The organism is Asinibacterium sp. OR53 (assembly GCF_000515315.1).
In the GTDB taxonomy this organism is placed as follows: Bacteria; Bacteroidota; Bacteroidia; order Chitinophagales; family Chitinophagaceae; genus Sediminibacterium.
The window spans coordinates 2,343,872-2,401,542 of the sequence record NZ_KI911562.1; the positions used below are offsets into that span (position 1 = coordinate 2,343,872).

The 57,671-nt window shown below is 43.2% G+C and carries 45 protein-coding genes and 1 CRISPR repeat array (2 of these 46 running past the window's edge); of the genes, 16 read left to right on the plus strand and 29 right to left on the minus strand.

The window, feature by feature from the left end; genetic code table 11:
- Positions 1-945, plus strand: the 3' portion of a protein-coding gene (locus SEDOR53_RS0110420; RefSeq protein WP_026769671.1) for a Gfo/Idh/MocA family protein. The gene continues 171 nt to the left of window position 1, outside the view; the window shows 945 of its 1,116 coding nt (coding positions 172-1,116); its start codon lies beyond the left edge, outside the window; its stop codon occupies positions 943-945.
- Here SEDOR53_RS0110420 and SEDOR53_RS0110425 read toward each other — a convergent pair.
- The gene (locus SEDOR53_RS0110425; protein WP_026769672.1) at positions 940-2,166 is read right to left on the minus strand and encodes an acyltransferase family protein; all 1,227 of its coding nucleotides are present in this window, start codon (positions 2,164-2,166) and stop codon (positions 940-942) included. The two genes, SEDOR53_RS0110420 and SEDOR53_RS0110425, sit on opposite strands and share 6 nt — an antisense overlap.
- A gap of 206 nt (positions 2,167-2,372) precedes the next feature.
- Positions 2,373-3,176, minus strand: a complete 804-nt coding sequence (locus tag SEDOR53_RS17730; protein WP_232214760.1) for an inositol oxygenase — start codon at positions 3,174-3,176, stop codon at positions 2,373-2,375.
- A gap of 203 nt (positions 3,177-3,379) precedes the next feature.
- Between SEDOR53_RS17730 and SEDOR53_RS0110435 the strand changes: the two genes are divergently transcribed.
- Positions 3,380-4,411, plus strand: a complete 1,032-nt coding sequence (locus SEDOR53_RS0110435; protein ID WP_026769673.1) for a LacI family DNA-binding transcriptional regulator — start codon at positions 3,380-3,382, stop codon at positions 4,409-4,411.
- A 56-nt stretch (positions 4,412-4,467) separates the two neighbouring features.
- On the opposite strand, the gene SEDOR53_RS19095 is transcribed toward SEDOR53_RS0110435, so the two are convergent.
- Positions 4,468-4,860 (minus strand): hypothetical protein, encoded by a 393-nt coding sequence (locus tag SEDOR53_RS19095; RefSeq protein WP_026769674.1) that lies wholly within the window; start codon positions 4,858-4,860, stop codon positions 4,468-4,470.
- A 204-nt stretch (positions 4,861-5,064) separates the two neighbouring features.
- Between SEDOR53_RS19095 and SEDOR53_RS0110445 the strand changes: the two genes are divergently transcribed.
- On the plus strand, positions 5,065-6,249 hold the full coding sequence (locus SEDOR53_RS0110445; protein ID WP_026769675.1) for an ATP-binding protein: 1,185 nt from the start codon (positions 5,065-5,067) through the stop codon (positions 6,247-6,249).
- Between the two features lie 2,427 nt (positions 6,250-8,676).
- Positions 8,677-9,337: direct repeats of the CRISPR family, unit length 47 nt; unit sequence GTTGTGATTTGCTTTCAAAATGTATTGTATCTTAGTTCTTACACAGC.
- A 97-nt stretch (positions 9,338-9,434) separates the two neighbouring features.
- Here SEDOR53_RS0110445 and cas2 read toward each other — a convergent pair.
- The 4 genes from cas2 to SEDOR53_RS0110470 form a co-directional block, all read right to left on the minus strand.
- Positions 9,435-9,782 carry a CRISPR-associated endonuclease Cas2 gene (gene cas2, locus SEDOR53_RS0110450; protein ID WP_026769676.1) on the minus strand — a complete coding sequence of 116 codons (348 nt, stop codon included), beginning with the start codon at positions 9,780-9,782 and terminating at the stop codon, positions 9,435-9,437.
- Entirely contained in the window at positions 9,779-10,693 is a 915-nt protein-coding gene (gene cas1 / locus SEDOR53_RS0110455) for a type II CRISPR-associated endonuclease Cas1 (RefSeq protein WP_026769677.1), read from the minus strand. The genes cas2 and cas1 overlap by 4 nt, the downstream gene beginning before the upstream one ends.
- A complete protein-coding gene (gene cas9 / locus SEDOR53_RS0110460) occupies positions 10,690-15,231 on the minus strand; it encodes a type II CRISPR RNA-guided endonuclease Cas9 (protein WP_026769678.1) in 4,542 nt (1,513 codons plus the stop codon). Before cas9 ends, cas1 begins: the two co-directional genes overlap by 4 nt.
- A 260-nt stretch (positions 15,232-15,491) precedes the next feature.
- Positions 15,492-16,691: an exo-beta-N-acetylmuramidase NamZ domain-containing protein gene (locus SEDOR53_RS0110470; RefSeq protein ID WP_037361047.1), complete on the minus strand. Its 1,200-nt coding sequence runs from the start codon at positions 16,689-16,691 to the stop codon at positions 15,492-15,494.
- Positions 16,692-16,864: 173 nt separating this feature from the next.
- On the opposite strand from SEDOR53_RS0110470, the gene SEDOR53_RS0110475 reads away from it, so the two are divergent.
- Positions 16,865-17,245: a type II toxin-antitoxin system RelE/ParE family toxin gene (locus SEDOR53_RS0110475; RefSeq protein WP_026769680.1), complete on the plus strand. Its 381-nt coding sequence runs from the start codon at positions 16,865-16,867 to the stop codon at positions 17,243-17,245.
- On the plus strand, positions 17,217-17,543 hold the full coding sequence (locus SEDOR53_RS0110480) for a helix-turn-helix transcriptional regulator (protein ID WP_026769681.1): 327 nt from the start codon (positions 17,217-17,219) through the stop codon (positions 17,541-17,543). The genes SEDOR53_RS0110475 and SEDOR53_RS0110480 overlap by 29 nt, the downstream gene beginning before the upstream one ends.
- A gap of 81 nt (positions 17,544-17,624) precedes the next feature.
- Here the strand turns inward: SEDOR53_RS0110480 and SEDOR53_RS0110485 are convergent, their stop codons facing one another.
- Complete coding sequence (locus SEDOR53_RS0110485) at positions 17,625-19,157, minus strand: trypsin-like peptidase domain-containing protein (protein ID WP_037361050.1); 1,533 nt, start codon at positions 19,155-19,157, stop codon at positions 17,625-17,627.
- A 148-nt stretch (positions 19,158-19,305) separates the two neighbouring features.
- Positions 19,306-20,304: an acyl-CoA reductase gene (locus SEDOR53_RS0110490; RefSeq protein ID WP_026769683.1), complete on the minus strand. Its 999-nt coding sequence runs from the start codon at positions 20,302-20,304 to the stop codon at positions 19,306-19,308.
- A 63-nt stretch (positions 20,305-20,367) separates the two neighbouring features.
- Between SEDOR53_RS0110490 and SEDOR53_RS0110495 the strand changes: the two genes are divergently transcribed.
- The 3 genes from SEDOR53_RS0110495 to SEDOR53_RS0110505 all read left to right on the plus strand — a co-directional run bounded on the left by SEDOR53_RS0110495 (position 20,368) and on the right by SEDOR53_RS0110505 (position 22,843).
- Positions 20,368-20,715, plus strand: a complete 348-nt coding sequence (locus SEDOR53_RS0110495; RefSeq protein ID WP_026769684.1) for a 4Fe-4S dicluster domain-containing protein — start codon at positions 20,368-20,370, stop codon at positions 20,713-20,715.
- Between the two features lie 298 nt (positions 20,716-21,013).
- Positions 21,014-21,994: a D-alanine--D-alanine ligase gene (locus SEDOR53_RS0110500; RefSeq protein ID WP_026769685.1), complete on the plus strand. Its 981-nt coding sequence runs from the start codon at positions 21,014-21,016 to the stop codon at positions 21,992-21,994.
- Between the two features lie 9 nt (positions 21,995-22,003).
- The gene (locus SEDOR53_RS0110505; protein WP_037361054.1) at positions 22,004-22,843 is read left to right on the plus strand and encodes a PASTA domain-containing protein; all 840 of its coding nucleotides are present in this window, start codon (positions 22,004-22,006) and stop codon (positions 22,841-22,843) included.
- Here SEDOR53_RS0110505 and murB read toward each other — a convergent pair.
- From murB to SEDOR53_RS19390, 4 genes are all read right to left on the minus strand, one after another.
- Positions 22,840-23,850: a UDP-N-acetylmuramate dehydrogenase gene (murB, locus tag SEDOR53_RS0110510; RefSeq protein ID WP_026769687.1), complete on the minus strand. Its 1,011-nt coding sequence runs from the start codon at positions 23,848-23,850 to the stop codon at positions 22,840-22,842. The two genes, SEDOR53_RS0110505 and murB, sit on opposite strands and share 4 nt — an antisense overlap.
- A 21-nt stretch (positions 23,851-23,871) precedes the next feature.
- The gene (gene priA, locus SEDOR53_RS0110515; protein ID WP_026769688.1) at positions 23,872-26,307 is read right to left on the minus strand and encodes a primosomal protein N'; all 2,436 of its coding nucleotides are present in this window, start codon (positions 26,305-26,307) and stop codon (positions 23,872-23,874) included.
- A gap of 28 nt (positions 26,308-26,335) precedes the next feature.
- Positions 26,336-27,094 carry a 1-acyl-sn-glycerol-3-phosphate acyltransferase gene (locus SEDOR53_RS0110520; RefSeq protein ID WP_037361057.1) on the minus strand — a complete coding sequence of 253 codons (759 nt, stop codon included), beginning with the start codon at positions 27,092-27,094 and terminating at the stop codon, positions 26,336-26,338.
- A gap of 93 nt (positions 27,095-27,187) precedes the next feature.
- Positions 27,188-27,319, minus strand: a complete 132-nt coding sequence (locus tag SEDOR53_RS19390) for a hypothetical protein (protein WP_255346345.1) — start codon at positions 27,317-27,319, stop codon at positions 27,188-27,190.
- A gap of 419 nt (positions 27,320-27,738) precedes the next feature.
- Between SEDOR53_RS19390 and SEDOR53_RS0110530 the strand changes: the two genes are divergently transcribed.
- The 6 genes from SEDOR53_RS0110530 (at position 27,739) to SEDOR53_RS0110555 (ending at position 34,086) form a co-directional block, all read left to right on the plus strand.
- Entirely contained in the window at positions 27,739-28,587 is an 849-nt protein-coding gene (locus SEDOR53_RS0110530) for an RteC domain-containing protein (protein WP_026769690.1), read from the plus strand.
- Positions 28,588-28,847: 260 nt separating this feature from the next.
- Positions 28,848-29,198 carry a helix-turn-helix domain-containing protein gene (locus SEDOR53_RS0110535; RefSeq protein WP_026769691.1) on the plus strand — a complete coding sequence of 117 codons (351 nt, stop codon included), beginning with the start codon at positions 28,848-28,850 and terminating at the stop codon, positions 29,196-29,198.
- 16 nt (positions 29,199-29,214) lie between these two features.
- Positions 29,215-29,523, plus strand: a complete 309-nt coding sequence (locus SEDOR53_RS0110540) for a helix-turn-helix domain-containing protein (RefSeq protein ID WP_026769692.1) — start codon at positions 29,215-29,217, stop codon at positions 29,521-29,523.
- A gap of 85 nt (positions 29,524-29,608) precedes the next feature.
- Entirely contained in the window at positions 29,609-31,111 is a 1,503-nt protein-coding gene (locus SEDOR53_RS0110545; protein WP_051416598.1) for a DUF3945 domain-containing protein, read from the plus strand.
- Positions 31,112-31,129: 18 nt separating this feature from the next.
- A complete protein-coding gene (locus SEDOR53_RS0110550) occupies positions 31,130-33,211 on the plus strand; it encodes a type IA DNA topoisomerase (RefSeq protein ID WP_026769694.1) in 2,082 nt (693 codons plus the stop codon).
- Positions 33,208-34,086, plus strand: a complete 879-nt coding sequence (locus SEDOR53_RS0110555) for an ORF6N domain-containing protein (protein WP_026769695.1) — start codon at positions 33,208-33,210, stop codon at positions 34,084-34,086. Before SEDOR53_RS0110550 ends, SEDOR53_RS0110555 begins: the two co-directional genes overlap by 4 nt.
- Positions 34,087-34,116: 30 nt before the next feature.
- Here SEDOR53_RS0110555 and arsB read toward each other — a convergent pair whose 3' ends face one another.
- The 4 genes from arsB to SEDOR53_RS0110575 are packed head-to-tail and all read right to left on the minus strand — an operon-like array spanning position 34,117 to position 36,643.
- A complete protein-coding gene (gene arsB, locus SEDOR53_RS0110560; protein ID WP_026769696.1) occupies positions 34,117-35,145 on the minus strand; it encodes an ACR3 family arsenite efflux transporter in 1,029 nt (342 codons plus the stop codon).
- Between the two features lie 3 nt (positions 35,146-35,148).
- A complete protein-coding gene (locus tag SEDOR53_RS0110565; protein WP_026769697.1) occupies positions 35,149-35,763 on the minus strand; it encodes a low molecular weight phosphatase family protein in 615 nt (204 codons plus the stop codon).
- Positions 35,764-35,781: 18 nt separating this feature from the next.
- Positions 35,782-36,255, minus strand: a complete 474-nt coding sequence (locus SEDOR53_RS0110570) for a DUF6428 family protein (RefSeq protein WP_026769698.1) — start codon at positions 36,253-36,255, stop codon at positions 35,782-35,784.
- A gap of 58 nt (positions 36,256-36,313) precedes the next feature.
- Positions 36,314-36,643: a helix-turn-helix transcriptional regulator gene (locus SEDOR53_RS0110575; protein ID WP_026769699.1), complete on the minus strand. Its 330-nt coding sequence runs from the start codon at positions 36,641-36,643 to the stop codon at positions 36,314-36,316.
- A gap of 205 nt (positions 36,644-36,848) precedes the next feature.
- Here SEDOR53_RS0110575 and SEDOR53_RS0110580 point away from each other — a divergent pair, with 205 nt between their 5' ends.
- Positions 36,849-37,283, plus strand: a complete 435-nt coding sequence (locus SEDOR53_RS0110580) for a DUF1896 domain-containing protein (RefSeq protein WP_026769700.1) — start codon at positions 36,849-36,851, stop codon at positions 37,281-37,283.
- Positions 37,273-42,783 carry an N-6 DNA methylase gene (locus SEDOR53_RS0110585; protein ID WP_026769701.1) on the plus strand — a complete coding sequence of 1,837 codons (5,511 nt, stop codon included), beginning with the start codon at positions 37,273-37,275 and terminating at the stop codon, positions 42,781-42,783. Before SEDOR53_RS0110580 ends, SEDOR53_RS0110585 begins: the two co-directional genes overlap by 11 nt.
- 73 nt (positions 42,784-42,856) lie before the next feature.
- Here the strand turns inward: SEDOR53_RS0110585 and SEDOR53_RS0110590 are convergent, their stop codons facing one another.
- The 12 genes from SEDOR53_RS0110590 to mobC form a co-directional block, all read right to left on the minus strand.
- Positions 42,857-43,660: an RteC domain-containing protein gene (locus SEDOR53_RS0110590; protein ID WP_232214761.1), complete on the minus strand. Its 804-nt coding sequence runs from the start codon at positions 43,658-43,660 to the stop codon at positions 42,857-42,859.
- Positions 43,661-43,800: 140 nt separating this feature from the next.
- Entirely contained in the window at positions 43,801-44,529 is a 729-nt protein-coding gene (locus SEDOR53_RS0110595; RefSeq protein WP_026769703.1) for a VIT family protein, read from the minus strand.
- Between the two features lie 23 nt (positions 44,530-44,552).
- On the minus strand, positions 44,553-47,048 hold the full coding sequence (locus tag SEDOR53_RS0110600) for a cation-translocating P-type ATPase (protein ID WP_026769704.1): 2,496 nt from the start codon (positions 47,046-47,048) through the stop codon (positions 44,553-44,555).
- Between the two features lie 92 nt (positions 47,049-47,140).
- Entirely contained in the window at positions 47,141-48,337 is a 1,197-nt protein-coding gene (locus SEDOR53_RS0110605; protein ID WP_026769705.1) for a DUF3570 domain-containing protein, read from the minus strand.
- A 21-nt stretch (positions 48,338-48,358) separates the two neighbouring features.
- Positions 48,359-48,592, minus strand: a complete 234-nt coding sequence (locus SEDOR53_RS0110610) for a DUF4266 domain-containing protein (protein WP_026769706.1) — start codon at positions 48,590-48,592, stop codon at positions 48,359-48,361.
- Positions 48,589-49,521: an FAD:protein FMN transferase gene (locus SEDOR53_RS0110615; RefSeq protein WP_026769707.1), complete on the minus strand. Its 933-nt coding sequence runs from the start codon at positions 49,519-49,521 to the stop codon at positions 48,589-48,591. The genes SEDOR53_RS0110610 and SEDOR53_RS0110615 overlap by 4 nt, the downstream gene beginning before the upstream one ends.
- Positions 49,514-49,963 (minus strand): thioredoxin family protein, encoded by a 450-nt coding sequence (locus SEDOR53_RS0110620; RefSeq protein WP_026769708.1) that lies wholly within the window; start codon positions 49,961-49,963, stop codon positions 49,514-49,516. The genes SEDOR53_RS0110615 and SEDOR53_RS0110620 overlap by 8 nt, the downstream gene beginning before the upstream one ends.
- Positions 49,964-49,989: 26 nt before the next feature.
- Positions 49,990-50,457 (minus strand): heme-binding domain-containing protein, encoded by a 468-nt coding sequence (locus tag SEDOR53_RS0110625; protein ID WP_026769709.1) that lies wholly within the window; start codon positions 50,455-50,457, stop codon positions 49,990-49,992.
- A complete protein-coding gene (locus SEDOR53_RS0110630; protein WP_037361064.1) occupies positions 50,450-51,586 on the minus strand; it encodes an efflux RND transporter periplasmic adaptor subunit in 1,137 nt (378 codons plus the stop codon). Before SEDOR53_RS0110630 ends, SEDOR53_RS0110625 begins: the two co-directional genes overlap by 8 nt.
- 13 nt (positions 51,587-51,599) lie before the next feature.
- Positions 51,600-55,946, minus strand: a complete 4,347-nt coding sequence (locus tag SEDOR53_RS0110635; RefSeq protein ID WP_026769711.1) for a CusA/CzcA family heavy metal efflux RND transporter — start codon at positions 55,944-55,946, stop codon at positions 51,600-51,602.
- 305 nt (positions 55,947-56,251) lie between these two features.
- Positions 56,252-56,638, minus strand: coding sequence for a hypothetical protein (locus tag SEDOR53_RS18580; protein WP_157576773.1), 387 nt, complete (start codon positions 56,636-56,638; stop codon positions 56,252-56,254).
- Positions 56,639-56,716: 78 nt separating this feature from the next.
- Positions 56,717-57,671, minus strand: partial view of a conjugal transfer protein MobC gene (mobC, locus tag SEDOR53_RS0110645; RefSeq protein ID WP_026769712.1) — the 3' end only. The gene runs 1,049 nt beyond the window's last position; 955 of the gene's 2,004 nt are visible here — the last part of the coding sequence; its start codon lies off the right edge, out of view — the gene reads right to left on this strand; the stop codon is at positions 56,717-56,719.

Genomic DNA, 57,671 nt, shown 5'->3' on the forward strand with positions numbered 1-57,671 from the left:
ATGCAGGCCTGCCAGAAAGCCAAAATAACCGGGTTGATCAGCGGAACGCCCGCCAAACTCAAAACATGGCAAGGAAAATACCAGGTGCCTGATCAGAATTGCTATAACTACGAAACCTTCGATGCAATCAGAAATAATCCTGATATCGATGCAGTATATGTGCTAACGCCCAACGCACTTCATCACGACGAAGTGATCAGGGTGGCAAAAACAGGTAAGCATGTTATTTGTGAAAAGCCCATGGGGTTGAATGCCAAAGAAGGAGCAGAAATGGTTGCGGCTTGCAAAGCGGCAGGCGTGCAACTATTGGTAGGGTATCGTATGCATTTTGAGCCGAATACGCTCGAGATCATCCGTATGCGCAATGAAGGAGCGTTTGGTAAGATCAAATTCTTCCAGGGGTTGAGTGGTTTCCGCATTGGCGATCCGAAGCAATGGCGATTGAATAAACAACTTGCGGGCGGCGGCTCATTGATGGATATAGGCATTTATTCCATCAACGGCGCCCGGTATATGACAGGTGAAGAACCGTTATGGGTTACGGCACAGGAAACCAAGACCGATCCGGTAAAATTCAAAGAAGACGTAGATGAAACCATCCAGTTCCAGCTGGGCTTTCCCAGTGGCGCTGTGGCCTCCTGCCTGTCTACCTACAGCATGAATTACCTGGATCGTTTTTTCCTGGATGGAGAAAATGGTTTTGCCGAACTGCAACCGGCTACCAATTACGGACCGATCAAAGGACGCACACACAAAGGAGAATTGAACTATCCGCATATAGCGCACCAGACAAGGCAAATGGAAGAGATGTCTGATATCCTGTTAACAGGCAAACAACCCATCGTACCCATTGATGGGGGAGAAGCGGTGAAAGACCTGAAGATCATCGATGCCATTTACCAGGCTACTCGAACCGGGAAAAAAGTGGATCTGTCTGCACTATAATTTGAGGAACCATTTTTTTCTGTATAAAAAATATAAGACAGTGAATTGGATCAAAGCCACGCCTGTCCATACCAGGGCCTGGCTATAAGGTGCAGGTGCCATCTTGATCAATCCTCCGAACAGAAAACGGGAGCTGTATTCGAAATTCACCAGGCCATGCACGGCCATGTATATCAGGATGGAATTGGTGCCCATCCATACGAAGGGCATGCACCATTTTTGATATCCACACACATCTATGATAAAATAAAACAGGGATAATAATAACAGGCTCCATCCACCTGTATAGCATACAAAAGAACTGGTCCATAGTTTTTTGTTGATGGGGAATGCCAGGTTCCAAAGCAGTGCGGTCAATATTAATAAGATGCCTGCTACCAATAAACGCAGCGCTTTGTTTTGCGCAGTCCATTTTTCACTGCGCAGGAAACCGCCCGTGAACATCCCCAGCATGGCAGTGCCAATGGCAGGTATGGTAGAAAGCAAGCCTTCCGGATCAGTAACCACGCGATACAACCTGCCTGGCAGCAACAGCCTGTCGATATAGGATGCAAGACTCCCTTCCGGCGTGAGTACACCAGCGCCATAACCAGGAACGGGTATCCAGCTCATCATTGCCCAGTAACCCAATAGGAGTCCGCACAGCCAATAGATTTGCCTGCGCAGGGAATTGTTCAGGTAGATCAGCGCCGCAAAAAAGCAACTCAATGCAATACGGCCCAACACACTGGCGAATCGGGTATTGGCATATCCATTCCATTCGAGTGCTCTGTTCACTACCATGCCCAGTAAGATCAGAATAAGGGTACGTTTGATAAGCGAACGATAAATGTTTTTCCGCGCAGCAGCTTGGTTGATCCCCGCTTTCTGCAGTTGATTGCTGAATGAGTAATGCATACTAACCCCGGCAATAAAAATGAACAGGGGAAAAATAAGGTCATAGAAAGTGAAGCCATTCCATACCGTGTGAACCAACTGGTTACTAATCCCTACAAAGATTTTTTCAATGCCGTTGAGTGTGTCATTCACTTGGATCTGTTCGGTTTCTGCGTTCTGTACCAGGCCGTGTTGTTTCATAATGGCCGATGCAATGCCATGAAAGATACCTTCGCCGCTAACGATCCAGAACATATCAAAACCGCGCAGGGCATCCAGTGAAAGTAATCTTCCGCTAAGTGGATTTTTATTTGTTGATGAGTGATTGGGTAAAACGTTTGGCATATTGTTGGTTTTAGAAGAAATGCGTACGGGCTGTTGTAAAAAAACTTTGCCCCGGACGCACCGGGACAAAGATAAGGCTGCTCACTGACAGCGGTTGTTCAATTGCAGGGTTTTGAACCAGTTTGCTACCTGTTACCTGTTTAGAACTTCAATGTTGAAGGGAGGTATTTGGCAATAAGGGCTTCGTAATAAGGACGTAGTTTTTCTCAATCCGGCGGCTCGGGGTTTTTCGAATAAAGGTCATACGGATTGAACAATTGTACCCAAGGCAGCATTTTTTGATCATGTTCATCGAGCAGGTGGCTGTATTCATTTTCACGATGCCATGCATAAAACGAGTGATAACGCAGCATGTACAGTCCTTCTTCCGGCAGGTGGTCTTTCATCATCTGGTACACGTATTCATCGTGCCCCCAGCTCATCTTTACATTCCTTAATCCGCAATGGGGTTCGTAAACGCCGTATTGCGTATTGTACTGACTGTTGTTGTAATCGGGGTTGTATTTGAAAAATTCAGGATATACCACTTTATCCGAGTAAGCACAGCCAACAGGGAAAGTATCTCCTACAACCGCCCATTGCGGTTCACCAAACAGGCATAATACTTTACCCATATCGTGCATTAAACCAACCAATACCATCCAATCGGGATGCCCGTCACGCCTGATGGCTTCTGATGTTTGCAGCAGGTGCTGGAATTGGTCAAGATCGGTATCGGGATCTGAGTCGTCTACCAATTGATTTAAAAACTGGAATGCATCCCATACCGACATTTCCTTGCGGTTGAATTTTAAAAAATCTTCCCGCTTCTGTACTACAAAATCATAGGTCTGATAGGTATGATTCAATTTGTAAAATTCCCGTACCGTATCTCTTTCGGGGGCTTCGTAATTGCGATAGGCCTCGGTGCTTTTAGAGGTGGCGATGGATTCCGGATCAGGGTATCGGCGCAGTACGTCGTCTTCCCACTGATCGAGGCTGGTTAATGGGCTGGCATTCGTAGTGCTCATAGGGTGCGGTTTTCGTTATGGAGCCAGTACTAAATTGTTGTTTTTTGGGTGAAAAAATGACATTTATACGCGTATTTATTTACGAAACCGGTTTCGTAAAACGGTGTGTTGAGATGGTGAGGCAACGAAAAATTGGTTACATTTCATCATAGATACTTCCTTTTCCATATCAAGGATTATTCAACATTCTTAATATAATTGCGTTGAACAGTACTACCATTAAGCAACTGGCAAAAGAATTGAACTTGTCTGTGGGTTCCGTTTCCAAAGCCTTGAAAGACAGCCACGAGATCAGCAGCGAGACCAAACAAAAAGTATTGGCCCTGGCTGCCAAATATCATTATACGCCCAACCCTTATGCCAGTAGTCTCCGTAAACGAAAAAGCAAAACCATTGCAGTAGTGCTGCCCGAAGTGGCGGATAGTTTTTTTTCGCAGGCCATTAACGGTATTGAATCCGTTGCGCAAGCCAAAGGGTATCATGTACTGATCTATCTTTCCCATGAAGATTTCAAAAGAGAAGAACAAATCCTTTCTGCCTTCAGAAGTGGCCGCGTAGATGGTATTCTGATTTCTGTTTCGGAAGAAACTTCGCGGGTAGATCATATAAAGGAAGTGCTTGCAGCAGGTATTCCCGTGGTTTTTTTCGACCGGGTCTTCGATGATATTGAAGCTGCTAAAATCTCTACCAACGATTTTGAAGGCGCTTATGAAGCCACGCGTTGTTTGCTGGAACGGGGTTGTAAAAAGATCAGTTTTTTATCCATCGCCGCCAACCTGTCCATCACTTCGAAAAGGGTGCAGGGTTTTCGAAAAGCATTGCAGGATGCTCACATAGGCGCGACAGATGCAGATGTATTGCTTTGCAGTAACGATATGGAGCAGAACTGCGCATTGATCAGGCAATTGCTGGAGCAAAGGGATAAACCGGATGGCATCATTGCATCTGTTGAAAAACTGGTCACTCCTGTTTACCTGGTGAGTAAACAGCTTGGTGTAGCTATACCTGATGACCTGAAAATCATTGGTTTTACCAACCTGCATTCCGCATCTATCCTCGAACCTTCTCTGACCACAGTTACGCAGCCGGCTTTTGAAATAGGGAAGACTGCCGCTACCGTTCTTTTTAAAGGGTTGGAGGAAAAACACTTTGCGTTGTCTGCACAGACTATTACGATACCTTCCATGCTGGTTGAACGGGCCTCTACGCGAGGTAGGTTATTAGACTCTGTTTGAATATCTTCCAACTGTCCGGCGGCCTCCACCAGCAGAAGGGACGCTCTGGACTACGATCAGATCGTTTTCATTAGTAGCCGGATCATTTCCGCACTATCGACAGAAACCAGCGCACGCTCGGCAAAAACCAGCGCACACTCGACAAAAAATAGTGCGCGCTCCACAAAAAATAGCACACGCTCGGCAAAAAATAGTGTGCGCTCCACAAAAAATAGCGCACGCTCGGCAAAAAATAGTGTGCGCGCCACAAAAAATAGTGCACGCTCGGCAAAAAATAGTGTGCGCTCCACAAAAAACAGCGCACGCTCGGCAAAAAATAGTGTGCGCTCCACAAAAAACAGTGCACGCTCGGCAAAAAATAGTGTGCGCTCCACAAAAAACAGCGCACGCTCGGCAAAAAACAGTGTGCGCGCCACAAAAAACAGCGCACGCCCCGCAAAAACCAGCACACGCTCGACAAAATTCTCCTATCAGCCGAGGGGCGTACCAAAACTGGTGCGGCCCTTTCTTTTCTATGGACGTTCATGTGCGGGCGTATTGCGTATGGAAAGCTTCTATACGGTCTTTGATCGGAAGGCTCCAGGAACTTAACAGCATTACATCTGTAATACTTTTACCTTGTAAATCGAATATTTAATGTTATTTTTGCAAGGATGATAAAACGATTAGCACAATCAGAAATTGCTGAATTGCTGGAAGAATTTCCAGTGGTAGCTATTCTTGGGCCCCGCCAGGTTGGGAAAACAACCCTTGCTGAGGAGATTGCAGCTTCAATGAGCCCGGAGCCCATTTATCTCGATCTGGAAAGGCCCTCCGAAGCAGCGCGGCTGAATGAGCCGGAAGAATATTTTGAACTGCACAAAGGAAAGCTGATCATTCTTGATGAAGTGCAGCGTGTTCCTGAACTTTTTCAAATCCTACGAGGTGTGATAGACCGCCGCAGGCGGGAAGGTCTCAGGAAGGCCCAATTCCTTATTTTAGGGTCATCTTCATTGGAGCTTTTGAAACAATCATCAGAAAGCCTGGCTGGCCGGATTGCATACAAAGAGTTGTCTGGTTTTACAGTCGCCGAAATTGATCACAAAAAATCAAAAGATATTGACCGTTTATGGTTGCGTGGCGGATTTCCTGATAGTTTCCTTTCAAAGAATGACGAAGCCAGCTTACGATGGCGGTTAAATTTTATCAGTACTTACCTGGAGCGGGATGTGCCCCAGTTCGGCCCCAGGATACCGGCTGTTATGTTGCGCAAGCTTTGGACCATGTTGGCCCACAGCCAGGGTGGGCAGCTAAATATTGCGCAGCTCGGAAACAACCTTGATGTAACTGCCCCAACTGCCAAACGGTACATTGAATTGCTGGAAGATTTACTATTGATCCGCACCCTTCAACCCTGGTCTGGCAATGTAGGTAAGCGACTGGTTAAAGCGCCAAAAGTATATATCCGCGACAGTGGGTTGACGCATGCCCTGCTTAACCTAACAACATTTGACGACCTGTTAGGACATCCCGTTGTTGGAGCCAGTTGGGAGGGATTTATTGTTGAAAACCTCTTGTCATGCTTGCCCGCAGGTATAACAGCATGGTTTTATCGCACGGCCGCCGGCGCTGAAATTGACCTGGTGATTGAAAGGAATAGTACGGAGAGATATGCGATTGAAATCAAACGTTCCCAAGCCCCATCAGTTTCAAAAGGATTTCACCTGGGTTGTGAAGATATTGCAGCTACAAAACGGTTTATTGTTTACCCGGGTAAAGAGCGTTTTCCGGTGACGAAGGAAATTATTGCAATTCCCTTGTTGGGTATGATGAATGAGTTGAGGGATATTGTATCTTAGTTCTTACACAGCCGGAAGGACAACAAAGAGAAACGCAGGGGCGTTGTGATTTGCTTTCAAAATGTATTGTATCTTAGTTCTTACACAGCATTGATCAAAAGCAACAACAACAAGCGAGTGTTGTGATTTGCTTTCAAAATGTATTGTATCTTAGTTCTTACACAGCCCACGTTGGATCAGTTGAAAACGCAATGGTGTTGTGATTTGCTTTCAAAATGTATTGTATCTTAGTTCTTACACAGCTGAGGGAAAAGATACAAAAAGTGAGTTTCAGTTGTGATTTGCTTTCAAAATGTATTGTATCTTAGTTCTTACACAGCAAATCCTTTGCATTGGCAAGATGGCCGATAGTTGTGATTTGCTTTCAAAATGTATTGTATCTTAGTTCTTACACAGCAGCGCAAAGCGATTATCACTGATGCAAAGCGTTGTGATTTGCTTTCAAAATGTATTGTATCTTAGTTCTTACACAGCAAGCATCCCACGCGGCCAAAGCCCAACGCAGTTGTGATTTGCTTTCAAAATGTATTGTATCTTAGTTCTTACACAGCAAATACTTCTTCCTTACCATCTTTCTCCTTGTTGTGATTTGCTTTCAAAATGTATTGTATCTTAGTTCTTACACAGCTGGATAACAGCAACACCTTCACTTGTAATAGTTGTGATTTGCTTTCAAAATGTATTGTATCTTAGTTCTTACACAGCTATTTGGTTCTCATTCACATACATTATACCGTTGTGATTTGCTTTCAAAATGTATTGTATCTTAGTTCTTACACAGCGTACCTTACAGTGTTATTAGTACCAATTCCGTTGTGATTTGCTTTCAAAATGTATTGTATCTTAGTTCTTACACAGCAAAGGTCTATACGGTTTATCTCAACATCTTGTTGTGATTTGCTTTCAAAATGTATTGTATCTTAGTTCTTACACAGCATTCCTGCTTCAAGGTCCTTTGGGAAGAGGGTTGTGATTTGCTTTCAAAATGTATTGTATCTTAGTTCTTACACAGCATAACCCTTAATGGTCCAGATAGAAGAGGAGTTGTGATTTGCTTTCAAAATGTATTGTATCTTAGTTCTTACACAGCACGGATCGAAATGGCAGCTCTCTGTGAGCAGTTGTGATTTGCTTTCAAAATGTATTGTATCTTAGTTCTTACACAGCATTTGCTGAAGCAGAAAAAAGCTTGCGCCGGTTGTGATTTGCTTTCAAAATGTATTGTATCTTAGTTCTTACACAGCGCGATTTGCTGGACTAGGCGCCTGACTGGGTTGTGATTTGCTTTCAAAATGTATTGTATCTTAGTTCTTACACAGCAAGGCCGCCTTTAGTTACATGGCCTTCCACGTTGTGATTTGCTTTCAAAATGTATTGTATCTTAGTTCTTACACAGCTATTTAGCAACAGCATATTTCTGCCATCCAGTTGTGATTTGCTTTCAAAATGTATTGTATCTTAGTTCTTACACAGCTTCACTTGCCTGATTACCCGAACTAGATGTGTTGTGATTTGCTTTCAAAATGTATTGTATCTTAGTTCTTACACAGCCCGCCTTAGACAACACTTTCTTACCAGTCTGTTGTGATTTGCTTTCAAAATGTATTGTATCTTAGTTCTTACACAGCAAATAGTATCGGTAGGGAACCGCACTACTGTTGTGATTTGCTTTCAAAATGTATTGTATCTTAGTTCTTACACAGCTCCGTTGGATAATAATATGACCAATGACTGGTTGTGATTTGCTTTCAAAATGTATTGTATCTTAGTTCTTACACAGCAGGTGGTATATCGATGGAACTTGCCAAACTGTTGTGATTTGCTTTCAAAATGTATTGTATCTTAGTTCTTACACAGCAGCCTTGTTTTCACTAATGTTATTTCTCTTGTTGTGATTTGCTTTCAAAATGTATTGTATCTTAGTTCTTACACAGCACGGAACCAAATGGCAACTATCTGCAAGTAGTTGTGATTTGCTTTCAAAATGTATTGTATCTTAGTTCTTACACAGCACGGAACCAAATGGCAACTATCTGCAAGTAGTTGTGATTTGCTTTCAAAATGTATTGTATCTTAGTTCTTACACAGCCGTGACGGCGGCAACGCAGAACGCGACCCGGTTGTGATTTGCTTTCAAAATGTATTGTATCTTAGTTCTTACACAGCTCGTTAACACACGCCTTTCCTCGTCATATCGTTGTGATTTGCTTTCAAAATGTATTGTATCTTAGTTCTTACACAGCGATCGAACTGAAATACTTCCGGCCTGTATGGTTGTGATTTGCTTTCAAAATGTATTGTATCTTAGTTCTTACACAGCACAACGTAAACGGTAACGCATTCAACACGGGTTGTGATTTGCTTTCAAAATGTATTGTATCTTAGTTCTTACACAGCATGGAGAAGACCGGGGGGATGGCACTATTTGTTGTGATTTGCTTTCAAAATGTATTGTATCTTAGTTCTTACACAGCTGAATGAAAATTTGGAAATTGGTATTGCTGTTGTGATTTGCTTTCAAAATGTATTGTATCTTAGTTCTTACACAGCTGGTGATATAAGCAGTTTTTTATCACAGCAGTTGTGATTTGCTTTCAAAATGTATTGTATCTTAGTTCTTACACAGCTAGTAGTTATAAACATTGGTTGAAACATATGTTGTGATTTGCTTTCAAAATGTATTGTATCTTAGTTCTTACACAGCTGATTAATGATGTGGCAGGTGGTAATGTGGTTGTGATTTGCTTTCAAAATGTATTGTATCTTAGTTCTTACACAGCGCGCGCTGCTGTAAACCTTGCATACGGTCTGTTGTGATTTGCTTTCAAAATGTATTGTATCTTAGTTCTTACACAGCGTTCCCGATTATCGCTACACCTGACAATTTGTTGTGATTTGCTTTCAAAATGTATTGTATCTTAGTTCTTACACAGCATAGACGCATCCGGTAACAACACATGGACAGTTGTGATTTGCTTTCAAAATGTATTGTATCTTAGTTCTTACACAGCGCCCCGGTTCTTTTCAGTTTCACCACGGGCGTTGTGATTTGCTTTCAAAATGTATTGTATCTTAGTTCTTACACAGCACGATTTGATAAAATCCTTATCTGTACTGTGTTTGAGCCGAGTAATAGGATGAGAAAAAGAGCTTTCAAGTGTTTTTTTCTCATCCTATTTCTATTTTCAGAACATTGCAAGCTGCTGGACGGGTGCTTGGGTACTTTTGGACTCTCTGCAATAGAATAATTCGATCATACCGAACTGTTTATCAGTAAGTTGGAAAATTCCCACATGCCCTTTAGCCGGTAAAAAGCTTTTTACGCGTTTGATATGTGCGTCTGCGTTCTCGCGGCTAGGACAGTGTCGCATATAAATGCTAAACTGGAACATCTGGAAACCATCAACAAGTAGTTTTTTCCGGAAATTGGCATAGGCTTTCCGGTCTTTTTTTGTGTCAGTCGGCAGGTCAAATAATACTAAAACCCACATAATCCGGTAAGCATTTAAACGAGTATGGTAATGACTACTCATGGTAGGCTCGCAAATTCTGGATAGTCTATTTTCCGAGTCTTACCCTCAAAACATCGTGCGAGGCTAGCAGTAGTACGTTGTACAGCTACCATTAAGGGACTTTTTTCATCACGTATCCTTACATCCATTGCCGGAATACCAAGCAAACTCTTCTTAACGGAAGGACTTAATTCCGCAGACGCTCCATTCATCCTGATAATATCCCATACCAGTTTATCAACGAATGGTCGATATGGCTCCATGATATCATCTGCCAGGCAATAAGCATTGTACTGGTTGCGATGAAAAATACCCAGGGTGGGTAGAAGTCCGCTAGCCACCAGGCTACGAGCCACTAAGGCACGCAAGATGGCATAACCATAGTTTAACAGATTATTGGGCGGTAAGCCTTCGCGTTCCCGTTTAAATCCCATTCCAACTCCTGTATGTGTAAATAAATGTTTCCAGTAATATGCCGCGGCAAGAGCTTCGTGATTATCGGGATCTCCACTTTTTACTTCCCTGGCCCAGTTCACAAGGTTCTGGCAGTGCAACCTTTGCCAGTTTAATACCCCAGCCTGGTTACTGATTTTGGCGCTTATGGTCTGTTGCCAAAGCTGTTTTTTCAAAGGCACAGATGCTTCTATTTGTGCAGTAAAGCGGGCACTTTGTAAGGTATGACCATCTAAATTTAACAACAAACCGGTAGGATGGTGAGTGGCATCGCAACTGATGAAAGCAACATTGCCGGATAATAATTTCGACAGCAATGCTGACGAAATAGTGATCTGTTGATGATCGGTAATCAGTACTCCGATATCTTCAATCGGCACTTGTTTGACTTCCCCAGTCTCAGGGCTCTCAAATACTAATTGTTCGTTCCTGGTTTTGAGATAAGCGGGATTGCCGAAGTATAAGGTGCGTTTGATCATAATTTTGAAATATTCCCTAAACGGTCTGTCTTTAATTTGTAACAATGTTCTTTAATGGATAATCCATCCAAAGATGTCTCCAATTTATTCAATTGGGTAAATTCATTTTTGTCGACTATAGATTTTGCAACTATATGTGGAATTGCATATAATCTATTATTCGTAAAACTCACAACTTTATAAATACATCGAGAATCGAAGGTCGGTTGGATATTACTTTGCTTATCATTCTCAGACGAGACATATACTAAATCATTCGGGGAAAACTGAAATAATAATTTTTCTCCTGTTTCATTTTGCAATGGAACTGAACTTAATCCTTGTTTTTGCCGTTCGATAATAATGTTCAAAGGAATAGTTTCATATGTTCTATTCCCATTTTCATCTGTGTAGATGGCGAAGAATAAGTTAGTCCCCTTGGCAGCTTCAACAAATTTTACCTTTTTATTGCCAGTTTGGCCTACATTAAATTTGTTGCCTTTCGGTTCATAGGTACGAACTTTTAAAATAGGCTGATGAAATTTTCCTCCATTAAGCATCATGATATTCTTGTTCATTTCCTCAATTCCTTCGGGAGAAAATGCCAGTAGCTGTGCCGGTATTTCTTTTCCCTTCTTGTCTGATTGTCCTTTATAGTTTTTCAAGTGATTAAGAAGGATTTTTTGAATACCTGTATCAGTGATTGTATCCTTGATCCGATCTTCATCAAATGTGTCATTTAAGGGGACTCTTGAAGCAACGTTGTCCTTCTCCCAATAATATATTTCAACTTTTGAAATATCTTTCTCGTTCCATTTATAATTTAAATCTTTAAAGTGCTTACTTAGTTTCTTTTTATCCCAGCCGACTTTCTGCAGTTTTTGTATCTCCTTTTTAAGACCCTCATCAACGATGTCTGCAATAGCATCTAACGAGACATTCAATGAGACTGTTTTCTTCTTTTTTAATTTGACTAGACCCGAAATAGTATCTTTATGCATAGACTTCCGTATTGCCCAGTTCGTGCCCTTTTGCTCCTGTAATTCTTTTACTTTTATTCCATTTTTATCTACCCATTTTTCATAATAATTAGTGGCCTTATTGATTACACGAAGATTCTGCTTAAAGCTTACGACAATATGTTCTAATGCACTTTTTGCGTCTGCAGTAAAGCTTGCCCATGGTTTTTTAAAAATCCATTCATAATTCTGATCTGAATCTTTATTGTGTTTTTTGTCACATAACTTAGTTCTCAAATCATAACGAATTGTTTGTTTTTCTTCTTTCGTTTTCCCTTTGCGTAATGCATGTTCATTATTCATATAATTAACGTGCTCTCTCGTAGCGCATGCAATGACCAGAGCATCCATTGCATGGTGACGATGGTCAATCCTTTTCTTCGAAAATCCTTTTGACAGATCTAGCGGAACAGCTGGTAATAGTTTCTGATGATTTTCATTCCATGTAGTAAAATGCGTGGTGTTCATCAATTGGTTCATTCGTTCAAATCGAGGTAAGATTAATTCATTCCATACATCATTCAAACCCCAGTCCTGTTTCAGTTCAGTGGTAATTTTCCCGTTACCGGGGATGATATTTTTTGAGTTTACACCATCATCGTTGCTTTCTGATCGCACAATATTGGATAACAAGTTAGAAATGAATTTACTGATATATCGTGTGTCATTCATTTGCCGTTCTATCATCTTTTCAGGAATGTCTTCCATTAAGAGCTTATTACGTTTGCTTCTGTTTTTTGCATAATGCTGTTTTACAAAGTCTTCATAGTCTTCCACTTCAAGCACCTGAACAACTTTGTCCATTCCGATTAACACTTTTTCGCCGTGATGATTCTTGATAAACTCCAGACCAATTTGGTTATCCTTTAACTTGTTGACTGCCGCTTCGCAAATCACTTTATTGCTAAAACTATCGTCAAAATACCGGCTTTGTGGAATAATATGCTCTATTTCATATTCTGGGGTAAACAGTTTATTTAATGGTATCATTTCACCTGTATAGGGTGAGCGGTATTTTTGCTCAAGCCAAAGCTTATAACGTTTCAAATCGGAGGATGATGGCTGGGCTGTTTTGCTTATTTTTAGAATATCCTCCTCAATTTCAATGTCAGCATTGAGAACGCCTTCTTCAAAGATTTTCAGAATTTCCTGTTGCATCGGAGAATATGGACGTACATTTTCTACTTGAGGATCATTCTTTAACTCTGCTAATAAGGACTTAATTCGAAGGTTGGTGTTTTCATTTTCTGTAATCTGATTAGTGATACCCTTTCTATCTGCCGCAGTGTTTTTCATTTCACGTCCTAGCTCGATATGTATCTCGTTAAAAAAGTCTTTCGTTCCATTTCCATATTTGACCCAAATGTCTTTTACAACCCGCAGGGTCTCTGTAATAACCTGTTCTACGATGGGGTTACGGAGCGAATGCTGTCTGAAGGATTTTAAATAGTCCTCTAAGTCCTTCGCAGAATTCCACTTTTCCGAAATATCAGCTTCGGAATGTCTGTTGTAAACTATATACTGAGCCAGCCATAAGGGTAATCCCTGGAAATCGCTTCTTGCACGAAGCTGGTGCTTGTCTGCTTTCTCTTTGACGATTTGCCTGATCTCATCATTGGCTTCAGCATCAATAATATGATCTATCCTGATTTGAACTTCTTTGTCAATGGTATCCCAGTTCCAGTATTTTCCAACTCTTAATAGTGGTAGGAGTTTTTTGATAGCTTTTTCCGAAAATGAGCCATATTCGCTTTTAAAAGGCGGGAATTTTCTGAATATATCTACAAAACTATCTTCATCTAAACTGTGCTTTGCTGCAAAAGACTTTAATGCCTTTTCGTAATCATGTTTATCTGTTACAGAATAGACTAGATGCCAGAATGATTGCTCGATTCCCCTTGTCAGGAAATTTTCGGAAATACCCTTTATTTTTGTCAGCTTTTCTCGAATGAGTGTGGCGGTTTCGTTGCAGGGATATTGTTTGTCTTCTACATAGTTCCAGCGGAATTTTTCAACTTCAGCGTTTAGCAGCTTGCCTTTTAATCCTTTTTGTTCGAGAAGGTATTTTATTAGTGGCTTTTGTTCGATTTCTTTTCTGTTGTTCAGAAAGTCAAACAAATTTTCCATATCCCCGATACTGCTTAGAAATTCCTTACTAACATTGGTGTCGTCATCTTTCTTGTAAACAGATAAATTGTACATCCATTGCCATATTCTGAATTCCTGATAATAAGGATTGGACTTAGGGATAGCTTTTAGGTATTGCTTTTGTTTATTACCGTTTTCATCTTTAAAATTTCTAAATTCTAATGAGCAATTACTAATTGAAGATTTTTGGCTACGCAAAGGTCGTTGGTAAAAGATGATATCGTTTATAAAGAGATGCACGAAATCTCTTTTACTTAAGGATGATTGCTGGGATTCATTATTTCGGTATAGCTCTCTGATGCAATCACTATATAGATCAGAAGTAAAAAGCTCGGGCTGTAATTCGATTTGCTTTTCAAGTATCCTTCTTAATTCTTCTTTATAGAACTTACGTTCAATGGTACGAACCAGCTTGCCTTTTATTTTTTGGTTTGGATTTTGAAGAAGTGTGTCATAAATGAAGGCGCCAACGGTTTTTCCCGATTGATCGATTTCTTGCTCTGTTTTTTTCTTTAGTAAGGTCCAGTCATCTTCTCCGGGTGCCCGAAAACTTCTTTTTTCTTTTCCTTCTTTATCTGTTTTTATTGAACCATCATTATTTAAGTCAGTAGTTACAATAAAATCACGGATTTTATCTTTCCAATCGAACAAAGGTGTTTTGCTTTGGCGTCGATAAATCCAGCCATGTTCAAGTATCAAAGAATACCAAATATCTGTTTTGTCTTTCTGGATTTCATCAGCAATGACATCAATAATTTTCAGCGAATGAAATTCGATCTTCTTATTAGGATTGTCTCCTTCTTCTTCGCCGCGTAATTGATAGTAGCCACGCTTTTGATTAAAATTCAATAAAATCCAAGCCAGCTCTTCTTTTTCAATTTTTTTTGATAAGGCTTTTTTTCGCAGGTAATAAATTGCCCAATCATAAGGAACCAGTTTGGGTTTTCCTTTTTCATTTACTAATACATGCGGCTGGTGCTGACGGAAATCAGCCAGCATTTCATCAAAGGATGTTTTGAAAATGAATTCTTTGTTTTTATAAGTTAGTTTTAGTTCTGTTTCTTCTTTGAATTTCCCCAAATGCTTTTCAAAATCTATCTGTGATACATAATGTTCTGGTAAAAAGTTCAATATATTTAATACTCTGTGAAGCCTTTCTCTACGCAATAAATACCTTTCTCTTAATCTTCTTGCGTTTCTAAAACTTGTTCGCTCTGCGGTTTGAGAGATGGAGCTGCCTTCGGCAAACTTTCCTAAAGTTCCTTGATCCATTGGAATGATTCTGCTTCCTATTCCAAGAATCTCCCCTTGTTTATTCTCGAAATCCTGTAGAATTAATGCCCATCCAATAGAATTTGTTCCTAGGTCAAGGCCTAAAATTTTTTTGTTCATATGACAGATGGTTTGTATTTTCGATTACATTTTGAAGCAAATCACAATAAGGATTATTCCGTTGTGAAAACATTAAAAGCGGCGCAAGTCGCTTTCTTTTTTAGGATATCTGGAAGTCGTTTTACGGTTGGTTACATTAGGGGGAGGGGGGTAACCGGTCAGCTAATTTAAATCTTTTTCAAATAAATAAAAATATCGTAATAAAAAAAGGAACGATGTTAAGTGTCATTCCTTTTTAACTTTTGTTTCCTAAACTGGCATTAGGGGTACAATAGGTACTTTTTTCGCATTTCCTTATAGGCCTTTAATCCTGGCTCCCAGCTTTTGCGAATGTCGTTTGCTGAAAGACCTGCTACGATCTGTTCTTTAAAGCTGGTGGTGCCTGCGAGCTTGTCGATATTGCCCATCTCTTTACTCTGCTTGTAATCGAAGAATTTTTCTTTATGAGGATATGCTTTGTACAATTCGATCATCCATTCTATGTGCAGTTGTTTGCTCTTTCGCAGGCTCGTAACAGAATACTTGCGCAGATCAAGCCCAAAACAGGCCTTGTTCATGTGCAGCGGCGTTTCTGCCATTCCCTTGATACTGGTAGGTGTGAAAGAAAAAGAATAACCTTTTAGATCAGGGTTGCCCAAAACAGTAAATGGAAAATAGGTACCTCTTCCCTGGCTAAGCACCGTTCCTTCAAACAGGCACAAAGTAGGGTAGAGCAGTATCGATTGCTGTGTATTGAGATTGGGAGATGGTTTTACAGGCAAAGTATACTCCATGTTGTGGTTATAATTGGCCACAGGTATGATGCGGATATTGCACTTTAGACCATTGGGCAGCCATCCTTCGCCATTCACCATCTGAGCAAACTCGCCAATGGTAAGTCCGTGTGCGATGGGAATGGGAAACATGCCGATGCCCGATTTCAGTTTCATATCGAGTATGGGGCCGTCTATCAGGTAGCCATTGGGATTGGGCCTGTCGAGTATGAGCAATTCCTTGTTGTTTTCTGCACATGCTTCCATCAGCCTGGCCAGCGCATTGATGTTGGTATAAAAACGGCAACCTACATCCTGCAGGTCGTATACCAGAATATCGATATCAGCTAGGTCGGCCTGGCTGGGTTTGCTTTTTCCTGATCCATACAATGAGATCAGCGGGATACCTGTAGCCGAATCTATTTCATCTGCTACTTTGGCGCCCGCGCTTGCGTTGCCACGAAAGCCGTGCTCGGGGCCAAAAGCTTTTACAATATGAACACCCAGCTTTAATAAGCTATCTACAATATGTACGTTCTTTTTACCAATAACGGCGGTGGGGTTCGCCAATATACCTACTCGCTTACCTTTCAGGTAAGGAACGTATTTTTCGGTTTGTTCAGCTCCTGTCTTAATAACTGCAGCTCCGGCATTGAAAGATGTACTCAACCATACAAAGAAAAATAAAACAAGATGCACTGTTCGCATAAAAAATGATTGAGGTCTAAATATACAGATTTGCGGTTTATACCTGTTTTTTGCAGGAATCTGCGTAAGCAATTAATTTTTTCTGTTATTTACAGCCATACCAAACACAAGGTTGAGACAAAAATAAGTTTCCATATTTGGAAACTATTGTTTAACTTTGTAAAATCTAAACTGTGAGGTATTTTGAAACGAGGTTTTTAGAAGAGGCTTCCATTTTTATCAATGAATTGAATCCGAAGATCGTAAACAAGCTATTGTACAATATTGCAATAGCTGAGCAATCCACTGATCCACGTTTGTTTAAAAAGCTTCACAATGATATATGGGAAATACGCGTGAGATATGCATTGCAACAAGTTAGGCTGCTGGCTTTTTGGGATAAAACAGATGCCAATAACACGTTAGTGTTGGCTACCCATGGTTTTATAAAGAAAGTAGATAAAGTGCCTGCCAATGAGATTGCCAGGGCACTGCGTATCAGGGAAAAATATTTTGAAGAAAAAAAACACCTAAACATTATTCAGCATGGAAAAAACAAAAATGAAATCTTATAGTCTATCTGAAATGATAGATAAGCATGTAGGCAAACGTGGTACCAAAGCCAGGGAAGATTTCGAGTACAAACTCAACATGGCCTTATTGAGCAACATGATCAAAAAAGCAAGACAGGAACGCAACCTTACCCAGGCACAACTGGGAGAACTGGTAGGCGTACAAAAAGCACAAATATCCAAGCTGGAAAACAATGCTAACAACGCTTCCATAGAGACCATCCTTAAGATATTCAAGGCGCTGCAGGCAGAGATCTATTTTTCAGTTACTATTGGCGGTAAGCAGCTATCGCTTACTTAACGGATATCGCCGTTCGCACCAAAAGAAAAGCGGCTATTCCGAAGAACAACCGCTTTATAATGAAAGGAAAATGCAATCTGCTTAATTATCGTCGCCGAGATTCAAAGGATAAGTATAAGATCCTTCGAAGCCGGGATAGAACCCGTCGAGACGGATATTGCTGCCTTTGTATACAGACAACAATTCTTTCAATTCATCTATATTCTTCACTTCTTTTCCATTCACACCTGTGATCACGAATCCGTCCTGCATCCTGGTTTTTTTCAGCATACCATCACCTACTTTTTTAACGAGTACACCACCTGCAATCTCATTGGCCTGGGCTACTTTTTTGTCGAGATTTTCCAAAGTGCCACCCAGTTTTTCTATGAGGCTGCTGTTCTTCACCATATCGGTATTACCGGCTTTGTTTTTCAGCACAACACTGGCGGTGCTTTCTTTACCGGCACGTTTGTAAGTGAGGTTGATCTTGTCACCAGGTTTGTAACGCGCTACCTGCTCCTGCAGTTCCGGACCATTGGTAACAGGAACGCCATTGATCCTGGTAACGATATCTCCTTTTTTCAGTCCCGCTGCCGCTGCCGCGCCTCCTGCCGGAATTGCAGTAGCATACACGCCTTCACCTTCTCTCAGTGAAACCCCCAGCTCTTTTTCCAACTGCCGCTTATCATCATCACTCATGTTTTCGAGCGGCGCATACTGGATGCCAATATAAGCGCGTTGTACGGTGCCGAACTTCACAATATCAGTCACGATTTTCTTCACAATATTTACCGGAATGGCATAAGAGTATCCCGCATAAGAACCCGTAGGAGAAGCGATGGCCGAGTTGATGCCTACCAATTCACCAGAGGTATTGATGAGTGCGCCACCACTGTTGCCGGGATTAACGGCCGCATCGGTCTGGATAAACGATTCTACCGGTGTTTGGCTTTGACGGCCATTGATGCCGATGGACCTTGATTTGGCACTTACGATACCGGCTGTTACCGTAACATCGAGTGTAAGCGGATAACCGATAGCCAGTACCCACTGACCCAGTTTCAATTCGTCGCTATTACCATATACCAGGTAAGGGAATCCTTTTCCTTCGATTTTAATAACGGCCAGATCGCTGCTGGGGTCGGCGCCGATCACTGAAGCTTTATAAGATTTTTTATTGGCAAGGGTTACATTGATCTCATCGGCTCCGTCGATCACGTGGTTGTTGGTTACGATATAACCATCATCCGTGATCAGCACACCGCTACCGCTGGCCTGCTGCTCGGGTATCACCCTGGGACCTCCAAAGAAATCACCCAAATCATCACCAAACAGATCGGAGAAAGGATTACGCTGTTTGCGGTTATTATTGTTTACCTGTCGTGCCTTTGTTTTTGTTTTGATATGCACAACGGCGGGAGTGCCTGTGGTAGCCGCAGGCGTAAAGTCTACAATGGCACCGTTATTACTGCCATTTCCGAAAAAGCCTGCATAGTTCACAGGTAATTTGCCGGCATCCTGTACGCCTGCATGCTGGTGTTCCATGTATTTACCATATCCCCAAACACTCGCAACAGCAGTGCCCGCACTGATGGCTACAACGGCTAAAATGTTTTTAAAATTCATGTTCATGGTCTTTAAATTAATTCAGGTACGTCAAATGATATGCCTATTGGATAGCAAATAAACAAAGCTGTTTAATTGTCAGTACACCGGTCAACGCATTTAACAAATGTTTTACGGCGATCCTCGTAGATCCGGGGATTAAAGTTAGCAAATTTTACAGTGCTGTTAAGAACCGGAGGGTATCTACGCCATCGGCATAGTCGCCAAGGGAAGGACGTTGCGCTTCACCAAAAGCAAGGGCGCCATGACCTACCACACATTGGATATCGTTGTTATTTTTTAACCGATCCCATACGGCTGCTGTATCCTTGTAATACTGGTAATGCACCTGGCTTACCGGCGAGAAAGGAGAGGTGTTTTCAGTCAAAATGACGGAATCATTGTTCATATAGTACTTATTGCCCATGATGAGCAGCGCCAGGTGGTAATCGTAATTGTGCTTGTACTTATGGAAGTCAAGGAAATATTCATATTTTTTTAAAGTGGTCAGCAGGGGAATAAAATCATATTTTTCCGGTACATACAATTGCGTGATGTTCCGGCATCCGAGTCCGAAATACAACTGTATATCTTCTGCCAGCGCTTCCAGTTCGGTCCTGGTTTCAGAACCGTCCAATACGCCTACGGAAGTCCGGTTTCGACGGATGATATGCGGGTATTTGCCGAAATAATATTCAAAATAACGCCCTGAATTGTTGCTGCCGGTAGCGATATAAGCGCCGCAACCCTTTAACTGCCCGGCAAAAGCAACCCGTTCGGCTACAGACGGCTCCCATTGACTGAGCTGTTCCACCAGGTGCCTGATCAGGACTTCGTCTTTAGAAGAAGCTTTGATCAATACAGAATGGCCGCTCAGGAAAACGCAGAGAAAATCATGAAAGCCTACCAGGGGAATATTACCTGCCATGACCAATCCTACTGTTTGCACTTTTGCAGGCGTATCCGGCAGGTTATATGATCCCACCCAAGCCTCCAGCAGGGGCGCCTGTAAGAACCGGGTACAGATACTATCGACCGACCGGTTGATGAATTCCGGGATGAACCAGGCATTTTCGCGGTAAGCCCTTGCTTTGACGTTCTCCCATCCGGCATCCGTTCCCTGCATGTAGACACCTAATCGGACCATCAACTGAATTCGTTCTTGTAAAGTCATTTGTCAACCGTATTTTTGGAACTGCAAATGTAAAATCACTAATCCAACAAACTCCTTTTTTGTATGGCAATCAAAATAACAGAAGAATGTATCAACTGCGGCGCCTGTGAGCCCGAATGTCCGAATAACGCAATCTACGAGGGTGGGGTGGAATGGGCCATTGCCGATGGAACCACTGTTAAAGGCGAATTTACCCTGATGGACGGCTCGGTTGTAGAAGCTGATAAGCGTTTTGAACCCATCAGCGTAGATACTTACTATATAACCCCCAATAAATGCACCGAATGCCAGGGTTTCCATGAAGAACCCCAGTGTGCAGCCGTATGTCCGGTTGACTGCTGTGTACCTGATGAGATGTACCGCGAAACAGTAGACGAACTGCTGGCCAAGAAGGAAAAAATGCACATCTAATGCACAGGCACCTGTGCTAAACTTTGAGGGGGAAATACTTGCAAAAGAGCGTGGATTTGCTTAGCTTAGTCCTAATTAATTGTTGCCATTCAAAGAGACAACAACTTGTAACGGCGGGTGATATTTCCTGCCAACGTGAGGTGAAGAGACGGGGAGTTTCTTCACCTTTTTTTATCATCCTCCTCCCTATATTTGCCTACATGTTCGTCATCCTGAGCGTGCGAAGCGAGTCGAAGGATCTGCCGAATCTTCAGTGAGATCCCTCGGTTGCATTCGGGATGACGTTAAAAACAAGGAAATGAAAAAAAAGATAGCCCTGGTAACAGGAGGCTTGAGCAACGAAGCACAGATCAGTTATAAAAGCGCTATTACCGTTGGCAACAATGTAGACAGGGAGCGGTTCGATGTGTATCGGATCGATATCAATGCAACCGGCTGGTGGTATGAACCTGTGCAGGGAGAAAAATCGAAAGTCAACCGCGACGATTTCTCTGTCATTGATAACGGCAACAAGATCAACTTCGATGCGATACTACTTTGTATTCATGGTACGCCGGGAGAAGATGGCAAGTTGCAGGGATATTTCGATATGCTTGGGTTGCCCTATACCAGTTGCGATGCGGCTACTTCAGCGCTTACTTTCAACAAAAGATATACAGTGGCTGTTGCTGCATTCGGTGGCATACATGTTGCACACTCCAAACATATTTTCAGGCATACACCGGTATCGCCCGAAACCATACTGACTGCATTGAAACTGCCTGTGTTCGTGAAACCCAATAACGGCGGCAGCAGCATCGGCATGAGTAAAGTGAATGTGGCGACTGAGCTGGAAGGCGCGCTGCAAAAGGCTTTCCGGGAAGACGACCAGGTGCTGGTAGAAGAATATATCAGCGGACGCGAATTCACGATCGGCGTATTCAAGTCGAAAGGAAAGATCATGGTGCTGCCCATTACGGAAGTGAGCACGCAAAACGAGTTCTTCGATTTCGAAGCGAAGTACCAGGGCAAAAGCGTTGAAACAACACCCGCGTTGATTGATGATGCGATGAAAATAAAACTGGAAGCGGCCGCTAAAAAAGTGTATGAAGTGCTGAATTGCCGTGGTGTGGTACGCATCGATTTTATTTACAATGAAGCACAGGGACAACCTTATATGCTGGAAGTGAATACGGTTCCGGGACAAAGTGAAGCCAGCATCATTCCGCAACAAGTGAAGACCATGGGATGGAACCTGAAAGATTTTTATTCTGCATTGATAGATGAAGTCCTTAATTAATAAGTAAGCATGAGTAACCTGGTTAAAAGAATTACTGGAAAATCCATTTGGGTAAACATACTCGCAGCGATCGGTATCCTCGTTGTATTACTGATCCTTTTTTTCAGTTCATTGGGATGGCTCACGGGCTACGGAAAAGTGGAGAAAGTGCCATCGGTAACAGGACAAAACGTGCTTGCTGCCCAACAGATACTGCAAGCCAAAGGATTTGATGTGGTGATACAGGATTCATTGTATATCGACAGCATTCCCAAACAAGCCGTGATCCGCCAGTCTCCCGAGGCAGACGCTACTGTGAAATCCGGCCGCGCCATTTATCTTACCGTCAACCGCAGTATTCCCCCGCAGGTAGAAATGCCCAATATGGCAGGTTTTTCCATCAGAAGTGCGGAAATGTACCTGCGCAGCCTGGGATTGAAGCTGGGTGAAGTAACATACAAGCCTGATATAGCACGTAACTCTGTGTTGGAACAGTATTACAACGGCGCCCAGGTAACAGCCGGAACCAAGATACCGTTGGGTAGTACCATTAGTTTTGTACTGGGAAGCGGTGTAGGCGGCAGTGATATCCCTGTGCCCGACCTGGTAGGCATGACGTTGCTGGAAGCGCGCACTTACCTCGCTACGGTGAATGTGAACATTGGTTCTATTGTTGCTACGGATGCCATCAAAGATTCAGCTGCAGCTTTTATAGTGAAGCAGTCGCCCACGGTTTTGTCTGATGTGCTGGGGCCAACCGGACAAAAAGTACCCAATAAGATCAGGCAGGGGCAGGTGATGGATATTTACATCAGTTCCATAGCGCCTGTAAGGGATTCAACAGCAGCGCAGCCGCCGGTAAATCATTAAGCCAGGTTGACTTCCCGTTCAAGATGAATACCGAATTTTTCATGTACACTGTTGATAATATCGGTTGAGAGTTGCACTATTTCAGCGCCTGTGGCACTGCCATAATTCACCAATACCAGCGCCTGGCGTGCGTGACAGCCGGCATCACCTTTCCGGTAACCTTTCCAGCCGCATTGTTCTATCAGCCAACCGGCGGCAACTTTCGTTTGGCCTGTACCTGCAGGATAGCCAACAATCGCGGGGAATGATTGTTGCAATTGTTCAAACTGAAGGTTGGAAATGGCGGGGTTTTTGAAAAAACTGCCGGCATTACCGATCTCGGCAGGGTCTGGTAACTTGCTGCGCCTGATGCGTATCACTGCCTCTGAAATGGCTTTTATGGAAAGTTCCTGCACACCCATTTTTTCCAGTTCCTGTTCTATTGCCCCATAGCTCGTGTTGAACACCGGCTTTTTGCGTAAGCGGAAAGTGACGTTCAAAATGATGAACTGGTCTTTGAATTTGTTTTTGAAAACACTTTCGCGATAGGCGAATGAGCAGTCGGCAAGCGTAAAGGTTACCAGCTTTCGCTCTTCGCGATGAAAAGCTTCCAGCTCATGAAATACGTCTTTGATCTCCACACCATAGGCGCCGATGTTCTGCATCGGAGAGGCACCCACATTACCGGGAATCAAACTGAGGTTTTCAACGCCGGCATAACCTTGCGCTATGCAATGCATCACAAACTGGTGCCAGTTCTCACCGGCAGCGGCTTTCACGTAAAAATAATTGTCATCTTCATCTATGAGACGGATGCCTTTGCATTCGTTTTTCAATACCCATCCATTAAAGTCGCCGGTGAAAAGAATATTACTTCCGCCGCCGAGCACCAGCATTTGTTCATGACCGGCAACACCAAGCAGTTCCTCCAACACCATCACCGATTCAAAAGCAGCAAAATATTTTGCTTTCACATCGATGGCAAAACTATTGTATGGTTTGAGTGATAAGTGCTGGCTGATTTGCATGAGATGAAGTTAGTATAATGATTAAACAGGGTCTGCATCGGGCTGTATCACAACCGCCCTGTATCTTTTATTGGATTGTATGATGACTGTTTGCTGGTGAATTTCTTTTTTGCACTGATGGATGAAGCGACTGTCTTTCGGCAGCTTGAGCAGTATTTCCCAAAGGTATTGATTGCGTATACGATCTACCACGGGTTGTGCAGGACCGGAAAGATATTTGCCAAAATGGGTTTTCAATCCCTGCGCCATGATATGGGCGGCTTCTTCGGCAATATGTTTTTCCCTGTGTTTGAAAACCAGGCGGATCAGCCTGGTAAAGGGTGGATAGTCGAATGCTTTCCTGTTATGCAATTCAAATTCAAACAACCCGGTATAACGATGGTCTTTCACGAATTGCAAAACCGGGTGCTGCAGATTGCTTACCTGTATCAGCACTTTCCCTTCATCGTCTTTACGGCCGGCTCTTCCGCTCACCTGTTCCATCAACTGAAATGCCCTTTCATTGACCCTGAAATCGGTGAAGTTGAGAATGCCATCGGCATCAACAATGCACACCAGGTTCACGTGTTCAAAATCCAGTCCCTTTACCACCATCTGTGTACCCACCAGCAGATCAATACGCTGCTGTTCAAATAATTTGATCAGCGCATCGTGATCGTGTTTGCCTTTGACGCTGTCGTAATCCATCCGGGCGGTCCTGGCTTCGGGAAATGTTTCGCCCAGCAATTCTTCTACCTGTTCCGTACCAAAATTTTTCTGTGTGAAATGATGGTTGCCGCAGGCCAGGCAGGTCTGTATCACCGGGTAAATGGTGCCGCAATAATGACAAACCAGTTGATTTCTTGTTTTGTGATAGGTAAGCGTTACATCGCAATCGCGGCATTGCGGTATCCATCCGCAGGTATCGCATACCTGGTACGGAGCATAGCCCCGTCTGTTCTGAAAAATAATGACCTGTTTCTTTGCGTCTAATGATGCCTGGATGGCATCGATGAGCGGCGGTGTAAATACAGGTTTTGGTTTAGCAGGGTATTTTTTTATGTCGATGAGTTCGATAGCGGGCAGACCTGCATCGCCAAATCTTTCAGCAAGGGTTACCAGTCCGTATTTATCCTGCATGCAATTGAAATAACTTTCCACCGAAGGCGTAGCACTCCCCAGCAACACCCTGGCGCCAAACAAAGAGGCGTAATAAATAGCGGCGTCTCTTGCATGATAGCGGGGCGCAGGTTCCTGTTGTTTATAGGAAGCATCGTGCTCTTCATCGGCAATGATCATACCCAGTTCCCTGAAAGGAAGAAAAAGAGCCGAGCGAGCGCCCAATACTACTTTGATATCGCCCGACTTTACTTTGTTCCAGATCTCTACCCGTTCATTGGGATTGAATTTGGAGTGATAAATGGCAATGTACCCGCCGAAATGTTTTTGCAGGCGACGGATGGTTTGTGCAGTGAGTGCGATCTCCGGCAGCAGGTACAATACTTGTTTGCCCTGCATGATCTGTTCTTCGATGAGTTTAATATAGATCTGTGTTTTGCCGCTGGCTGTTACACCATGCAATAAAGTAACCTGTTTGTGTTCCAGGGTTTCCCTGATGGCAGCAAGGGCTTTTTCCTGTGCAGGAGAAAGTGTGAAATCGATAGCGATATTTTTGGGCAAAGGGCTGATGCGGTCAATGGCTCTTTTTTCGGCAACCAGGATATTTTTTTCCAGCAACCCCTTCAGTTGTGCATCGGAAGCGCCTGATTTTTTCAGCAGTTCTGCTTTGGTTACTTCACCTGCTGTCTTTACGAGGTGCAGGTAAGCGAGCAGTAGTTCCATTTGTTTAGGTGCCCGGCTCCAGTTATTCAGCAAGTCCGCCAACTGGTCTTCGTTCCGATATGCGGCCGCTAAAGAAATATATGTTTCTGTTTTGACTTTGTATTTCTGCTTCAATTCTTCCCACACATAACAGATATTCTTCTCTATGAGTTTCTTGATAACAGGATAAACAACAGCGGCATCCAGCAACTGCTGTACTTCGCCCAGCCGCAATTCTTTTTTGAGTTCCAGCGCTTCCGTAACCAGGTATTCGGCGTCGGAAAGATCAGAAGGCGCATAGTCTGCCGCTTCATTCCAGATAAGCACGCTCTCGCTCGATAATTTCAGGTTGGCAGGAACGGCTGCCTGCATCACTTCCCCCTCGCTGCACATGTAATAATCCGCTACCCATTCCCACAACTGCAGTTGGGAAGTATAGAGCAGCGGCTCGGGGTCCAGCACGTTTAAAATGTCTTTGGGTTGAAAGGATTCCGGCTTAGATGGCAATACGCGTTTTACAATACCGGCATATTTTTTATTCCTGCCCAGCACTACTTCCACACGTACGCCAGGTTGCACGGCATCCTGCAAATGCGGGGGTACCGACCAGGTGTAATTTTTGGGAAGGGCGAGTGGTATGATGACTTCTACAAACAAATCAACCTAATTTCTTCAAAAATAAGCTTTAAGCTGTTGGATAGTTGCGATAGCGTCTGAGTGCCGCATCCATTGCATCGTATACTTGTTGTTTTAAAGACAGGATGTCTTTCATGGTAAGACCCGCTACAGGAATTTCTTCCAGGAAAACAACCCGGCTGGGACCGGGTGTGAGTTCGAAGATGCTGCGGTAATGCAGGCGATCAACCGTGTCTACCAGTAAAACGGGTTTGATGGGTGTGGCTGTTTCAATGGCAACACGAAAAGCACCATCGAAAAAATTTTTCAGCGGGTGACCTGTTTCGTTGAAAGTGCCTTCGGGGAAAATAAAGATGGAAATGCCATGCCGCAATGCCGCTTTAAGCGCCCGGATGCTCCTCGCCCTTGTTTCGGCATTGCTGCGGTTAACGAGTATCACAGCGGCACGATAGATCCATCCGAATACCGGTATCCGGGTCATTTCGGCTTTACCCAATACCCTGATCGGCTGGTGAGCGATTAGTACCAGTGGCGGAATATCCATATAAGAAATATGGTTGGCTACGAAGATGTATTGCTTTTGCCAGTTGTGCGGCACTTCATAGATCTCCCGGTGTTGCACGCCGATGAGAAAGTACCAGATCTTTCCCCAGATCATACAGAGCAGATAAATGGTGTTACCCCCGCGGATCTTTCCCAACAGTAATGCAAGCAATACCAATGGGAATATAAGGAGCATCAGTATAATAAAAAGCAGGAGTGCATAAATACAATACAGGTACTGCAGCAGACGTAACAGTCTTTTCATTGGCCTAACTTAAGTAAAAACCCACAAAAAAGCCCGCCATAGCTTTAGCAAAGGCGGGCTTCATCAGGTATTTAAAAAATATTGCAGAGCGAATCAGGCAACATTTTTTACTTCTTTCTTAGCCAGTAACAGGGCGAATACGCCAATACAGGCAATAAGACCAATAACCAGTAATGAACCTTCATTGGTTACATCCAGGGTTGATTGTGCTGCTAACAAATTCATGGTTTAATTTTTTATTCGTAATAAAAGAACACCACAAAGTTGAACCAAAAAAGTACAGCTTTTACATAGTGTGCCCACACAGAATCGATGGGTTATGTAGTATGAAAAATGATAATAAATATTTTAGGCGGACTATCGGGCCTGTTTAAAACATGAGATGGCTTAAGAAGTTTTTTTTGAAGAAAATACTTAGAAAAGTAAAAGGTTGCTTATAATGAGTAGTTTACGAGGCGGGAAATTGTTGTCGGTAACGATTTAGTAATGGTGCTTATTGCATTCATTTTCTCTCAATTTCCTTGTAAATCAGTAGCAAATGTAAAAAAAAATTACCTGACTTCGGCATATCTCATGGAATTAATTCATAGTTAAGGCTAACATTTGTATTTGGATAAATACAGCCTGATAAAACGAACGTAACTATGAAATATCCCTTACAAACCATTGTTGCCGAAATTCAAAAGCAGGAAAGAAAATTATCTGCTGAAGCATCCAGCTTCATTGATGAGGCTTACAGAATGACAATCTATCTTCAGGAATTACTGCGTACCGTCAAAGAAGATGTATTGAAAGAAGGCTTTGCCAATAAAGCCGAAGAAATCCATTTTTTCAAACTGGTGAAACCGAACATTCTCGGAAAGCTGATTTACTACAACAAGGTTTATCGGATTGAAACAGCTTGCCCCGCAGATAACGGGAATTTGCATCAATGCTATTTTGCTTTACAACTCCGGGAGTTGAAACAGGAATATAAAGAGCATATCTGCAATTCGGATTTTTACAGGTATTATCGCTCCGGCAGGACTGACCGTGACGAAACCTATTATACGCTGGGAAATATCAATTACAATGATGGATTAAATAGCTTTGTTTTTGAGATTGACCCGCAATTCTCGACCTACTTTGATTACAAGGTGGCAAAAATCGTAGCCAATGAATTAATCTATAACTACCTCACGACAAAACTAAGCCCTGAACAAAGCCCGGATGCACTGTTGCAGGACAGTGATACCAAAGATATTTTTTGGACACAAACAAAAAATGCCCTCATAGAACTGATTTATGCGCTTCACGCTGTCGATGCTGTTTCACACGGCAAATTGGGCATTCGCAAAATCAGTATGGTGTTTCAAATCCTGTTCCGTGTTTCACTTAGCGACATTCATAATAGCTTCCATCGTATGAAGACCCGTGCAGGCTCACGTACTTTATTTTTAGACCAACTGAAATACAGTTTAGAGGAATACATGGATAAGGAAGATACGGCATAATCTTCCTTTTTAATTTAAGGAATAAGGACAGCATCATGGGTGCTGTCTTTTTTTTGCCCGTTTGCCTATATGTGTGTATAGACAAATCCACCCTTTGAAATACCCAACGCACATAGTAAAAAGCAAGAAACTGTTACACAGTAGGACTTTACAGCAATTGCAAAAAAAAATAAAAAAGTGCCTTTTTGATAGACACGTATCGGAAGACAGCCCCAGCCAAACGCTACAATTTTGTACAGTGAACATTAAGCAATTGTACAATGAATATTATAACCATAGAAGAAGAAACATGGAAGCAGCTTAACGAGCGCATCAAATCCATTAGCGAGTATATCCTGAAATTGGATAACACCAGCTACGATAGTCTTTGGCTCAATAACCATGAAGTCTGCCAATACCTCCGCATCAGCGAAAAGACCCTTTGGCGTATGCGTACCAAAGGTGAAATAGCCTATTCCAAAATGTACGGGCAATACTACTACACCATAGGAGCCATAAAGAATATGCTCAATGCCCATGCCGTACAGACCAGTGAGGAATATATGCAGGAGCTTATGGCAAAGGGCAAAAGCTACATCGAAAAAGGAAGAACGATAAAGTCGGGAAAATAATTAAAACGTACCAGCTATGAACATAGACAGAATGGAATTTTTTGCGTGGATGGAGCGTATCATGGAACGTTTCGATATTTTGAAACAACACATCATAGATATACAGAAGCAACGCAATACCATAGACGGCGAAGAACTTTTGGATAACCAAGACCTCTTGCAAATGTTGAAAATCAGCCACCGCTCCTTACAGCGTTACCGCTCATCCGGCAAGCTGCCATATTATACCATCAGCGGAAAATTGTACTACAAATTATCTGACGTACACCAGTTCATAAGGGATAGTGTAAATGCTCCCCTGCAACGCACAAAGGACAACGAGTGACAAACAGTGCCACACAAAGACAGGTACGGCTACGCCGTACCCGCTTCATTTATTTTCGGACGATAACATTTAAAATATCATTAGTATGAGCGAGCAAATAACAGAAACAGTGCAGCAAGAGCCGCAGCAAAGCACACCCCAAAATCCACAGCAAACTCCTGAACAGCTTTCGGATGTTTTGCTGGTGATGGATAAAGAAAAAAAGACCATCCAAGCAGTTACAGGTGTTGACGAAAACGGCAACCTGAAAACCGTTGATGCCAACAAGAAAAATCAAAACGCATTTATGCGGGTAGATAAGAGCGGCGATTTCTTTTCCAACTTCTTCTCCAACTTTTGGCGACAGCTTAAAGACCCTACCCGTTTTTCATTTTTCAAAGTTCCTGCACAGGATGCGGTTGAAACAGCCGAAAAAATGCAACAACAAGTGAATGCCCCTACCAAAGAAGGTGAGGCTATTATGGCAAAGCATGAAGTGAAGGAGCCAAAGGAACCACAACAAGAAAACAAAAAAGATATGGAAACAACACAAGTACCGCAGGCAAAGCCCGAAGCGACACAGGCAACACCTCCAACAAACGACTATCGTTTTAAAGCAGATGATATTGATTGGAAAACGCTGGCGCAAATCGGCATAACCAAAGAACGACTGGAAAAAGACAATACGCTGGAAATGCTTTTAAAGGGCTATAAGACCAATAAGGTCTATCCTGTGAGCATCAATTTTGGTTCTGCCATCATCCGTTCGGAAGCAAGGCTGGGACTTCAAAACGGAGAAAACGGAATGCCTGTATTTGTGATGTATGGCGTTCGCCACGAACCCAACCTGCATACGCCCTTTTTCGGGCATGAATTTACCAAAGAGGATAAAGAGAACCTGCTCAAAACCGGGAATATGGGGCGTGTGGTAGAATTGACCTATCCCAAGACCGGAGAAAAAATACCGTCCATTATCAGCATTGATAAACTGACAAAGGAAGTTATCGCCTTGCGGCAGGACTGGATAAAAGTTCCTGACGACATTGGAGGGGTAAAACTTAGTGCTGAACAAAAGCAAACTTTATACGAGGGAAAATCCATTTACATAGAGGGTATGGTTTCGCAGAAAGGGAAAACATTCAGCAGCGATATTCAATACAATGCCGATAAGCGTTTTCCTGAATACCTTTTTGAAAGAGGCGCAAATTACAAGCAATCCCAAAACCAGCAGCAGGCACAATCGCAGGACAATCCACGATTGTACAGGGGCAAGGAATTTAATGATGAGCAGTACAAAAAGCTCACGGAAGGCAAGACGATTTATGTTTCTGATTTCATGGATGGCAAAGGACAGCCTTATAAGGGCTACGTTACACTGAATGCCGAAACAGGCAAATATGATTTCAATTTCAGAAACCCGGACAAACTGAAAGACAAGATTGTTCCGGCAGATACCCACAAAACGCAGGTAGCCGTCAATTCGGAGGGGAAAACCAATGAGGCGACCAAGAATATCAACGAACCATTAAAATCCCAGCAAACCACTCCTATCAATGAGCAGCAGCAGGAACGACAGGAACCAGCTAAATCCAAAGGCATAAAAAGATAATCACTAAAAGAAAAAAATATGAAAGCAATTATAGCCGAAAAACCAAGCGTAGCCCGTGAAATAGCCGCCCTGTTGGGAGCCACCGATAAAAAGGATGGCTACATAGCAGGTAACGGCTATCAGGTTACGTGGGCATTCGGGCATTTGGTCGGACTGGCAATGCCGGAAGATTATGGGCTATCGGGCTTCCAAAGGGAAGCCCTGCCCATATTGCCCAATCCTTTTTTACTGACGGTACGGAAAGTAAGAAAGGAAAAGACATACGTTCCCGATAGCGGAGCGGTAAAGCAGTTGAAAGTTATTGAACAGGTTATTGGTCGGTCGGATAGTATTATCGTTGCTACCGATGCCGGACGTGAGGGCGAACTCATTTTCAGGTACATTTATGAGTACCTGAAATGCAGTAAGCCCTTTCAGCGTTTATGGATAAGTTCATTGACCGAAAAAGCCATTAAGCAGGGTTTCGATAACCTGAAACCCGGAAGTGATTTTGACGGGTTGTACCGTGCCGGACAAGGGCGAAGCCAAGCCGATTGGTTGGTGGGCATTAATGCTTCGCAGGCATTGAGCATTGCAGGGCATGGTGTGTATTCGCTGGGGCGTGTGCAAACACCCACGCTTGCGCTTATCTGTAAACGTTATTTGGAAAACAAAAACTTTACTGTCAAAAAGTATTGGCAGATACAGTTAGAACACCGCAAAGAGTTTACGGATTTTAAAAGCCTTTCCAAAACCAAATGGGAAGATAAAAAGCTGGCAGACGATACGCTCAAATCCATTGAGCGTGCCGGAACTGCTACCGTTACCGCAGTAGAAACCAAAACCGTTACAGAGCAACCTCCGTTGCTTTTCGACTTAACAGGATTGCAAAAGGAAGCGAACAAAAGGCTGTTTCTGACTGCCGAAGAAACACTGAACATTGCCCAAAGCCTGTACGAAAAGAAACTGATTACCTACCCTCGTACCGGAAGCAAATACATACCCGAAGATATTTGGGCTGAAATCCCCGCTTTGGTAAGGTCATTGGAAGCAAGGGCTTCCTGTAAAGAAGCAGTTGGAAAATTGAAATGGGGTCGTTTCAATAAACGCATCGTGAATGATGTAAAAGTAACCGACCACCACGGTCTGCTCATCACCGAAACAATCCCCTCAACATTGCCCTTAAATGAAGAAGCTATTTACGACATGATTGCCCTGCGTTTGGTGGAAGCCTTATCACAAGCCTGTACCAAAGAAATAACAGACGTTTCATTACAGGCTTTGCATTATGATTTTTTGGTGAAAGGCAGTAAAATTATTGAAGCAGGCTGGCGTGGCATCAAAAGGAACTTTAGTGATGAAGATAGCGAGCCAGTACAGGAATTGTCGGAACTAAAAGCAGGCGATGAACTGAAAATTAAAACTGCCGAAGTGTTGGAGAAAAAGACCAAGCCGCCCGTACTCTATACGGAAGCAGATTTGTTATCTGCAATGGAAAATGCCGGAAAGGAAATAGCGAACGAAGATGAGCGTAAAGCTCTGCAAGGTATCGGCATTGGTACGCCAGCCACAAGAGCCGCCATTATAGAAACCCTTTTTAAAAGGGATTATATCAGGCGTGATAAAAAAACGCTCGTTGCCACAGAAAAGGGATTGCAGGTTTACGAAGCCGTAAAGAGTAAAAGGATTGCCGATGTTGCCATGACTGCCGAATGGGAAATGGCTTTACAAAAGATTGAGAACAACGAAGCCGATGCAACGGGCTTTCACCAATCAATGGAAGTCTATACTTCATCCGTAACGCAGGAATTGTTGAGCATGAACATAGCAAGCCATAATCATCCTGAACTGACCTGCCCCAAATGCAAAGCACGTAAACTGCTCATCCGGGATAAGGTTGTCAAATGCCCCGATGAGGCTTGTAACTGGCTTCAATACCGTAATGTGTGCGGTGTACAATTGAGCATTGCCGAAATCGAAAACCTTGTGAACAAAAGAAAGACCAGTCTTATCAAAGGCATGAAAAGCAAGGCGGGTAAGAAATTCGATGCTTTTATCATACTGAAAGATAACGGCGAAAGCTCTTTTGAATTTGATAATACCACAAGCAAAAAGAAATGAACAACAATATAATCATAAGCCAAAAGGATATAGAAAGCCTTATCTATGCGGTTCGGGGCAAACAGGTCATGTTTGACAAAGACCTGGCTCAACTGTATCAGGTGGAAACCAAAATACTGAACAAAGCCGTGAAAAGGAATATTGAGCGCTTTCCTGAAACATTCTGTTTTCAGTTGAGCGATGAGGAAAGCGAAACTTTGAGGTTCCAAATTGGAACCTCAAACGCCGGACGTGGCGGACGGCGTTATTTGCCCTACGTATTTACAGAACAAGGCGTAGCCATGTTGTCGGCAGTGTTGCGTAGCGATATAGCCGTGAAGGTGAGCATTGAGATAATGAATGCCTTTGTTGAAATGCGAAAACTGTTACTGGATAATGCCGGGCTGTTTTCCCGCATGGATAAAATTGAACTCAAACAGATTGAGGCAGACGGCAGGTTTGAGGAAATATTTAAAGCACTGGAGGGCGGCAAACTGCACAGTGAAAAAGGTGTTTTCTATGACGGGCAGATATTCGATGCCTATGCTTTTGTTTCGGGTATTATCCGAAGCGCACAAAGGTCTATTATCCTTATTGACAATTATGTGGACGATACGGTGCTTACGCTGCTGGGAAAGCGTGGGCAGACCGTATCTGCCACTATCTACACCAAAAGCATCAGCAATCAGCTACAACTCGATGTACAACGCTACAACAGCCAATACCCAGCTATAAATGTTCATCCTTTTGCCCATGCACATGACCGCTTTCTTATCATTGATGGAGCGGAACTGTACCACATCGGGGCATCATTAAAGGATTTGGGCAAGAAATGGTTTGCCTTTTCGAGAATGGACATTGAAGTAGGTAAAATGCTTCAGAACCTTTCTCCATAACACCCCCCTTTGAATTTTCAAGGGAGCACTTCAATAGAATTTCTTCTTTAACAACGTACTTGCTCTTACCAAGAGTATCAACACAGGAACTTCCACAAGTGGGCCGATTACGCCCACAAATGCCTGCGGTGAATGAATACCAAAAACGGCTATGGCTACGGCTATAGCCAATTCAAAGTTGTTTCCTGTAGCTGTAAATGCAATTGATGCATTTTTGTCGTAAGGAATATTTAAAGATTTACCAATAAAGAAACTCACGAAAAACATGAGTACAAAATAGATGATTAAGGGTATTGCTATTTTTACTACGTCCATTGGCAACTCTACTATTTTATCCCCCTTAAGACTGAACATTAATACGATGGTAAATAGTAAAGCATACAATGTAATGGGTGATATTTTGGGCGCAAATATTCTATTGTACCATTCTATCCCTTTTGATTTTACCAGTATGTAACGGCTTATAAATCCCGCCAAGAATGGAATACCCAAAAATATCAATACACTTTCCGTTACATCTTGAATGGATACACTTACATTGAAATTCGCTAAACCTAATTTATTGGGTAATATGTTGATGAACAACCAAACTAAGAAGCTGTAACTTATTATCTGAAAGATGCTGTTTAACGCTACCAGCAATGCCGTATATTCCCTGTTGGCTTTTGCTAAATCACTCCAAACAATTACCATTGCGATACATCTTGCCAAACCTATCAGTATTAAGCCTGTCATATAATCGGGTTCATTCCGTAAAAACAAAACGGCTAATCCGAACATCAGCACAGTACCAATAACCCAATTGAGCAATAAGGATAAGCCGATTACTTTTTTATCCTTTAATGCTTTCGGTAGTAATGTATAATCCACTTTTGCCAACGGAGGGTACATCATCAGTATTAAACCTATTGCTAAAGGAATGTTTGTAGTGCCTACGGCTAAAGCGTTTGTAACTTTTGAAATACCTGGAAAGAAATGCCCTAATCCTACGCCTGCCACCATTGCAAGAAATATCCATAAGGTAAGGTAACGGTCAAGAAATTTTAATTTTGGCTGCATTGGTTATCGGCTGATTTTTGAGAATATATAAAACATTTCGGTTGCAATCTGCAAACTTCTTTCGGCATATACCTTTGATTGCTCCGGTGTATTGTCTGAAATTTTAGGGTCTTCAAATGTAATGGGTATTCTTTTTTCTGCCCCAGCAATAAAAGGACAACCCCCATCTGCCTGCGAACAGGTCATGATAGCTGCAAACGCTGATACAGGGTTAAAAAGGTTATCATATTTTTTTGAAAAGCCAATTACGGGCAAAGCATTGGCACTGTACTTTATTGCATATACCGGATTATTGCTATCTACAATTTTGAAAATAGAGAAGCCCTGATTTGTCAAGGTTTCTGCTACTTTCGGAAACAATGCTGTTTCTTCCGTACCGCCCGAATAACAATATACATTTGGAATGCTAAAGTGTGCTGCCGCTACCTGCGCCCAAACTTGTGATAGATGGCTTCTGCGTGAATTGTGAGTGCAAATGAAATTTAGGTTTACATTTTCCCTGTTAATTACTTTTTGCTGTACAAAATCTATTAGCGGTTGTAACGTAGCTTTACGTTCTTCGTCAATTTTTTGATTAGCAATAATATTGTTTACCGTTTCTATTAAATCCTTATACATTTTAATTGGTTTTAGTATTTAGCAACAACCGGAATTTGGCGTGCAGCAAGATGTTTGATTTACTGGCAACTCGGATAAATTCTTCTTTTGTTTTTCAGACGGAATAACGCACGCATCTTGTGCCAAGCAAGCTGTTGTTTTGCTTTTTAGCACAAAAGTTTCTCCATTAAAATCCAAGTCATATTTTCCGATAGTGTCCGATTGATATTCTACCTCAATTTCAAAATCCTCAATACCTAATTTCTCCTCCGAAAGTTTAATAATGTTCAAAAGTTTGGCTGGCTTTAATCGGTGTTCATAGTCGTTAGCGTTCCAGAGCTGAAAATTGACAACCTTTTCATTTCTGATGGTTCCGCCACAGTCAATAAAATGTTTGGTAATAACACCTACTTCCGTAACGTGAAAGTGTTCCGGTACAAATGTGCCATTTTCCAAATGAAATTCGACATTGCCCAACGTTGGCAAGATTTCTTTGATTTCTGATAGCTTCATCGTTTTTTATTTAATTGTTATATTGCTTTATTGCGATTGATATGTTCAAAAAAAATGCTTAACAGCATTTATCAACTCCTACATTATCCACAAAGAAAGTATTGAGTTCCTTTTTAACCTGTTGCCAAACATTTTCATCAATACAGTAGCATACACTCGTACCCTCTATATTTCCCTTAATGATGCCAATGTTTTTTAATTCTTTTAAGTGTTGCGAAATTGTAGCCTGAGCCAATCCTAATTCCTCTACCAGGTCGTTACAGATACACGCATTCTGCTTGATAATGTATTGCAGGATAGCGATACGGGCAGGATGTGCCAATGCCTTTAAAGTAATGGCTAAACTGTTTTGTTGCTCTGTAAATATTTCCGTTTTAGTTACGCCCATTTGACAAAATTAAATACATCGCAATATTACGATAAATATTTTAAACCCAAAAATAGTTGTGAAAATTAATATCCGTTTCTACTTCTATATTCAACCGTCATCCGGTCAAAAACTGCCACCCAAAGCCAACTACTACCGCTTTGGGTGTGGCAGTTTATTGCCATAATACTTTAGCTACTCATTGAAAATTTTAAACAAAATCAATATGAGTACACAGCAAAAAGACCTCTCTTATTTTACGTTAAGGTTACAGGAATTATTAAATACCAGCTTCCCCGAAAAAGCAGACGACCAAAAGTTTGTCGAGCAACGTTCCAAGTGGGCGGCAAACGCCTACGAAGGTGCATTTAGTTCAGGAAACTCCATAGAGCAATGCGACCGTATCGCAGATTATATACTCTTTGAGGGGCTTCATTATTCCAAATTCGACACTGTTTTTCAAGTGGTCTGCAATGAGTTTAACAGCATTATGCTGGACGAGGAATTGCGCCCCTTTGCTCAAAAGATGCTGCCTGTCTGCGAACCCGTATTTGCAAAATATGTGCTGACAGATGACTTCGCCTATACCACCGACCACGACCTGCTCTATACGGAAATCACGGGAACCATAGCAATTCATATCGAAGACTATGGCATTTAATCAACGTGAACACCTGAAGCAGAATATCGAGGCGTTACGGGTCATGTTCAGGTTAGAGAAAGAAAAACGCCAAGCTACCGAAGCCGAACGGCAGCAACTTTTACAGTACAGTGGTTTCGGAGGACTAAAATTCATTTTAAATCCCGCAGAGCATCCGACAGATATAAAGCAGTGGAAAGATTATGAGCGGACGTATTTTGAGGAAACGCAGGAACTACACAGGGTACTGAAAGAAAATGCCAAAGACGAAAGGCAGTATAAACACTTTGTGGACAGTATGCGCAGTTCGGTACTTACGGCGTTTTATACTCCGCCCGAAATCATCAATACATTATCCGATGTATTCAAAGAAAATCGCATAGCGATACAAAAATTTTTAGAGCCATCGGCAGGTGTCGGTGGTTTTATCCAGTCTTTTACAGATAAAAACGTGCCGCAGGTTACGGCTTATGAAAAAGACCTGCTAACGGGCAAAATCCTCAAACAGATTTACCCTGACAGAAATATCCGTATAAGCGGTTTTGAAGAAATACCCGAAAGGGAGCTGAACAGCTACGATGTAGTTGCCAGCAATATTCCATTTGGTACAAGTGCGGTATTTGACCTTTCATATTCACGGGGCGATGACCCAGCAAGGGCACAGGCAGCAAGGGGCATCCACAATTACTTTTTCCTAAAGGGAACGGACACGCTACGGGATGGCGGTGTTCTCGCTTTCATCACCTCACAGGGTGTTTTGGATAGCCCAAGCAATAAGCCCATACGTGAGGCATTGATGGCAGCGCATAACCTTGTTTCGGTGGTACGGCTACCGAACAATCTTTTCATGGATTATGCCGGAACAGAAGTCGGCAGCGACCTTATCGTACTTCAAAAGAACATGGGCAAACAAGGTCTTACGGAATTGGAAAAAGACTTTTGTGATACGCTGCTCACGAAGCACAACGACCACGTAAACGCTTTCGTTCATTATACCGCCCCCGTTGTATTTGACGAAATCATACAATCTACCGACCTCTACGGCAAACCTTATACCGTCTATACACATAGTGGCGGTGTAGCTGAAATTGCAAAAGAAGCAAAGCAAATATTGTCTGCGGATTTTAAAGGCAATTTGAACCTGAACCTTTACAAAGGAATTGCGCCGGGTGAGCCTACGGTACAGCCGGATATTAGCCTGCCAACTAAACCGACACCAGTGCAGCCGGCTACCGGCATAGAAAAGAGCGAAACGCCACAACCCACGTTATTCAATTTTCCCAATCCTGCGGCAGCACAACCGAGAATGAACAAGGCACAGGACGGCATGACTGCGATAGCAGATCTGCCGTCAAAGCAGGAAGAAGTACAGTTGAGTTTATTCGACCTCTTTAACAGTACGCCACAGGCTGCCGTTCTTGCTCCATCGAAAAGGGTTAGGCGCAGACCAACCGTTACCAAGAAAAAGGCGGGCAATCGCCCGCATCAGCCGGGGTTATTTGATTATATACCTCTGCGCCTGCCAAAAGAGGAAACGCCGAAGCCCCCAGCCACGCCACGAGCAAACAAGCAGGCAACCGTAATGGGCGATTTGTTTTCGTCCGTTGGTATTAACAGCCGTGGTGAAATAGAAAAAATATCCAAAGACAAACCTGCTGTTCCTGCCAATGATAATGTACTCCCTGAACCTGCGCTATATTCCGGCGAACTGCAATCATTTCACCGAGATGATTGCCTTGTGATGGATAACGGGTTTGTTGGTTATTTGAGGGAGGTGGATATACCAAACGGTACGGCGGTCTTTAACCCGCTATCCTTGCCAGCCCATCAGAAAGCAAGAACCGAAGCCTATATAGGATTGCGGGATGCCTATCAGCAGCTTTACAATCAGGAAGCACAACACCATACCGAGTATAAGCAGGAACGGGAAACGCTGAACCGTCTTTATGATGATTTTGAAAAAAGGTACGGCAACCTGAACAGTGCCGACAATATCAAATTAATTAAGACCGACAGCGCAGGCAAGGAAGTACCATTTTTAGAGCGTGTGGTAGGCGGCGTAGTGCATAAGGCAGATATATTCCACCAACCTGTAAGTTTTTCTACAATAACGCTTACAACGGACAACCCCGATGAAGCGTTGGCGGCATCGCTCAATAAGTACGGCACGGTGGATTTGGGCTATATGTCGGAAATCAGCGGAATGTCCGGCGAAGATTTAAAAGATGCGCTGCATGGCCGCATCTTTTACAATCCTGTACAAAAGGAATATGAGATAGCCGAAAAATGGGTTTCGGGCAACGTGATTGAAAAAGCCGGAGAAGTGCAGGCATACCTTATCGGGCAACCCGATGACAAGGAAGCTGCTGCAAGCCTTAAAGCCCTCGAAGAAGCCAAGCCCCGCAGGATAGAGTTTGAAGAACTCGATTTTAACCTCGGTGAACGCTGGATACCTACGGGTATCTACAATCGTTTTGCTTCGCACCTTTTTGATACGGATATACGCATCCATTATTCTGAAAGTTCCGATGACTTTTCTATCAGTTGCGACCGCAAGAATATCCATATCACCGAAAAATATGCTATCAAGTCGGAAAGCCGGACGTTTGACGGCGTTACCCTCCTGAAACACGCCCTTGTCAATACCACGCCTGACATTACCAAAAAGGTAATAATAGATGACAAGGAAGTCAAGGTGCGGGATATGGAAGCCATACAAATGGCGAACAGCAAAATTGATGAGATACGCAGGGAATTTTCGGATTGGCTCTTTGCGCAGAACGATGAATTTAAGCAAAGGTTGACCGACAAGTACAACGACACCTTTAATTGCTTTGTCCGTCCGCAGTATGACGGCAGCCATCAGGAGTTTCCGGGGCTTGACCGTAAAGCGTTGGGCATTGAAGACCTGTACCCAAGCCAAAAAGATGCCGTTTGGATGATTAAGACAAACGGCGGTGCTATCTGCGACCATGAAGTTGGTGCGGGTAAAACACTCATTATGTGTACGGCGGCACAGGAAATGAAGCGTTTGGGTTTGGCGCACAAGCCGATTATTATCGGGCTAAAAGCCAATGTGCATGAGATAGCGGAAACCTACCGCAAAGCCTATCCTCACGCCAAAATTTTATATCCCGGCAAGGAAGATTTTACCCCGCAGAAACGCCTGCGCATTTTCGGCGATATTAAAAACAATGATTGGGATTGTGTCATTTTAACCCACGACCAATTCGGGATGATACCGCAATCACCCGAAATGCAAAAGCAGATTTTAGAAGCGGAACTGGAAAGCGTGGAAGATAACCTTGCCGCTTTGGAAGCGCAGGGCAAAGAAGTTTCAAGAGGAATGCTTAAAGGAGTTATTGTCCGAAAACAGAACTTGGAAGTAAAATTAAAAACACTGGAGCATGACATCGAAAACCGTAAGGATGATGTTGTGGACTTTAAAATGATGGGCATTGACCACATTTTTGTGGACGAAAGCCACCGTTTTAAAAACCTCATGTTTAACACAAGGCATGAACGTGTAGCGGGATTGGGCAATATGGCAGGCAGCCAAAAGGCGTTAAACCTGCTGTTTGCCCTCCGCACTATTCAGGAGCGCACAGGCAAAGACCTGGGCGCAACGTTTCTTTCGGGTACAACCATTAGCAACTCGCTCACAGAACTGTATTTGCTCTTTAAATACCTGCGCCCTCAAGCAATGGAAAAACAGGGCATCAACTGTTTTGATGCGTGGGCAGCCATATACGCACGTAAGACCACCGATTATGAATTTTCGGTGGCGAATAATATCGTATCGAAAGAGCGTTTCCGCTTCTTTATCAAAGTACCGGAACTGGCGCAGTTCTATTCAGAAATCACGGACTATCGTACCGCAAAGGATATTGGTATAGACCGTCCCGAAAAGAACGAAATACTGTACCATATTCCGCCCACGCCGGAGCAGGAGATTTTCATTCAAAAGTTGATGGAGTTTGCCAAGACGGGTAATGCAGAACTTTTGGGCAGACCTCCGTTAAGTGAAAGCGAAGAAAAAGCAAAGATGCTGATTGCGACAGATTACGCCCGTAAAATGTCGCTGGATATGCGGATGATTAGCCGGAAGTATGAAGACCACCCCGACAATAAAGCCTCGCACTGTGCGGCTAATATTGCCAAATACTACAACAAATATAGTGCGCAGAAAGGAACGCAGTTTGTTTTCTCCGACCTCGGCACGTATAAGCCCGCAGAATGGAACGTTTATTCGGAAATTAAGCGCAAGCTGGTAGAAGACCACGGCATCCCTGCACATGAAATACGGTTTATTCAGGAGGCTAAGAATGAGAAGCAGCGCAAGGAACTTATCAGGGATGTAAACGAGGGAAAAATACGGGTGCTGTTCGGTTCTACCGAAATGCTGGGTACGGGTGTGAACGCACAAAAACGGGCGGTTGCTGTTCACCATTTGGATATACCGTGGCGACCAAGTGACCTTGCCCAACGGGACGGCAGGGCTATCCGTAAAGGCAATGATATTGCCAAATTCTTTGCCGATAACAAGGTAGATATTTTCATCTACGCAGTTCAAAAATCATTGGATAGCTACAAGTTCAATACCCTGTATAATAAGCAGGTGTTTATTGAACAATTAAAAAGCAACAGCCTCGGTAAACGTACCATTGATGAGGGTGGAATGGATGAAAAAACAGGTATGAACTTCTCTGAATATGTGGCAATACTTTCGGGAAACACAGACCTTTTGGAAAAAGCGAAACTGGAAAAGCAGATAGCCGGGCTGGAAAGCGAACGGCAGGCGCACAACCGTTCCAAGCTGACTTCCAAATACAAGCTGGAAGATACCGTTGCCACGCTGGAAAATACACAGTCCCGTTTCGACCGTATGAGCCTCGACCTCGAAAACCTGCAACAGCGCATACAGAAAAACAAAGAAGGCGATGTACTCAATCCTGTGCAGCTTATCGGGCTATCACCCAATGCCGATGTAAAACAGATTGGGACAAAGCTCAACCAGCTTTCTGAAAAAGCCCGTACCGCAGGGCAGTATGAGGAAATTGGTACGCTGTATGGTTTTACGCTCTTGGTGAAAACGGAAGTTTCCCAAAAGGACGGTGTTGATATTAAGGATAACCGTTTCTTTGTTCAGGGTGAGGGCAATATCAAATACACGTTCAACAACGGTAAAATGGCGACCGATGCAAAAACGGCATCGCTCAATTTCCTGAATGCACTGGAAAAAATACCCGGTATTTTAGAACAGGAGCAAAAGAAAATCGCTGAACTACAAAAAAACCTCCCTGTTCTTCAGGAAGTGGTAAACGGCACATGGAAAAAAGAACAGGCTTTGAGCGACCTTAAAACGGAACTGGCGGCGGTTGAAAGGAAAATACAACTATCTATAAAGCCGGAAACCGATACGGAAGCGATACAGCCCGAAAAAGCCGAAAAACAAAGTCAGAATAATTCTGAAACGATTGTACGGGTTAAAGGTATTCATCTGCCAAGAGGGTTTTTATAATACGGATAAGGCTGAAAAAAGCAAACGGGGATCTGCAAGTCCCCGTTTACTTTTTTATCTCTATTGGGTAATATTATTTCTCATCTTGTTCGTCCATCTTCTTTAAAAGTCCATCCCGTAATTCATCGAGAAATTTTGTACGGTTTATTTTTCGGGTTCTCAATTCCAAATAGGTTTGATAAAAATTACCTAACTCAACATCAAACGCACTTTCAAAATATTGGGCTATTATTCTTATATCGCTGTTCCCATTGTCAAAGACACCCTGATAATGCAGCGCATAAATTAGTTCAATCATTGCAACTTTACTACCTGTCCAATTCAATTTTTCTGTGGATGCCGAATTACTGTCTTGGGTTTTGCTGTACAGTTGACCTTCGATATAAACCTGTATCAAGTCGTTGGCAATTATCTTAGCAACCTTATAATCATGGGAAGTGGAAAAGGTTTGGTCTGATTGGAAGTAGTAGGTGTCCAGCCACAGTTTTATATCGTGCTTGCCACGTACAAAAAAATTTTCATCAAGAAAAGAATTATTGCTACGATAATACTTATAGAAATCAAGATTATTATCAAAGAACCTTTTGAGTTTTTTCAGTTCTTTGTTAAGGTATTTTCTTATCGGCTTTGCTCCGTAAGGTTTCCGTGCCTCAATTTTGTAGATAGCATTGTAGTAAATCAGCTTTGCTATAATGGCTGGTTTCTGATATTTGAAAAAGTGTATTTCTTCCTGCACATTTTTAAACCCCGTCTTCAATACATATTCTTTCAATTCAGCAGTCTTGTGTAAAATAAGTTCAACTGCTTTTTCAGAGGAAGCTAAAACATTGCCTTGCTCGTATGTCAATTCTTTTATTTCTTCTTCTAACTCCTCCATGATTTTTCTATAAAATCCCGTCATTGACTTTCACTTTAGATATTAAAGACTTAATTATTCTATATATGCGGTTCAAATTTTCAGTTATCCCATCGTACCTTTTTCACAGTTGTTAGCACCGGAAAGATTATTAGCTATCATTAAACATTTACACCAAACAGATGCCCCACCAATGCAGACAAGCCCATTGCGATTGTTCCCCAGATAGCAATTCTTACAATGGCTTTACCGATGCCCGCACCGCCTGTTTTTGCCGATACTATTCCCAACAAAATGAGAAAGACAAGCGTAAAACAGTAGAGCCAGTATTCCATCCCCACAACGGGAGCCAGCAGCGTTACTGCTAAAGGCAATATTCCGCCTGCCGTGAAAGATGCCCCTGAAGCCAGTGCCGCCTGCATGGGGTTTGCCTTGCTGATTTCGTTAATCCCCAACTCATCCCTAACATGGGCAGCCAAAGCATCTTTTTCCATCAGTTCCTTAGCTACCTGCATGGCGGTTTCTTTTTTCAGTCCACGCCTTTCATAGATTTCTGCCAATATGTTGCGTTCTGTTTCCGGCATATCACGGAGTTCTTTTGCTTCCCTTTCTATGTCTGCTTTTTCAATGTCAGTCTGTGAACTTACAGACACGTATTCGCCTGCCGCCATTGATAAGGCTCCGGCAACAAGCGATGCAATGGTTGCCAGCAGTACGGGTTCTCTTGTCGTGCTGGCTGCGGCTATGCCGATAGCCAAGCTGGACACGGATATAATACCGTCATTGGCTCCCAGTACTGCGGCTCTAAGCCAGTTGCTACGATTGATGTAATGGTTGTTCCAATAGTTGTCAATCGTAATTTCATTTCCCTTTTCCTTTTTGTTTTTCATCGCTTTTGATTTTTTGTCAATTATTATTTTCGTTTAAACAATTTATAAACCTCAAACCACAGTACGGAAACCGATGCAGCAAGAGCAGCTATGCCCAATTCTTTTAGCCCCAAACCTGTAACCTTGAAGAAGTCAGACAACGGTGGGTAATACAGTATTGCTAAAAGAAGTACTAAGGTTAAGCCATTGATGACCACAAAAAGGACATTACGATTTTTGAAACTCTCAAACAGGCTGTAATAGAATGAACGGTTGGTTAGGCTCAACAGAATGTTTGCGAAAATCAACGTGGTAAAAACCATTGCCCTTGTCTGCTGCTCATCACCACCGTTCTGCACCGTATATCGGTACGTGAACAATATGCCTGCCGTTATTATCAACCCCTGAACAATACTCATTCCAAGCTCTTTCCAGTTCAGGAATGTGTCAGTCATTTTTCTTGGTTTTTGTAACATTGCATTTTTTTCCATTGGTTCATTTTCATACACAATGGAACAGGTTGGTCCCATGACCAACTCCAAAAAGATAACGTGTACCGGTGTGAATATCTGTGGAAATATCCAGCCCAAAAACAAGGGTAAAGACACTGTAAGGATAATGGGAATATGAATGGAAATGATGTACTGAACGGCTTTTTTGATATTAGTGTAAATTCTTCTTCCTGCCGCTATTCCCGTAATCAGCTTGTCCAAATTATCGTTGATGATTACTAAGGAAGCAGCGGCTTTCGCAATCTCCGTTCCTTTGCTACCCATTGCCACACCGATATTTGCGGCTTTCAATGCCGGTGCATCGTTCACACCATCGCCCACCATTGCCACAACTTCACCGCTTTGTTTTAAGGCAGTTACCACTGTCAGTTTCACATCGGGGTACATCCTTGCAAACAGAACTTTTTCCTCTACTGCTTCCAATAGCCGCTTCCCCGAATATGCCATAATTTCCTTTCCTTCCACGGCATTGTCGGCATTGACAATACCTGCCTGTGCCGCAATACTTTTTGCAGTGTCGGCATTGTCACCCGTAATTACCTTTACTTTAATCCCTGCATCGTATATACGCTGAAACACACTGCTAATGCCTTCTTTAGGTGGGTCATAAAATACTACCAAGCCCAAAAACTCAAACTGAAAATTCTGTTGTCTTTCAGGAAAGGTATTACCTTCAAAATGGGATTTTGCTACACCCAAAACACGAAACCCCTGTTCCCCAAACGCTGTTATCAACCTGCGAATTTTACTTTTTTCGTTTTCAGGAAGTGTGGACACCTGAAGAATGGCTTCCGGCGCACCTTTTGCCGCAACAATCCGGTGTTGCTCTGTATCTTGGAAAATATGCGTCATCATAGGTGGTTTGCCGTCCAAAGGATATTCGTGGAACAAGGTAAAGGAGCCTCTAAGGTCGTCCTTTTGTGTCTGTCCATATATTTGGTGCAGGGTCTTCTCCATCGGGTCAAAGGGTACTGGCTCGCTGCTCCACATGGCATAGTCTATCAACTCCGAAAGTGAGGTATCGTTAAAATCCTGCTCATTAAAAATTTTGTCTGAACGGTAATCATACAGATGTTTCAGGTGCATCGTGTTTTCTGTAATCGTCCCGGTTTTGTCGGTACAAATAACAGTCGTGCTGCCGAGCGTTTCAACCACGCTGCTCCGTTTAACGATGATACCCTCACGCATCAGCTTCCATGCCCCCAATGCCATAAATGTGGTAAACGCTACCGGGATTTCTTCAGGCAAGACAGACATTGCCAGAGTAAGCCCGTTGAGCAGGCTTTCGAGCAGGTTCCGGGTATGGTAATAATTGACAGCACAAACCAACAGGAAAATGACAATACCAATCACCGCCATTGTTTTGACAAACTTCCTGATTTGAAGCTGCAAAGGCGATGCAGCCTCTTTTATATCAGACAAAGAAATGCCTATTTTACCAAGCCGGGTTTCCCTGCCGATTTTTTCCACTTCAAAAACCGCCAGTCCCGATACTGCAACCGTTCCGCTGTACACCCTGTTATCATCGCTTTCGCTGCTTTTGAAAACAGACAGACTTTCACCTGTCAGAGATGCCTCGTTCACCGAAAAATCGTTGCTGTGGACTATCTTTCCGTCTGCATTAATCATTTTTCCTTCTTCCGTAATACACAGGTCGCTTACCGTAATTTCTTGGGTGGGGATTTGTACTACTTTGCCGTTTCGGACAACTGTGCTTAAAGGCTCGTTGAGCTTTTCCAGTGCTTCCAACGCTTTTTTGCTCCGGTTGTCCTGATAGAACGAAATAGCAGAAACCGCAACGATGGCAACAAACATGAACATTGCCTCTCCGTAATTGCCAATAATTAAGTAAATAACAGAAATGGCAAATAGCAGGATAAGCATTGGTTCTTTCAGTATGTTCAAAAGCAGTTCCAGCCAACCGCTTTTGTGGGTGGCATCAATACGATTGTAACCGTTCTTCTTTCTTGAAGCGGTTACTTCACTGTCGCTAAGACCTTTGAAATGGTAGGGAATATTATAGGACATAGTTAATTAAATATGGATTAGAATTTATACTGATTTTCTTCATTGCCATTGACGCAATTTTACCATTGAGCCGTTTGTCACATTCGTCAATGTTATTTGAATTTTAAATTCAGTGAAATAATATTAGAGTTCATTTTTGTTGACCTGTAATAATGTCCGTAGCGCAGTTCAAGCGTGTTCAAATGCTTGATGCCAAATATGCCGCCCGGCGGTGTAAAATGAATACCTGCACCAAGGAATTGGCTCGTAAATCTTGACAGGTCATAATTGCTCGTATAATAGTCTTCGCCTGCCTGATGGATCTGGTAGCCTGCAAAATATTTGGCGGCACTTTGCTGGTAATACCTGTAAAATGGACTAATGGAAAAAAACGGCGATATTTTTATCGGGACTTCCAATTCTGCGGTATTGGCATGAATACCCCAGTTATCGGTATAATACCGGTAGTATGCCCGCAAAATAAAACGGTCGCCGATAAAATAACTGCCTCTGAAACCAATGGGCAGTTTAAACCGCGTATCAGGCAATTGCTCCTGATGTACGCTGCCATCGGTAAAATATACCCTGTGAAACGGAAGGCTCAAATAACCCTGCTGCTGTATAACATCTGCAAGAACCATAACCTGCAACCGTTCATTGATAATCTGCGAATAGGATAATGAACCAACAAATGAATTACGTGCCGTTGTGGGATAATTATCATGTTCACGACCAGTGCTGCCGGGGTCTCGCAGTTCTATGGGCTTTATTAAACTCACCTGGTCGAGATAGACTTGCAACTTGGCGGTAAATTCGCCCATGCGGTCTTTTGTCTTTTGAGCAAACAAAATATTACCTCCAAAAGAAAGGTAATCAAACTCTTTTGAAGAGGAAACACCAGCCCCGATAGTCGAGCCTTTGGCTTCGTTTTCCATTGTCCAGCTAAGCGAAGGATAAATTCTTGTGTCGGCATGGGAAGCAGAACTGTTCGCTTTCAGGTCAATCATGTCGGACGATGCCGAAGTATAATGGTCAATGCCCACGTCCAGCAGATAGCTGTGCTTGCGGTTTTTTCTGTCATACCGGATGAGCTTCACGTCAATAGAGTTGGAAATGTCCGTCAGCTTCTCGGAACCGATGCCTCCGGTTACAGCGGCGTTGTTTCCGTCCTGGTGGTAGTAGCTGGACACGAGATTAACCTCCTCCACTTTCAGTTTACGGGCAGTGTAGCCAGTGTCGGGAAGGCTGCTCTGTGCGTAGGAATGCAGCATTGCCATAAGTGCGGCTGCGGTGAGATATATTCTTTTCATTTTATTTCTTGTTTTGAATGATTAGTTGCAGCCGCAGCCACCGCCGCTTTTTCCTGCGTTTGCGCCGGAAGCCCCCTCCCGGTACGACTGGAAGTTGAGTTCTGTTTTTTCGATTTTGCGGTTGCCCAACACCATTTCGGCATCGTTGAGCCTGTTTTTCTGGTATTCCTTTACCGTAGTGCAGGAAGAGCACAGCGCAAGTGCCAACAGGCTTATGCCACACAGGGACAGTTTGAGATTATGATATTTTTTCATTTTAAATGTATGTTTTTGGATGAGTAAATTTTATTGTTGTCGTCTATGATAATGCAGGCTAATTTGTCTATCTGGTTGACCATATCCAGCCCAGCCCTGACACCCATAATCGTAACGGGCGTTGTCATTGCATCGGCTATTTCCGCATTGGGACATATTATCGTTACGCTTTTGATACCTGTTACCGGAAGCCCGGTCTTGGGGTTGATGGTATGCGAATATTTTTTGTCCCCGATAATGATATATTTCTCGTAATTGCCTGATGTGGCAATTGCCATGTTACTGATGTTAAGGTAGGAAAATGGTTGCCCTGCGTGGTCGGGGTCAGCAATTCCAATCGTCCACGGTTTCCCGTCTGCCTGATTTCCCCAAGTGCCGATGTCACCGGAAGCGTTCACTACACCGTTTGCTACCCCTTGTTGCAGCAACAATCGTTTAGCCATTTCAGCGGCGTAGCCTTTGCCAATACCGCCAAAGCCGATACGCATACCAACTTCTTTTAAAAACACGGTACATTCGTTGCCTTCCAGCAGCACGTTGCGGTAATTTATAAGCCGAACCATTTCTTTAGCTGTTTCTGCATCTGGCAGGCTGGTCATATTCCGGTCAAAATTCCAGAGGCGTTTGTCCACCGAACCGTAGGTAATGTCAAAAGCCCCGTCCGTAATGGCACTGATGCGCAGGCTACGCTCAATCAGCCCGAACGTTTCCCGGCTCACCTGTACGGGCTGTACACCCGCATTGGCATTGACACGGTTGGTTTCGCTATCTTCGCTGAAAGTCGTGAGCAGTTTTTCTATCCGCCTGATTTCGCCGATGGCAGCATCTATCCTTTCTTCTGCCCACAATTTATCTTCACCTACAACGGTAATTTCAAAAGCATTGCCCATCAGCTTTTCGCCTCTGCGAAATTCCTGTAACCTATTCATTCCGGTATTTTTTGTCGTAAACGGTAACGATTTCCTTTATCCAGTCCTCAACAGGTTCATCAGGCATACCACTCCACGTTTTGAGTGGCGTTCCGTTTTCATCCAGCAGCAGTGTGAACGGAAATGCCCCCTGCCGATTGTATTTGTCTGCTAATGCCTCGTTCTGCTTTTTGGTGTTCGCCTCCAATTGATTTTTCTTGTTTCGGGGAAAATCGGCATTTACCAGTACCAACAGGCTGTCGGCGGTCTTTTTGAACTCCGGGTTTTCAAAAAAAGACTTGTGCATCTTGATACAGGGTACGCACCAGTCGGAACCCGAAAAACTCAACAGAATGAGTTTGTGGGTTTGTTTCGCTTCATTTTGAGCTTGCTGAAAAACGGTTTGCCCGTTTGCCACTGCCAGCGAAAAAAGCAGGACAGTGGAAAAAATTATCTTTTTCATTTTTTCTTGTTTTGTTAATTAATTTGTTATTGTGCTTTGGACAAGGCGGTAGCCCAATTTATCAGTACCTTTTTGTTTTCTGTACTAAGCAGGGCATCGCCGTGGATGAAGGTATAGGAAGACAAAGGCATCTCGTCCTTTTCAACGGTCTTTGCTATCTCATGTAATTTTTTGATTTTCTTTTCCGCAGAATAAGTGTCGAACTCATCAAAATTCAAATGCCTTTTTCCATCATTGATGTGGCTGTTAAGCCAAAGAGCTACCGGCTCAATGTTATTGTACCACGGATATTTGGTATTATTGGAATGGCAGTCATAACAACTGGTTCTTAACAACGTACCCACATTCTGTGGTACGTTGTAATGAAGTTGAATGGCGTTTGCACTCTGCTTGTCAGAAATATTCTTAGCTGGACGGTAAAACTGTATAAGCACTAAAACCACGGCAAGTATCCATAGTATTTTTTTTAAGGTTGTTGATTTTTTATTATTCATCGCTGGTATTTTTTAAGGTCATTAAAAGATGATAAGCTCCTTTCGTAACGAACGTCCGCCCGGCATATTTTGCCCCGTCAATGATTTCCGTAAAACCGTTTTCGGAATTTCCAATTTGCACTTCCGTCATTTCAAACTGCCTGTTTCCTTTCTGCACGAAAGCATAGTTCTTGTTCTCAAAACGGACAATGGCATCATCAGGAAGTACGGCGGTATTCGCTCCCGAAATTTCCACATCGGCGTTCATAAACATTCCGGGCAGCAAACTTTTGTCGTACTGTACAAAATGACAATGGACTTGTGCGGCATTGTCGCCGGAAAGGTTCTTGCTGATTAAAATAACCTCGCAGGGGTATTTCTTTTCGGGATGCGTATTGGTATAAGCCAATAAATGCTGTCCTACTGCCAGCTTGTTCAGGTCTTTGTCAAAAACTGTTAATGCCAGATGAATGTCGTTCGGATTGACCAGCTCAAACAGCACATCGCTCGGATTGACATATTTGCCGATGTTGACGTTTACCGCCGATACAAAACCGGAGATGGGAGAATAGATGTTGATGCTTTTTGAAATATTGCCTGCGGTTATATTGGCAGGGTTCAAGCCTATCAGCCTTAACTTCTGTTCCAGCGATTTTATCAGTACATATTGTGTTTGATAAGTCGCTTTTGCCTGTTCATATATTTTGTCGCTGGCAGCTTTGCTTTCGTTCAGGTCTTTTTGCCTTTTGTATTCACTTTCGTTGAACGAAAATTGTGCCTTTGCGGTAAGGTAGTCCTGCTGCAACTGTATATACTGTGGGTCTTCCATTACAGCCAGCACTTCGCCCTTGCTTATGTGTAAGCCGGGCAACAGTCTGGTGGACTTTAAATAGCCACCCAAAGGAACGCTGACAGACACCATGTTTTGTGGAGGCACATCTATTTTTCCGTTTAGTTTCAGCACCGATGAAATAGTTTTGTTTTCGATGTCGCCTGTTTCTATACCTGCGTTTTTATATTGGGCATCGGTAAGGACAACCACATTTTCCTCTTTGTTGACAGGCTGCTGCTCCTGCTGTTCATTGTTTTTCTTGTTGCCGCAAGAGGCAAGCAGCACCAACACATTTATAAGGACGATTAATTTTTTCATTGATTTACTGTTATTATTTATTGAGGTAAAAATTAAGTTCGGCAATGGCACTGTTCCTGCTTTTTACCGCTTCAATGTAATCACTTTTGATGCTGACCGACTGACCTATAAGCAACGCCCATTCCAGATAATTGATATCACCGTTCAGGAACTGCTTGTTGGCGGTAGCGGTAATGGTTTCGGCATTTTTCAATGCGGTGTGCTCAAAATAAGCGACCGCTTCCTGATATTTCTGGTACTGCTTCAACGCCGAGGCAAACGCGGTTTCAAAATTTTTCAGGTTGAGTTCGTAATCTTTTGCAGCTACTTCCTCGTTAATTTTTGCTGCATTGATTTTTGCTTTCTGACCACCCGTAAAAATCGGGATGCCCAAACCTACCTGCACCGCCTGAAAACGGGGTGTGCTGTTGTACACCTTGTCGTCCGCACCCATTCCTTTCATCCCGGTAATATTGTAGCCCAAAGTCAGGTCGGGCGACAACTTGGAGCGTTCCATTTTCGTGGTAGCTTGTGCAATTTGCTGCTGCTGTTTCAAAAACTGCATGGCAGGATGTGCAGCCAGTGCCGCAGTATCTATACCTGCAATATTGTTTTCCAATGTTCCATTTTCAGATGGGACAAAGACCGTTTCGGTGTTTAGCAGCAAATGGAATTGTAACTGCAACAGTTCCATGTCTTTTTCTAATTGCGAAAGTTGCAACCCAATTTGCCCACGCTGGTTTTCGGCGGTGGTCTTTTCGAGTACGTTGCTCTCGCCTTTGTTGAAACGAAGTGTGGCTTTGTCGAGAAATTCCGCAAAAAGAGTATCATTCTGTTGCAGTAACGCTTTTTTCTGTTGCAGATACACGAGTGTGTAAAACACCTGTGTTACCTGCTTTTTAAGCTGCGCTTCCTGTACGCTCACGTTCAGCACGCTGCTTTTCCACTCCTCGTTCAGCAGTTCCTTTTGCCGTTTATAAACGGTCGGGAAATTGATGGTCTGCGAAATGCCCATCCTTGTGTCTTTGTAATAACTGTTGATTTGCCCGTATTCACCAAAAACCTGCGTTGGCGGGATGTTGGTTCCCGACTGAACAAGTTTCTGTCGGTACTCGGTTTTTAACCGTTCGTTTTTTACAAAGCGGTTATTCATCAAAGCTGTGTCAATTGCCTGCTGCAAGGTTATCGGGGTTTGGGCGTTTGCGTTTGTAGCCATCAACATAAACAACAGGACGGAAATAGCACCTGTCGCTTTTTTGGGAACGGAAACGCCTTTGTTGAACGTCATATACAAAATGGGCAACACAAAAAGCGTCAGGAACGTGGCAATCAGCAAGCCGCCAATCACCACCGTTGCCAGCGGTCTTTGTACTTCCGCACCCTCACCGTGGCTCAACGCCATCGGTAAAAATCCCAAAGAAGCCACGAAAGCCGTCATCAGCACAGGGCGCAAACGGGTTTTGGTTCCCATAATGACGATGCGTTTCAGGTCGGTATAGCCTTCTTTTTTCAGGCGGTTAAATTCACCCAACAGTACGATGCCGTTCAGCACGGCTACGCCGAACAGGGCGATAAAACCGATACCCGCACTCACGCTGAACGAAATGCCCCTTATCGCCAATGCAAAAATGCCTCCGATGGCGGAAAGCGGTATGGACGTGTAAATGAGCAAGCCCTGCTTTACGGAACGGAACGCAAAGAACAGGAGCAGGAAAATCAGCACCAGCGAAACCGGAACCGCCACGTACAAACGCTGTTTGGCAGCTTCAAGGTTTTCAAAAGCTCCGCCGTAAGTGATGTAATAACCCGGTGGCAGTTTTATCTGTTGCCCTACTTTCTGTTGTAGTTCGTGGACGGTACTTTGAATGTCCCTGCCACGGACGTTGAAGCCCACAATAATCCTGCGTTGCGAATTTTCACGCTGTATCTGGTTCAACCCTTCTTCTATGTCCACGCTTGCTACGGTGCTTAAAGGAATTTGCGTACCCTGCGGCGTTGCTACCAAAAGATGCTGTACATCTTCCAGCCTTTTCCTTTTGTCGCCCGCCAAGCGTACCACGAGGTCAAACCGTTTTTCACCCTCATACACCATACCACTGATTTCGCCTGCAAATGCGGCGTTGACCACACGGTTGATGTCGCTGATGTTCATACCATATTGGGCAATAGCAGCACGGTTGTACTTTACAACAATCTGTGGCATACCCGTTACGGCTTCCACATACAACGCCTCACTTCCGTTTACTGTGTTGCAGATTTTGCCCAGTTTATTAGCATATACCGCCAGCGTGTCCAAATTCTCGCCGAATATTTTACAGACCACATCCTGCCTTGCCCCCGAAATCAGTTCGTTGAAACGCATCGCCACGGGATACTGAAAGCCAAACGATACCCCCGGAACGTCTTCCAATGCTTTTGACATTTTGGCTTCCAGTTCAGGATAGGTTTGTGCGGACGTCCATTCGCTGCGGTGTTTCAGGATGACCATCATATCTGAGGCATCTACCGCCATCGGGTCGGTAGGCACTTCGCTGCTCCCGGTTTTGCCTACCACTTTTTCCACTTCGGGAAATTTTTGGAGTAGGATTTTAGATGCCTTTGAAACCGCCTCAATGGACGTATTCAGGTTGCTGCCCGGCAACACCCTTGTATCTACGGCAAAATCACCTTCGGGCAATGACGGGATAAATTCGCCGCCGAGTGTGGTAAGCACAAAAACCGCCGCCACAAACAAACCTAAAACGGTTGCAAGAACTACTTTTTGGTAGCGCAGCACTTTGGACAGGTATTTTTGAAAAAAACGCTCCAGATGGTTCATCATTCTGTCCGAAAGCGTTTGCTTGTGCGTAATTTTCTTACTCAAAAACAAGGTACTCATCATAGGAATATAGGTGAGCGAAAGGATAAATGCACCGAGCAGGGCAAAGGCTACGGTCTGCGCCATTGGCTTGAACATTTTGCCCTCGATGCCCTCCAGCGTAAAAATGGGCAGGTAAACTATCAGAATGATGATTTGTCCGAAAACAGCACTATTCATCATCCCCGATGCGGAAACCTGTACCTCTTTATCCATTTTGGACTGGGAAAGGTTATTTACATTACTAAACCGCTTACTGTGGGATAGCTTGTGCATAACTGCTTCCACAATGATTACCGCACCGTCCACAATCAGACCAAAATCCAAAGCCCCCAAACTCATCAGGTTTCCACTCACGCCAAAGGTGTTCATCAGGATAATGGCGAACAGCATGGACAGCGGGATAACAGAGGCTACGAGCAGTCCTGCCCGTAGGTTGCCAAGAAATAGTACCAGTACAAAAATTACAATCAGCGCACCTTCCATCAGGTTTCTGGTAACGGTACTGATAGCATTGTTCACCATTTTGGTACGGTCAAGGAACGGGTCTATCGTAACCCCTTCGGGCAGGGATTTTTCTATCTGCGCAATCCGCTGTTTGATATTTTTAATGACTTCGTTGCTGTTCGCACCTTTCAGCATCATTACTACCGCTCCCGAAACCTGTTGTTGACCGTTGTAGGTCATAGCCCCATAGCGTGGTGCGTTTCCAAAGTGTACTGCTCCAATGTCACGGATTAAAAGCGGTGTACCATTGGGCAGGTTTTTGACAACGATGTTCTGAATGTCATCCATATTGCCTACCAGACCCTCGCTGCGAATAAACAAAATGGTGGGGCCTTTTTCTATGTATGCACCACCTGTATTTTGGTTGTTCTTTTCGAGTGCGTTGAATACATCGCCGATGGCAATGTTGTATGCCATTAGCTTTTCCGGTGTTACGGCTATTTCATACTGTTTGAGCAAACCACCAAAGCTGCTCACTTCCGCCACGCCTTTCACGCCCAATAGCTGCCTGCGGACTATCCAGTCCTGAATAGTGCGCAGTTCCATAGCATTGTATTTGTTTTCATAGCCTTTTTTGGGACGGACGGTGTATTGGTAGATTTCACCTAATCCTGTTGTAACAGGAGCAAGTACAGGTGTACCAAATCCTTTCGGTATCTGTTCCTGCGCTTGTTGCAATCTTTCCGCAACCTGTTGCCTTGCCCAGTAAATATCCGTGTTGTCGTCAAAAACGATGGTAACTACCGACAACCCGAAACGGGAAAAGCTGCGGAGTTCGAGAAGACCGGGGATATTATTGTTAACCTGTTCAATAGGGAATGTAATCAAACGTTCCACATCGGGGGCTCCGAGTGCCGGGGCGGTGGTAATGACCTGTACCTGATTATTGGTAATGTCCGGTACGGCATCAATCGGCAGGCGTTTTATCTCATAAACGCCGTAACCGATAAGGGCAAGCATAAACAGCCCTATAATGAGTTTGTTCTTGATAGAGAACTCAATGATTTTATTCAGCATAATAATTTTTTACTTGTTAAATGGGAAAAGGAAAGAGAGTTCCGCTTTTGTGTTGAATGCGCAATGCAGCCGCCATTTTGATGGCACACACGCCTATTTTTCACAGTTTGGGACACGCCGTTGCTATTGTCCATAAAGGACATCTTTTTGCAAACGGAACAGTCCGGCAAACGGGAATACATTGCGATGACAAGGCAGTCATATATCCATTGCACAATGTCCCTTGTAGGAAACGTTGTCCAACGACATAACCGCCCAATGCATGGCATCAGGAATAGAAACGCGAATTCTCTTTCAGTGAAATTTTAACAAGCTCTGGGAGGCTGCCAGACGGAAGAATGGTAATTAAAGGAATAACCAATAGTGTTATAAATCAGGGGTTGTTTCTTTTCGATAAAAAATACCTTGGGAGCAATTATAGAAATTGGTGCCGGAGCTACATAGTTGGCAGCCGCAGCAGTCGTGTGGATAGGTGTTTTAAACGGCAGCTGCATATCCCTGTCATAATCATCATCGTGCGGCGAGCCGTGCATATAGTGTATATCCAGAAAAGCCAAAAAAGTCATATCCTTGTCTAACATCTTATGCTCGTGGTAATGCTGAAAAACCACGGGCAATTTGAGCAATTCAACTGCCTGCGTTGTGGAGAACAGGTAAATTGCTAAGAAAAATATGGATATAAACTTTTTCACTTTACAAAAGTACAAAAAAAAGAAAAATGAACAATAAAACGCTGTAATTTAGATTGTTTCAAGATAGAAAGACCAGCCTTACTTTTCCTGTTGCACCAAATGCTGTAAATCCGGGTCATTTTTAATACGTTCCATTTCACGCTCAACAATATTCACAACGTCCAGCTTTATCTGCTTGTAATTGTTCTCAATTTCCTGCTTCATATTATCGGCTCCACTTTCATCTACAAAGGATAGTATCTGCGGTATCTTTTTGTAGGCTTTGGTTTCGGCGGCGACCCTTTCACCATCTACTACAATTTCGGCGTGGAAAATTTTCTGCTCAATACGTTCATCAAAGTTGTCCGATACCGCACCCACAAACATACCCTGTGTAAGTGTTGAAATCTTAGAAGCTGGTATCAGGCTATCCATTTGGGTAGATATAGATGTAGATTTATCGTTTCGGTTAATCGTCATACTTTGTCGTTTCTGCAACACCTTACCGAAACGCTCCGAAAGGTTTTTAGCAGTTTCGCCAACCACCTGACCGGAGAAAATATTACCCACTGTATTTTGTATAACCTTGCTTTCTTTGTCGCCGTAATCTCTTGTCAATTGCGAATAATCCTGAAAGCCCAAACAGACTGCCACCTTATTACTACGTGCTGTTGCAATAAGATTGTCCAGCCCCCTAAAATAAATTGTTGGCAATTCATCTATGATAACGGAACTCTTTAGTTGCCCCTTTTTATTGATGAGTTTTACAATGCGTGAATTGTATAAACCTAAAGCTGCGGAATAAATATTTTGTCGGTCGGGATTATTACCCACGCATAAAATCTTTGGCTCTTTAGGGTTATTAATATCCAACGAAAAATCATCGCCTGTCATTACCCAATACAACTGCGGGCTAATCATTCTTGACAATGGAATTTTAGCCGATGCGATTTGTCCCTGTAACTGGTCTTGTGCGCCGCCCAACCAAGCATCCATGAAGGGAGATAAATAGTTTTCCAGTTCGGGGTATGAAGTAAGTATAGTAAATACGTCT

What these genes read in the sequence shown, in the direction of transcription:
- SEDOR53_RS0110425 (WP_026769672.1), bottom strand. Translation starts at nt 2,166, where the DNA reads ATGCCAAACGTTTTACCCAATCACTCATCAACAAATAAAAATCCACTT.
- SEDOR53_RS17730 (WP_232214760.1), bottom strand. Translation starts at nt 3,176, where the DNA reads ATGAGCACTACGAATGCCAGCCCATTAACCAGCCTCGATCAGTGGGAA.
- SEDOR53_RS0110445 (WP_026769675.1), top strand. Translation starts at nt 5,065, where the DNA reads ATGATAAAACGATTAGCACAATCAGAAATTGCTGAATTGCTGGAAGAA.
- cas2 (WP_026769676.1), bottom strand. Translation starts at nt 9,782, where the DNA reads ATGAGTAGTCATTACCATACTCGTTTAAATGCTTACCGGATTATGTGG.
- cas1 (WP_026769677.1), bottom strand. Translation starts at nt 10,693, where the DNA reads ATGATCAAACGCACCTTATACTTCGGCAATCCCGCTTATCTCAAAACC.
- cas9 (WP_026769678.1), bottom strand. Translation starts at nt 15,231, where the DNA reads ATGAACAAAAAAATTTTAGGCCTTGACCTAGGAACAAATTCTATTGGA.
- SEDOR53_RS0110470 (WP_037361047.1), bottom strand. Translation starts at nt 16,691, where the DNA reads ATGCGAACAGTGCATCTTGTTTTATTTTTCTTTGTATGGTTGAGTACA.
- SEDOR53_RS0110480 (WP_026769681.1), top strand. Translation starts at nt 17,217, where the DNA reads ATGGAAAAAACAAAAATGAAATCTTATAGTCTATCTGAAATGATAGAT.
- SEDOR53_RS0110485 (WP_037361050.1), bottom strand. Translation starts at nt 19,157, where the DNA reads ATGAACATGAATTTTAAAAACATTTTAGCCGTTGTAGCCATCAGTGCG.
- SEDOR53_RS0110490 (WP_026769683.1), bottom strand. Translation starts at nt 20,304, where the DNA reads ATGACTTTACAAGAACGAATTCAGTTGATGGTCCGATTAGGTGTCTAC.
- SEDOR53_RS0110495 (WP_026769684.1), top strand. Translation starts at nt 20,368, where the DNA reads ATGGCAATCAAAATAACAGAAGAATGTATCAACTGCGGCGCCTGTGAG.
- SEDOR53_RS0110500 (WP_026769685.1), top strand. Translation starts at nt 21,014, where the DNA reads ATGAAAAAAAAGATAGCCCTGGTAACAGGAGGCTTGAGCAACGAAGCA.
- SEDOR53_RS0110505 (WP_037361054.1), top strand. Translation starts at nt 22,004, where the DNA reads ATGAGTAACCTGGTTAAAAGAATTACTGGAAAATCCATTTGGGTAAAC.
- murB (WP_026769687.1), bottom strand. Translation starts at nt 23,850, where the DNA reads ATGCAAATCAGCCAGCACTTATCACTCAAACCATACAATAGTTTTGCC.
- SEDOR53_RS0110520 (WP_037361057.1), bottom strand. Translation starts at nt 27,094, where the DNA reads ATGAAAAGACTGTTACGTCTGCTGCAGTACCTGTATTGTATTTATGCA.
- SEDOR53_RS19390 (WP_255346345.1), bottom strand. Translation starts at nt 27,319, where the DNA reads ATGAATTTGTTAGCAGCACAATCAACCCTGGATGTAACCAATGAAGGT.
- SEDOR53_RS0110530 (WP_026769690.1), top strand. Translation starts at nt 27,739, where the DNA reads ATGAAATATCCCTTACAAACCATTGTTGCCGAAATTCAAAAGCAGGAA.
- SEDOR53_RS0110535 (WP_026769691.1), top strand. Translation starts at nt 28,848, where the DNA reads ATGAATATTATAACCATAGAAGAAGAAACATGGAAGCAGCTTAACGAG.
- SEDOR53_RS0110540 (WP_026769692.1), top strand. Translation starts at nt 29,215, where the DNA reads ATGAACATAGACAGAATGGAATTTTTTGCGTGGATGGAGCGTATCATG.
- SEDOR53_RS0110545 (WP_051416598.1), top strand. Translation starts at nt 29,609, where the DNA reads ATGAGCGAGCAAATAACAGAAACAGTGCAGCAAGAGCCGCAGCAAAGC.
- SEDOR53_RS0110550 (WP_026769694.1), top strand. Translation starts at nt 31,130, where the DNA reads ATGAAAGCAATTATAGCCGAAAAACCAAGCGTAGCCCGTGAAATAGCC.
- SEDOR53_RS0110555 (WP_026769695.1), top strand. Translation starts at nt 33,208, where the DNA reads ATGAACAACAATATAATCATAAGCCAAAAGGATATAGAAAGCCTTATC.
- arsB (WP_026769696.1), bottom strand. Translation starts at nt 35,145, where the DNA reads ATGCAGCCAAAATTAAAATTTCTTGACCGTTACCTTACCTTATGGATA.
- SEDOR53_RS0110565 (WP_026769697.1), bottom strand. Translation starts at nt 35,763, where the DNA reads ATGTATAAGGATTTAATAGAAACGGTAAACAATATTATTGCTAATCAA.
- SEDOR53_RS0110570 (WP_026769698.1), bottom strand. Translation starts at nt 36,255, where the DNA reads ATGAAGCTATCAGAAATCAAAGAAATCTTGCCAACGTTGGGCAATGTC.
- SEDOR53_RS0110575 (WP_026769699.1), bottom strand. Translation starts at nt 36,643, where the DNA reads ATGGGCGTAACTAAAACGGAAATATTTACAGAGCAACAAAACAGTTTA.
- SEDOR53_RS0110580 (WP_026769700.1), top strand. Translation starts at nt 36,849, where the DNA reads ATGAGTACACAGCAAAAAGACCTCTCTTATTTTACGTTAAGGTTACAG.
- SEDOR53_RS0110585 (WP_026769701.1), top strand. Translation starts at nt 37,273, where the DNA reads ATGGCATTTAATCAACGTGAACACCTGAAGCAGAATATCGAGGCGTTA.
- SEDOR53_RS0110590 (WP_232214761.1), bottom strand. Translation starts at nt 43,660, where the DNA reads ATGGAGGAGTTAGAAGAAGAAATAAAAGAATTGACATACGAGCAAGGC.
- SEDOR53_RS0110595 (WP_026769703.1), bottom strand. Translation starts at nt 44,529, where the DNA reads ATGAAAAACAAAAAGGAAAAGGGAAATGAAATTACGATTGACAACTAT.
- SEDOR53_RS0110600 (WP_026769704.1), bottom strand. Translation starts at nt 47,048, where the DNA reads ATGTCCTATAATATTCCCTACCATTTCAAAGGTCTTAGCGACAGTGAA.
- SEDOR53_RS0110605 (WP_026769705.1), bottom strand. Translation starts at nt 48,337, where the DNA reads ATGAAAAGAATATATCTCACCGCAGCCGCACTTATGGCAATGCTGCAT.
- SEDOR53_RS0110610 (WP_026769706.1), bottom strand. Translation starts at nt 48,592, where the DNA reads ATGAAAAAATATCATAATCTCAAACTGTCCCTGTGTGGCATAAGCCTG.
- SEDOR53_RS0110615 (WP_026769707.1), bottom strand. Translation starts at nt 49,521, where the DNA reads ATGAATAGGTTACAGGAATTTCGCAGAGGCGAAAAGCTGATGGGCAAT.
- SEDOR53_RS0110620 (WP_026769708.1), bottom strand. Translation starts at nt 49,963, where the DNA reads ATGAAAAAGATAATTTTTTCCACTGTCCTGCTTTTTTCGCTGGCAGTG.
- SEDOR53_RS0110625 (WP_026769709.1), bottom strand. Translation starts at nt 50,457, where the DNA reads ATGAATAATAAAAAATCAACAACCTTAAAAAAAATACTATGGATACTT.
- SEDOR53_RS0110630 (WP_037361064.1), bottom strand. Translation starts at nt 51,586, where the DNA reads ATGAAAAAATTAATCGTCCTTATAAATGTGTTGGTGCTGCTTGCCTCT.
- SEDOR53_RS0110635 (WP_026769711.1), bottom strand. Translation starts at nt 55,946, where the DNA reads ATGCTGAATAAAATCATTGAGTTCTCTATCAAGAACAAACTCATTATA.